Origin of the sequence: Leucobacter sp. VD1 (assembly GCF_037150695.1) — a bacterium.
In the GTDB taxonomy this organism is placed as follows: domain Bacteria; phylum Actinomycetota; class Actinomycetes; order Actinomycetales; family Microbacteriaceae; genus Leucobacter.
This window is the reverse complement of sequence record NZ_JBBCPO010000001.1, coordinates 1,094,066-1,151,736: the sequence shown is the minus strand read 5'-3', so window position 1 is coordinate 1,151,736 and position 57,671 is coordinate 1,094,066. Positions and strand designations below refer to the sequence as shown.

Below are 57,671 nucleotides of genomic sequence, written 5' to 3'. Positions count from 1 at the left end.
GGAACGGCCCGAGCTGCTGCAAATGAACAAGCCGAAGGATCGCGCCACCCGTCTGCTGCAGCACGTTGCCAACGTTACTGTCAACCAACCGAACGGCCCCCGTCCCGGAGCGTTCGACCCGGCGGCGAAGGTGCCAACCGCCGATCTGAGCCGCCCGGCGCCTGCCGGGTACCGCCAGCGGCTCCTCGAGCTCGGCCCTGAGGGCTACGCGAAGAGCCTGCGAGAGCAGACCGCGCTCGCGGTCACCGAGACCACCTTCCGTGACGCCCACCAGTCGCTGCTGGCGACGCGGGTGCGCACGCGCGATCTCGTGCGCATCGCCCCCTACGTTGCACGGCTCACTCCCGAACTGTGGTCGGTCGAAGCCTGGGGCGGTGCCACCTACGACGTGGCGCTGCGATTCTTGGGAGAAGACCCCTGGGAGCGACTCGCGGCGCTGCGCGAAGCGCTGCCGAACGTGCCCATCCAGATGCTGCTGCGCGGCCAGAACACGGTGGGCTACACGCCCTACCCGAAGCAGGTGGCCCAAGCGTTCGTGCGCGAAGCGGCTGCTACCGGCGTCGACGTATTCCGCATCTTCGACGCGCTCAACGACGTCAATCAAATGCGAATCGCCATCGACGCCGTGCGCGATTCCGGCACCGCCGTCGCCGAGGTGGCTATGGCCTACACGGGCAATCTGCTCGATCCCGCCGAGAACAAATACACCCTCGACTACTACCTCCGACTCGCCGAAGAGATCGTCGAGGCCGGCGCGCACGTGCTCGCTATCAAGGACATGGCCGGTCTGCTGCGGCCCGCCGCCGCTGCGAAGCTGGTGCGGGCACTACGAGAGCGCTTCGCGCTGCCCGTGCACCTGCATACGCACGACACCCCCGGTGGGCAGCTCGCCACGCTGCTGGCAGCCTCCGATGCCGGTGTCGACGCTGTCGATGCGGCATCGGCGCCGATGTCGGGCACCACGAGTCAACCATCGCTGTCAGCGCTCGTCGCAGCGCTCGCGAACACCGAGCGCGATACCGGGCTCGACGCCGAAGCGGTCTTCGGACTCGAGCCATACTGGGATGCGGTGCGTAGCCTCTACAAGCCCTTCGAATCAGGCCTGCCCTCACCTACAGGGCGGGTGTACACCCACGAGATCCCAGGCGGGCAACTCTCGAACCTGCGGCAGCAGGCCATCGCCCTCGGCCTTGCCGAGAACTTCGAGAAGATCGAAGACATGTATGCGGCGGCAGATCGTATCCTCGGTCGTATTCCCAAGGTGACGCCCTCCTCGAAGGTCGTCGGCGACCTCGCCCTGCACCTTGCAGCTGTCGACGCCGATCCCGCCGACTTCGAACAAAATCCCGCGAGCTACGATGTTCCCGACTCGGTCGTGGGCTTCCTCGCGGGCGAACTGGGGGAGATTCCCGGAGGTTGGCCCGAGCCATTCCGTTCAAAGGTGCTTGCGGGGCGCCGCATCGACATCGGGCAGGCCCCGATCAGTGCTGAGGATCAAGCACTGCTCACGGGCACCAGCGCCGAGCGCCGCGCCACCCTCAACAGGCTGCTCTTCCCTGCGCCGACTCGCCAGTACGAGGCCGCGCGTGAGCAGTTCGGCGACCTCTCGGTGCTCGATACCCCCGAATATCTGTATGGGCTCGAAGCCGGAGAAGAGCGCGCAATCGACCTTGCCAAGGGCGTGCGTCTCTACGTGGGGCTCGAAGCCATCGGAGAGGCTGACGACCGGGGCGTGCGCACCGTCATGGTGCGGGTGAATGGCCAGCTGCGGCAGGTCTTCGTTAAGGACGAGAGCGTTGCCGTCGATGCGCCTCTGGCCGAGAAAGCCGACCGTACGGTGCCGGGCCATGTCGCTGCACCCTTCTCGGGCACCGTGACCGTCAAAGTCACCCCCGGTGAGAGCGTGGAGGCCGGTCAGCCCGTCGCCACGATCGAGGCGATGAAGATGGAGGCCGCGATCACCGCTTCCGTTGCAGGCACGGTTGAGCGGGTCGTCTTCACTGGCACCCGCGCGCTCGAGGCCGGCGATCTCATCGTCGTTATCGGCTGAGTCGACGGGCGCTCACCATCTGGCTGCTCGCGCGCGTGGAGGCCCGGGAATGCGGGGTGCGGGTGCGCGGGCGGCTGGCACGGTCGAGGCTGCGCGGTGCGCACCGGGCAGCCTCGGCTAAGCTGGATCACTATGGCGATTCGAGAAATCAGACTGTTCGGCGACCCTGTGCTGCGCACCGTGTGCGAGCCGATCACTGAGATCGACGACGGTGTAAGGCAGCTGGTCGTGGACCTTTGCGAGACCGTCGAGATGGACGGCAGGGCCGGTCTCGCGGCCACCCAGATCGGCCACACGCAGCGGGCGTTCAGCCTGCACATCGACGGGAAGGTCAGCTACGTGCTCAACCCGGAGATCGTGGCGCTCGAGGGTGAGCCCGTACCCACGGGGGAGGGCTGTCTCTCGGTTCCCGACCTCTGGTTCGAGGTGGTGCGCTACCCGCGTGCCACGGTGCGGGGGATCGACCTCGACGGTGCGGAGATCGTGATCTCGGGCGAAGGGCTTCTTGCACAGGCGCTGCAGCACGAGTGCGACCACCTCGACGGCAAGCTCTACATCAACAGGCTCGACCGCGAGGCGCGCGGCGAAGCGATGCGTCAGATCCGCACCTCTGCCTGGTTCTGATCCGTCGCTCCTCTGCCCCGCTGCAGCACTGCTGCACACCGCTGCCGGATACGACTTCGCCCCGCCCCGCCCATGAACTTCGGGTGCGGGGCGGGGCGAAACCTTGCCAGGCGACTCAGCGTGGGGTGCTCAGCGCCTCGGTCTGCGGGTTGTCGCCGTAGAGCTTCGCGATCTCGCCCGCGAAGTCGCGCAGAATGTTGTCGCGCTTGATGCTCATCTTCGGGGTGAGGTGGCCGTTCGCCTCGATGAATTCGGTGGGCAGGATCACGAACTTGCGGATCGACTCGGCCCGCGAGACGTGCTGGTTGCCGCGATCGATGGCGCTCTGCACCTCTGCGAGCACCTTCGGATGCCGGGCTGCCTCCTCGAGGGTCATGCTCGGATCTTCGCCGTTGTTGTTCAGCCAGGCGGGCAGCATTTCAGGATCGAGCGTGACGAGTGCCGAGATGAAGGGCTTCTGATCGCCGACCACCACCACCTGCCCGATGATCGTGTTCGACCGGATCGGATCTTCAAGCACGGCGGGGGCGACATTCTTGCCGCCGGCGGTGACGATGATCTCCTTCTTGCGGCCGGTGATCGACAGATAGCCGTCGCTGTCGAGCGAGCCCAGATCGCCGGTGCGGAAGAATCCGTCCGCGGTGAAGACCTCGCGAGTTGCCTCGGGGTTGTTCCAGTACTCCTTGAACACGTCGATGCCCTTGACCTCGATCTCGCCGTCTTCGGCGATGCGCACGGTGTGGCCGGGGAGTGCCGGGCCCACGGTGCCGATCTTGAACTTGTCAGGCAGGTTCACGGTGACGGGTGCTGTGGTCTCGGTGAGTCCATACCCCTCGAGGATCTTCACGCCGAGGCTGCGGTAGAAATGCCCGAGGTAGTGGCTGAGCGGGGCCGAACCTGAGATCGCGTACTTAACGCGACCGCCGAGGCGCTCCCGCAGCTTCGCGTAGACGAGTTTGTCGAACAGCTTGAACTTGAGCCCCAGCATGAAGGGCACCGATCCTGCGTCGAGCGCTTCCGAGTGCTCGACCGCAACCTTCGCGGCTGCGCGGAAGATCTTGCCCTTGCCCTCGGCCTCGGTCTTCTGCTCGGCCGAGTTGTACACCTTCTCGAAGACGCGGGGCACTGCGAGGAGGAAGGTGGGCTGAAACGATCCGAGCGCGGGCAGCAGCTGAGTGGTGTCGGCCTGGTGGCCTACGCGCACACCGGCGTGCACCGCGAGCACCGAGATGAAGCGAGCGAAGACGTGCGCAAGGGTGACGAAGAGCAGCGTCGACGCACCCGGCTGCTGCACCACCTCTGAGAGCGCCGCAGCGGAGTTGCGCGAGAGGTCGACGAAGTTCGCGTGCGTGAGCACGCAACCCTTCGGGCGGCCGGTCGAACCCGAGGTGTAGATGAGGGTGGCCATATCGGCACCCACCGCGAGGGTGCGGCGGCGCTCGATTTCTGCGTCTTCGACAGCGGTGCCGCTGCGCGGCAGTGTCTCAAGGGCACCCTCGTCGAAGCGCCAGTGCAGCTCGACGCCGGGTGCCTCGGAGCTGATCTCCTCGAAGCGCTCCGCTAGCTCGGTCGTGGCGGAGATCATGGCGCGCGCGCCTGAATCCTCGAGAATCCAGTGGATCTGCAGCGGCGACGAGGTCTCGTAGATTGGCACCATCACCGCGCCTGCGTAGTGGATCGCGAAGTCGACGAGCGACCACTCGTAGCTCGTCTTGCACATAAACGCGATACGGTCGCCCGGCTCGATGCCTGCTGCGACGAGGCCCTTCGCGAGTGCGATTACCTCAGCGCGGAATTCGGCCGCGGAGATATCGCGCCAGCCCTCGCCCTGAGGAACGGCGAAGATCGGCCGATCGGGTGTGGCCTCTACCCGCTGCTCGAGCAGGTCGGTGATGTTGTCATCCGGAACGGGCGGGATGAGAATGGGGGTCTCGGACAGATTCACGGCAGCTCCCTTGACACTCATGCATCGGTCTCTGCGATGCGGGCGTTCCGCATCTGCTCGTGTTTCACCCTATATGCATACCCCCGCGCCGCTCCGGCTCGGCTATTGTGTTCAACGTCGAGAGAAAGCTGCGGGTTGTGCTGTATTGGATCTTTAAAAACCTGATCATCGGGCCGTTCCTGAAAACGGTGTACCGCCCGTGGGTAGAGGGTGCCGAGAATATTCCGGCGTCGGGGCCTGTAATTATTGTGGGAAACCACCTGTCGGTCATCGATTCCTTCTTCATGCCGCTCATGATCGATCGGCGGGTCTACTTCCTCGCTAAGAGCGACTACTTCACCGGAAAAGGTCTGAAGGGCTGGCTCGTTAAGAACTTCATGCTCGGTGTGGGACAGCTCCCCATCGATCGCTCCGGCGGGAAAGCCTCCGAAGCCTCGCTCAACACCGGTCTAGCCGTGCTCGATCGAGGCGACGTGCTCGGCATCTACCCCGAGGGCACGCGCAGCCCTGACGCGCGCCTTTACCGGGGTCGCACCGGGGTGGCCCGCCTCGTGCTGGAATCGGGTGCGCTTGTCGTGCCCGCAGTGATGATCGACACCGAGAAGGCGATGCCGATCGGCGCGAAGTTCCCGAAGATCCGCCGCATCGGTACGGTGATCGGCAAACCCCTCGACTTCAGCCGCTTCTCGGGCATGAGCGCCGACCGCTTCGTGCTGCGCAGCGTCACCGACGAGATCATGCTCGAAATTCAGCGCCTCAGCGGTCAGCAGTACGTCGACGTCTACGCCTCCAGCGTACGCAAGCCCTGAACGGCCAGATCCGCCCCTCCGCGCTAGTAGGCTGAGAGTGCTGCAGCCACCAGCTGCCGCGCAAGCATACCCGTTTGTCGACCGAGGGATCGAAGATGACGAGCCACACCACCGATACTGCCGCCCGCGCCTTCGCGGAGCTCGACGCGTATCGCGCGCTCGAGGCGAAGCAGCAGCCCACCTGGCCGGATCCCGCCGCCGTGCAGGCAGCCTCAGAAGAACTCGCCGCTCAGCCCCCGCTCGTCTTCGCAGGCGAAGCCGATCAGCTGCGCGCCCGTCTCGCAGCCGCAGCGCGCGGCGAAGCCTTCCTGCTGCAGGGAGGCGACTGCGCCGAAACGTTCGTCGCGGCCACCGCAGACAAGATCCGCGACAGGGTCAAGACCCTGCTGCAAATGGCAGTCGTGCTCACCTACGGCGCTTCGATGCCCGTCATCAAGGTGGGACGCATGGCAGGCCAGTTCGCGAAGCCCCGATCGAGCGACTCCGAAACCCGCGGTGACGTCACGCTGCCCGCCTTCCGCGGCGACCTCGTCAACGGCTACGAGTTCACCCCCGAATCGCGCACCGCAGACCCGTCGCGGCTCGTGCAGGGCTACCACGTCTCCGCGTCGACACTCAACCTGATCCGCGCCTTCACACAGGGGGGCTTCGCCGACCTGCGCCAGGTGCACGCCTGGAACCAGGGCTTCGTCTCGAACCCTGCCAACCAGCGCTACGAATCGCTCGCCGCCGAAATCGACCGCGCCGTACGATTCATGGATGCCTGCGGCGTCGACCACAGCGAACTCAAGCAGACCGAGTTCTACGTCAGCCATGAGGCGCTGCTGCTCGACTACGAGCGCCCCCTCACCCGCGTCGACTCGCGCACCGGAGAGCTCTACGACACCTCCGGCCACATGCTCTGGATCGGGGAGCGCACCCGCGATCTCGACGGTGCCCACGTCGAATTCCTGTCGCACGTGCGCAACCCGATCGGAGTGAAGCTCGGCCCGACGGCCACCGTCGACGACGCGCTGCGCCTCATCGACAAGCTCGACCCCGAGCGCGAGCCCGGCCGACTCACCTTCATCACCCGCATGGGCGCCGGCAAGATCCGCGACGTGCTGCCCGGCCTGCTCGCCGGGGTGCGCGACGCAGGCGCGACCCCACTGTGGATTACCGACCCGATGCATGGCAACGGCATCACCTCCTCGACGGGGTACAAGACCCGCCGCTTCGACGACGTCATGGACGAGCTGCGCGGGTTCTTCGAAGCCCACCGCGAGGTCGGCACCTTCCCCGGCGGCATCCACGTCGAGCTCACCGGCGACGACGTGACCGAGTGCCTCGGCGGCTCCGAGAACATCGACGAGGAGGCACTGGCCACCCGCTACGAGTCGGTTTGTGATCCGCGCCTCAACCACCGCCAGTCGCTCGAACTCGCCTTCCAAGTGGCTGAAGAATTGAAGCAGCTCTGATCTGACCGCACCGCAACTTCGGCTGCGTATCGAGAACCCGGGGGCCGCATGGCCCCCGGGTTCTTCGTGTTCGGGGCGCTGCGCACCCGCAACGCATCGAGACATGCGGATCCGCCATCTTCCGCATCCCTGCCTTTGAGGCCGCGGCCCTGGCCCGGCTCAGAGCGAGATTGTGCTTTTGACGCGGATCTCCGTGCCGGCAGGCACCCGATCACCCGCCGCCGGATCAGTGCCGGTGGCCTTTGCGAAGCCGCGCAGGGCGTCTGGAACAAGCGTTGTAGGTGAGAAACCCGCCGCGGCAAGAGTATCCATCGCCTCCTGCAGGCCCATGCCCGAAACATCTGGGATATCGAACAGCTCCGGGCCGAGCGACACCGTCAGGCCGACCGAGTCGCCCGGGCGCACCGGATCAGTGGTGGGGAGCATCGCTATGACACGTCCCTTTTCGATGTCTGGGTGGTGCTCCTCGGCGTTCAGTGAGGTGTCGACCGTGAGCCCGCTCGCACGCAGCGCGCGCGAGGCCTGCTCGATCGAGAGGCCGGCGACATCGGGGATAGCGCCAGCCGAAACGACAAGGTCGACCCGGCCGCGCTCGGGGTACGTCTCTGCGAGCGGCTCACCATCTTCGCCGAGCGCTGCGAGCACCGTGTCAGCGGCAGCCGCATCGAAACGCTTTTCACGCACCTCACCAAAGGTGAAACCCGCGCCCTTGATCGCCTGCTGCGCCTGTTCAAGAGGCAATCCCGCGATCGTCGGCACTGGCAACTGCTTCGGCCCGCTCGACTGACACAGACGCACCGTGCTGCCCCTGTCGAGACGCGAGCCCGACTCCGGGTCGGTGCTCGCCGCCAAACCGGCAGGCACGTCAAGGCTGGAGCATTCGATGATCTCCACCAGCAGCGAGCGATCCTCCAGTGCCCCCTGGGCCTCGGCGATCTCCTGCCCGGCAACATCGGGAACCGTGACCCGCGACCCGGGGCCCTGACCGAACCACCAGCCCGTGCCGCCCGCCAGTGCGATGAGCGGCACCAGCAGCGCTGCGGCGATTCGTCCCTTCCGCGTGCGCTTGGCGGCGGCAGACGCCGCACGTTCGATCGGCGAAGCCGGCGTCGACGGTGAGCCAGTGCTGCCGGTTTCGGCGTCGTCGAGGCCAGCCGCGAGCGCCTGCCGTTGCGCCCCGTCGAGCACTGTAGTGGAGGGCGTCGGCGTGCCCCCGGAGAGATCTGCGGGCAGCACCCTGGTCGCACCCGACGGAGCATGCCCCGACGTGAGCCCAGACATGAACGCGAGCGCTTCCGAAGCGTCGCGCGGGCGATCCTCCGGGTCGCGCTGCGTGGTCCACCGCACCAGCTCGTCAAGCTCTGGCGATGCCTCGCTCGATTTCAGTGAGGGGGCCGGCACCTCGGAGTGCGCGTGCTGATACGCGATCTGCATCGGCTGCTCGCCGGTGAACGGCTGCGACCCGGTGAGCATCTCGTACAGCATGATGCCGAAGGCGTACAGATCGCTGCGGGCATCGGCAATGCCGCGGGTGACCAGCTCGGGGGAGAGATACGCGATCGTGCCGAGCAGCGCCTGGCCGGTCGTGGTGTTCGCACTGACCGCGCGCGCAAGGCCGAAATCACCCAGCTTGATACGACCGTCATCGGCGAGCAGCACATTCTCGGGCTTGAGGTCACGGTGCACGATTCCGGCCTGGTGCGCTGCCGCGAGACCCGAGAGCACAGCCCCGCCGATCTCAAGCGACTGCTCCGCCGTGAGTCGCTTCTGCTGCTTCAGTAGCTCGCGCAGCGTAATGCTCGGCAAATACTCCATCACGAGATACGTGCGACCGAGATCGTGCCCCTGATCGAAGACGTTCACCAGATTCGGATGGGAAAGACCCGCGGCGCTGCGCGCCTCCTGCTCGAAGCGTCGCGTGAAGTTCTCGTCTTCGGCGAGATGCTCGTGCATGACCTTCACCGCGACCCGGCGCTCAAGCCGCAGATCGTTCGCGAGGTACACCATTGCCATTCCACCGCGGGCGATGCGCGAGCGGATCACGTATCGTCCGTCGAGCGTTTGCCCGATCAGCGGGTCGACAGGCACAGAGGTCACGTCGAGATTCTACGGAAGAAGGATGCGCGCTCGTGGGATGCGCGCCGCGCGGCCGCGGATTGCGATCCGCTGAGGACGCTGGCAGAGTTGCAGTGTGGCCCAGAACATTGCACCAGAAACGCCGTTCCTGACGATGCCGGATCTCGTCGAGATCTTCAACCTCGCACCAGGCAAGATCCACCGACTCATCGAAGATCACTACCTCGCCGCCGTGCGCGTCGACGGTGTGCTGAGCGTGCCAGCGGAGTTCGTGCAAGACGGGGCCCCGCTGCCTCCGCTGCGCGGCACGATCCTGGTGCTGCTCGACGCGGGCTTCTCGAACGAGGAAATGGTGGCGTGGCTGCTCTCGCCCAATGAGGAGTTGGGGGAGCGGCCGATCGACTCGCTGCGCGCCGGACGCAAGAGTGCGGTGCGTCGCGCAACACAGTCGCTCGCCTTCTAGCCCTGCAACCGGCCTGTCGGCCGAGCTGAGCCCCGCAGCCGGGGGAAGCGAGTCGCGCGTTAGAACGCTCGGCGGGCGGCGCGTTCCGACAGGCTGAGCAGCAACTGCGCCGCATCCGGCCTGATCTGCGCGCGCTGCAGCGCTGTCGTGGCGCGGTCGAGGTTGAGTGTGATCATCTCCTCGATCTGCTCGATAGCCCCGCTCTCGCGAATCGTGCGCTGCAGCATGGCAACCTGCAGGCTGTCGAGCTCGCTGCCGAGCATGTCGTCGAAGATGCGTCGCTGCGTGGTCGGCAGCTTTTCGCGAGCGAGCGTGACGAGCACGGTGCGCTTGCCCTCGCTGAGGTCATCGCCGATGGGTTTGCCTGTCAGCTCTTCATCGCCGAACACGCCGAGCAGATCATCCCGCAGCTGGAAGGCCACGCCCACCGGCAGACCGAAGTCAGACAGTGCCTGCTCATGCTGCTCGCTCGCCCCGGCGAGCGCCGCCCCGATGAGCAGCGGAGCCTCGACGCTGTACTTCGCCGACTTGTAAACGAGCACCCGTGTGGAACGCTCGAGCTGTTCCTCGTGCGCGGCGAACTCGGCATGCTGCTCCTCGAGGACGTCGAGATACTGACCCGTGGCGACCTCGCTGCGCATACGGTTGAAGTGCCTGCGCGCCCGTTGTGCGGCATCGCGGTCGGGCAGCGCGTCGCCCGCGGCCTGCATGAGTTCGTCGGCCCAAGACTGCAGCAGATCGCCGAGCAGGATCGCGCCCGCGAGGCCGAAGTGCTCGGCCGAGCCGCGCCATCCGCGCTGCTGATGCATCGCCGCGAACAGGCGGTGCGTTGCGGGGCGGCCGCGGCGCGTGTCCGAGCGATCGATGACATCGTCGTGGATCAGGGCCGCCGCATGGAAGAGCTCGAGGGCGCACGCCGCGTCGAGCACGGCCCCAAACTCGGTGTCGACTTCTGAAGATAGTTCGAGGGGGCGGATCGCGCGGTAGCCGAGCACCGCGAACTGGGCGCGGAAGCGCTTCCCGCCAGAGAGAAAACCGAAGGCTTCGTCGAGCAGGGGTTCAGCGTCAGCCCCGAGGGGTTCGAGAGCGGTGCGATGGCGGGCCAGCGTGTCGTTGATCCGCTCCTGAATAAGCCCTGCGAGTCGTGTCGTTTCTTGCACGCGACTAGCCTAGCCGCGCACCGAAGACAGTAGACTGTGCACAACGGATCATTCAAGTGCGGGAGGGATCGTCATGGCGCTGTCAGAACATGAACAGCGGCTGCTCGACGAGATGGAGCGCAGCTTCTATCAGAGCGAAGCCGACGTGCTGCAGACCGTTCCCGGAGCGCGCCGCCGCTTGAACTACCGGTCCCTCGTGCTCGGCATCGTCGTGGTGCTCGTCGGCTTGGGCGTGTTGGTCGGGGGAGTCGCTGCGCAGCAGCTTTGGCTCGGCCTCATCGGCTTTGCTGCAATGCTCGGCGGTGTGATGCTCATGTTCGCTCGCGGTTCCTCCGCTGATGCGAACGACGGGGCCTCGCTCGGCAAGCCAGGTGATGCCTCGGGTGCCCGGGCGTCATCGCGCGAGTCGTTCAGTGAGCGCATGGAGCGACGCTGGGATGAACGCATGGAAGGCGAACGCTAAAGCGCATCTCGCATCGTCACAGGCCGCGGTTTCGACCGCGGCCTTTTGCATGCCCGCACTCGGCGTGCTGCGGTAGCGCTGTAGTGCTGCGCTGCCTGCTGACTGCTGCCTCGCTCACTCGCCTCCACTTTGCTCCACTTCTGCCTGAGCGGGCAGGGATTTGGCGCTGCTGAGCGCTGTCTTCGGCGGTTTGGGTGGGTGCAGGGGTAGCGTCTCCGCGCTTAGGGGTGTCGGCATAACCGCCGGAATATCAACGGAGTTGAGCGTCCGGGGGAGAGCGTGGGGGTCAAGTGGAGAGAAAGAGCAGTGAAGTGGAGGAAAGTGGAGTAGTGTGGGATTCCACAGTCGAGATGGTGAAAGGGGGCGTCCGTGTTCCTCGGTACCTTCACGCCCCGCCTCGACGAGAAGGGCCGCCTGATTCTGCCCGCCAAGTTCCGCGATGAGCTCGCCGACGGCCTGGTCATCACCCGCGGTCAGGAGCGCTGCCTCTATGTCTTCAGCGAGGGCGAGTTCACCGAGATGCACGAACGCATCCGCCAGGCCCCCGTTACCTCGAAGCAGGCGCGGGACTACCTGCGCGTATTTCTCTCGGGTGCCCACCCCGAGACCCCTGACAAGCAGAGCCGTGTCACGATTCCGCAGGCCCTGCGCGAATATGCAGGCCTCGACCGCGAGCTTGCGGTGATCGGAGCCGGCAGTCGTGCCGAGATCTGGGATGCCGAGGCCTGGCAGCGCTACCTGACCGAGCAGGAGTCGGCGTTCTCCGACATCGAGGAGGAGGTGATCCCGGGCATGTTCTAGCCCGGACGCATCATGATCCAACATCACACTCCCGAGCGCGACGCCAGCGACGAGCGCGATGCCAGCGAACTGCACGTACCTGTGCTGCTCGAGCGCTGCCTCGAGCTGCTCGCGCCCGCTCTCGACAAGCCTGGCGCAGTAGCCGTCGACGCGACCCTCGGCATGGGCGGCCACACCGAAGCCATGCTGGAGGCTCACCCGGGCCTCACCGTCATCGGACTCGACCGCGACACCGAAGCCCTCGGGCTCGCCGGTCGCAGGCTCGAACGATTTGGCGATCGCATCGTGCGCGTGCACGCCGTCTACGACGAGATCGGGCAGGCCGTGCGCGACGCAGGATACGACCGCATCGACGGCGTGCTCTTCGATCTCGGCGTCTCCTCGCTGCAACTCGATGAGGCTGACCGCGGCTTCGCCTATGCGCAGGACGCCCCGCTTGACATGCGTATGGACCAGAGTCGCGGCGAGACCGCCGCCGAGGTGATCGCCACCGCCCCCGAAGGGCGTCTGCGGGCAATCTTCGAACGCTACGGCGAAGAGCCACTTGCCGCCCGCTACGCCCGTGCGATAATCGCCGCACGGGCCGAGGCGCCTATCGAGCGCAGCGGCCAGCTCGTCGACGTGCTGCAACAGGCCACGCCTGCTGCGGTGCGGGATCAGCGGCACCCGGCCAAGCGCGTCTTCCAAGCGTTGCGCATCGAGGTGAACGGCGAACTTGCGGTGCTCGAACGCGCGATCCCCGCAGCCCTCGACCTCATCGCTCTGGGTGGGCGTGCAGTGGTCATGTCCTACCAGTCGCTCGAAGACCGCCTCGTGAAGCGCGAACTCACGAAGCGCAGCAAGTCGACGGCCCCACCAGGGTTGCCCGTCGAACTGCCCGAGCACCGGCCCGAGTTCCGCCTCCTCACCCGCGGTGCGGAACTCGCCGACGACGCAGAACGCGCCCGCAACCCGCGGGCCATTCCGGTACGGCTGCGAGCCGCCGAGCGCACGAGGGAGGTGCGATGAACAGCACGGTTCCGATCCGATTCGACACCGCTCCCGCAGGCGGTGACCTGGCAGGCGGTGCCCTGCGGACCAGTGCTCCGGCGACCGCCCCGGCTCGGCCGGGCACTGGCGAACGCCATCTGCGCATCGCCGAAGCCCCGCAGTCGGCCAGGCGGCGTGCCGCGAGCCCGCTCATCGGCGGCCTGGTCGCGGTCGGCGTGATCCTCGTGATCCTCGCAACACAGTTGGGTCTGAGCATCGCGATCTCCCAGGGTGCCTACGAGGCGCGGGCGCTCGAAATCGAGCAGCGGGATCTCTCCCGGGTGGAGCGGGTGCTCTCCCAGAACGTCGACAAGCTCTCCTCGCCGCAGAACCTTGCCGAGAACGCTGCTGCGCTCGGCATGGTGCAGAACGCGAGGCCCGCCACCCTGCGACTCAGCGACGGTGCCGTGCTCGGTGCGCTCGACTCACCCACGTCTGAGGTGCGGGGCAATCTCGTGCCCAACTCCACACTCGAATCCATGCCCGTCGTCGACGCCGAGGGCTTGCTCGTGCCGCGCGACGCCGTCGGTGGCGCACAGGAGCAATCCATGGAGCCGCCGGTACGTTGGAAGGGCAAGCTGCCCGCTCCGGAGACCCGCTGAGCGGGCTCCCGGAGCACTGCGCACGAGAGGTGACGGAACATGCGACCACTCCGCACAGCCGCGCTGCGGCGCACCATCGCACTCGCGATCGTCGTGATCGCGGCCCTCATCTTCCTCGTGCGTCTCGTCGACGTGCAGATGGTGTCGGCCGCTGCCTTGAACGAGGACGCCCGGGACAAACGAGCGGTGCCCGTGAAGATCTCGAGCGTGCGTGGCGACATCGTCGATCGCAACGGCGAGGTGCTCGCCACGACCGATGAGCGCTATGACGTGCAGCTTTCTCCGAAGAACACCACGCTCAACGGCGGCAAGTTTCCGAGGCCCGATTTCGAGCGCGGTATCGGCACCGTTACGGTGACGGCGAAAGAGGCCTTCGCCGAGATCGGGGCGCTCACCGGGCAGTCGGCGGAGGAGATCCAGAAGATCGTCGACGATGCGCTCGCGGAGAACCCCAAATCCGACTTCGCCTACGTGAAGCGCGGCGTCGACCTGCCGACGCTGAACAAGCTCAAGAAGCTGCAGATACCCTGGCTCACCTTTGACCAGCACCACACTCGCGATTACCCGAACGGTGCCGTCGCCGGCAACCTGATCGGATTCAACGGCTTCGAGGGTGTGCCGCTCTCGGGCGTCGAGCTCTCGCAGAACGAGTGCCTCACCGGAGTCGACGGCCAGGAGACCTATGAGCGCGGAGCCGACGGTGTCGCGCTGCCAGGTAGCGTCGTCGTCACCGAGAAGGCAGTCGACGGCGGCACAGTCGACCTCTCCATCGACCTCGACCTGCAGTGGGAGGCGCAGCAGGCCATCAACGCTCAGGTGCAGCGCACCGCGTCTGCGTGGGGAATGCTCGTGGTCATGGACGTCAAAACCGGTGAGCTGGTGGCCGTCGCCGAGGACGGTTCCGTCGACCCGAACGACGTGGACGCCTCTGACCCCGCCAAACGCGAGGCCCGATCCTTCACCTCGCCCTTCGAACCCGGTTCGACCTTCAAGACCATCACGGCTTCGGCGCTCATCGACCAGGGCGTCGCGACGCCGGCGACCCGCAACCTCACCCCCGATTATCTGGAGCCCGAGCCTGGTGTGCGATTCGGCGACTCCTTCCGGCACGAGCCGAAGCAGTGGACGCTCACTGGCATTCTGACCCAGTCGTCGAACGTGGGCACTGCGACCCTCGGTAATCTGCTGCCCGCCGAGACTCGCTACGACTACCTGCAGCGCTTTGGCGTTGGGGTCGGCACCCATGCTGGGATGCCCGTTGAGGATTCCGGTCTTCTGTACCCACCAGATGAGTGGGATCGCCAAACTTCCTATAACACCTCGTTCGGGCAGGCGCTGTCGGCCACGATCGTGCAGACCGCGGGCGTGTATCAGACGATCGCGAACGGTGGGGTGCGCATTCCGCCGGGCTTGGTGCGCGGCTGCACCGATGCCGCAGGCAAGCGCACTGAACTCGACCATGGCGAGCCACAGCGGGCCGTCTCTGAGGAGACGTCGGATCAGGTCATGCAGATGCTCGAGACCGTCGTGACGCAGGGCTGGTACAAGAACATCATCGACATCCCCGGCTACCGGATCGCGGGCAAGACCGGCACTGCGGAGCAGGTGGACCCGGAGACCGGCCGCTACCGCAGCGGCAGCTACGTGAACTCCTTCGCCGGCATCTTCCCCGCCGACGATCCTCGCTACGTCGCGGTAGCATCGATAGCATTCCCGACGGCGGGTGACGGCGGCACCGCTGCCGTCACTGCGTTCCGGGAGGTGGCAGAGGCGACGATCCGCACCTTCCGTATCCCGCCCTCCACAGGAACGTTCGAACCGCTCCCCACGGAGTACTGACCAGACCCCCGCAGGAGGCCAACGCAGTGAGTACCGGAGATGCCATGAGCATCCGACCGCAGCATCCCGCACCCGTCCGGCTCGGCGAGCTGGCGGTGCGCTTCGCTCTCGAAATCGCAGGCGACACCGCCGGCCTCGCCGTTACCGGTGTCACCCTCGACTCGAGGGACGTGCGGCCTGGCGACCTCTACGCGGCTCTGCCCGGGGCCCGCAGGCACGGTGCCGAGTTCGCGACGCAGGCCGAAGCCGCGGGTGCGGTGGCTCTGCTCACCGATGCGGAGGGGGCGCGGATTGCCGGCGAGGCCGGCTCGACACTGCCGATCCTCATCGCAGAGCAGAATCCGCGTGAGATCCTCGGGGAGGTTGCTGCGAGCGTGTACGGCACCGCCGATTTCGCTGCGAAGGTCTTCGGGATCACTGGCACCAACGGCAAGACGAGCGTGGTCTACCTGCTCGCCGAGCTATTGCGCGCGGCAGGTTTCACCCCGGGCCTCAGCTCGACTGCGGAGCGTCGCATCGGCGACGAGGTGATTGTTTCAGATCTCACCAGCCCAGAGGCGCCCGAGCTGCACGCCCTGCTGGCCCGGATGGGCGAGCGCGGCGTTGACGGCGTTGCACTTGAGGTGTCGGCGCACGCTGTGGAGCGGCACCGCATCGACGGTGTGCGTTTCGACGTTGTGGCGTTCAACAACTTCTCGCAGGATCATCTCGATGATTTCGGCGATATGGAGAGCTATTTCGCTGCGAAGCTCGCACTGTTCGCACCCGAGCATGCTGAGCGCGGTGTGGTGGTGGTCGACTCGCCGCATGGGCAGCGGATCGCGCGCGAGTCGCGCATCCCGGTCACCAGGCTCGCCACCGAGTATGGTCAGGACGCCGACTGGCATCTCGCGATCACCAGGCAGACCATCGACGGGGTCTCTTTCGTGCTTCAGGGCCCGGAGGGCGCGCATTTCCGGGGCAGTGTGCCCTTGTTCGGCAGGTTCATGGCCGAGAACGCGGCGCTGGCGCTGATCATGCTGCACGAGGCCGGTGTGCCGCTCGCGCAGGTCGAGGCCGGCCTGAACGCCGGTCGGATTCCCGTCTATATTCCTGGCAGGCTCGAGCTGATGTCGGCCGAAGGGGCCGATGGCCCTCGCTTCTACGTCGACTATGGGCACACTCCTGGGGCGTTCGAAGCGATGCTCGACGCGCTCGGGGAGGTTGCGCCTGGCAAGATCATCTTCCTGTTCGGTGCTGATGGCGATCGAGATACCACCAAGCGCGAGGAGATGGGTCGGATCGCGGCGGCAGGATCAGACACCGTGATCGTCTGCGATTACCACCCCCGTTCCGAGCCGCCGGAGGCGATCCGCGCGCAACTCATCGCGGGGGCCCGCTCTGCGAACCACGCCGAGATCATCGAGGAGGGCGACCCCCGCGCCGCGATCCGGCTCGCCATTTCGCTCGCCGGAGCCGGTGACGTTATCCTGTATGCCGGTCCCGGACACGAGGACTACCAGGAAGTCGCCGGTCAGCATCTGCCGTACTCGGCGCGTGATGAGGTACGCGGTGCGCTCCGCGAGGCAGGATTGCTTCCGTGATTGAACTGACGCTTGACGAGGTTGCGCGAGCGACGGCTGGGCGGCTCGTTGCAAACGGGGCCGACCCGCTGACTGTGGTGACGGGAGAATCGCAGACTGACTCGCGAGAGGTGCGCCCCGGGCAGATCTTCTTCGCTCGTCGCGGCGAGGAGACCGACGGACACCTCTTCGCGGGAAAGGCCGTTGCCGCCGGTGCCGCGCTGCTGGTGGTGGAGCGGCAGCTCGACGAGCCGGTGCCGCAGATCGTGGTCGCCGACGCGACTGACGCGCTCGGTGCGCTCGCGACCGAGGTGGTGCGTCGGATGCGCGAGCGCGGTGATCTCACCATCGTGGGGATCACCGGATCCAACGGCAAGACCACGACCAAGAACCTCGTCGCCGAGATGGCGAAGCGGCTTGGGCCGACTGTGGCTTCGGAGAAATCGTTCAACAACGAGGTCGGCGGGCCGCTCACGATGCTGCGCGTCGACGACACCACCCGCACGCTGGTCGCCGAGATGGGCGCAAGCGCCGAGGGCGAGATCGCCAGGCTGACGGCGATGGCCCCGCCGCACATCGGTGTGGTGCTCTCGGTGGGTCTCGCGCACGCAGGCGAGTTCGGCGGCATCGAAACCACCTTCCGCACGAAGAGCGAGATGGTGCGCGATCTGCCCGACACCGCGGTTGCGGTGCTCAACCGAGACGATCCCCGGGTCGCGAAGATGGCAGACCTCACCCGTGCCCGGGTGCGGTGGTTCGGTCTGCACCCGGAGGCCGATGTGCGCGCGAGCGACGTCGACTCCTCAGCCGAGGGCACCCGCTTCACGCTGCACGCGACGCTCCCGAGTGGTGAGTCAGCGCAGTCGCCGGTGCACTTCCGAGTGCTCGGCGAGCACCACGTCATGAACGCTCTTGCTGCGGCGGCTGTGGGCCTTGAGCTGGGTCTGCCGCTTGTCGACATTGTCGAGACGCTGGAGGCCGCGACCCTGGCCGCGCCCGGCCGGATGCAGGTGCTCGGCGGTCGCGACGGCATCACGATCGTCAACGATGCCTACAACGCCAGCCCGGATTCCATGAGCGCCGCGCTGCGCACTCTCGCCCAGATCCGCAAGCCGGACGGGCGTTCGGTCGCCGTGCTCGGGGCGATGAGCGAACTCGGCGAGTATTCGATCGAGGAGCACATCCGCATCGGCCTGCAGGCTGTGCGGCTGCGTATCTCCGAGCTTGTGGTGGTGGGCGCGGAGGCGCGTCACCTCCACATCAGTGCGATCAATGAGGGTTCGTGGGATGGCGAGAGCGTGTTCTTCGAGACCCAGGATGAGGCCTACGACTACCTGGAGCGCACGCTTCAGCCGGGTGACACCGTGCTCGTGAAGTCGTCGAACTCGGCGGGGCTGCAAAGCCTCGGCGACCGCCTGGGGGAGGCCCACGCATGATTGCGCTGCTGATCGCGGGCGGTTTCTCGCTGCTGTACTCGCTGCTGCTCACACCGCTGTTCGTGCGCGGCTTCAACCGTTTGCGCTGGGGTCAGCCGATCCGGGTCGACGGGCCGAAGGAACACGAGGTGAAGCGGGGCACGCCCACGATGGGTGGCCTCATCTTCCTGTCCGGCTCCGTGATCGCCTACTTCGTGGGCAAGTTCGTGATGGGGGAGACGCCGTCGCCCTCTGCCTTGCTGGTGATTCTGATGGCTGTCGGAGCCGGCCTCGTGGGCTTCATCGACGACTTCATGAAGGCCCGTTTGCAGCACTCGGCCGGATTGAACGGTTGGGCGAAGATCGCAGGTCAGGTCGCCATCGCGATCGCGTTCGCCCTGTTGGGGTTGCAGTTCGCGAACGACGCCGGTGTGACACCGATTTCGACCCACATTTCGCTGTTCCGCGATACCTCATTCGATTTCCTGATGTTCGGTGCGGTTGCGGGCACGGTGCTGTTCATCATCTGGATCATGGTGATCGTCACCGCCACCACCAATGCGGTCAATGTCACCGACGGGCTCGACGGGCTCGCCGCTGGAGCGGCGATCTTCGCCTTCGGCGCCTACCTCGTGATCGGGTTCTGGCAGGGCGCGCAGGGCTGCGCGGCGACAGGCGGAGAGCTTGGCTGCTACGGCACCAGGGATCCGATGGACCTTGCGGTGATCGCGGCGGCGTTCCTGGGCGGTCTCGCGGGCTTCCTGTGGTGGAACACGAACCCCGCGAAGGTGTTCATGGGCGACACGGGTTCGATGGCCATCGGCGGCGCGATCGCGGCTCTCGCGATCCTCACCCGCACTGAGCTGCTGCTCGTGCTCGTGGGCGGCCTGTTCATCATTGAAACAGGCTCGGTGATTCTGCAGCGCCTCTACTTCAAGGTGACGAAGGGTCGGCGCATCTTCCTGATGAGTCCGATCCACCATCACTTCGAGTTGAAGGGCTGGGCCGAGGTGACCGTTGTGGTGCGCTTCTGGATCGTTGCTGGCCTGTTCGCGGTGTCGGCCGTCGGCGCGTTCTACGGCGAATGGTTGCTGCAGCAGTGACCGGGAACGGCATGACGGAGACGGCGGGGGATCAGGTGAACCAGACCGAGTGGACCACTGAGCGGGTGCTCGCGCTCGCGAGCTGGCACGACGACTGGGCTGGCCTGCGGGTTGCCGTGCTGGGGCTCGGGGTGACCGGATTCTCGGTCGCAGACACGCTTGTGGAGCTGGGGTCGCGGGTGCGGGTGATCTATGGGGCTCCGGATCCGGATCGCGAGCGCCTGCTCGATGTGATCGGATCGGAGCGTTTCCGCGCCGACACCAACCCTGAGCAGCTGGGCGATCTTGCCGCGTTCGGGCCTGATCTCGTGGTGGTGTCGCCGGGGTATCGGCCTGACCATCCGCTCACGTCGTGGGCGACGCAGCAGGGCATCCCGGTGTGGGGCGATATCGAGCTCGGCTGGCGGCTGCGCGACAAGACCGCGCGAGTTGCCGACTGGATCTGCATCACGGGCACCAACGGCAAGACCACTACTACGCAACTCACCGCGCACATGCTGGTGGCTGGTGGCTTACGGGCCACCCCTGCCGGCAATATCGGCACACCGATTCTCGACGCGTTGCGCGATCCGCAGGGTTACGACGTGATCGTGGTCGAACTTTCTAGCTTCCAGCTCGCCCGGTTGGGCGAGATCTCGCCTTATGCGAGCGCGTGCCTCAACTTCGCCGACGACCACCTCGATTGGCACGGCAGCGTCGAGGGCTACTGGGCTGCGAAGGCGAAGGTGTATGAGCACACGCAGGTCGCCTGCGTCTACAACCGCGCCGATGCCGAGACCGAGCGCATGGTCGAAGAAGCCGATGTCATCGAGGGGGCGCGCGCGGTGAGCTTCGGTCTCGACTCGCCTCCGCCGAGCGGCTTCGGGGTGGTCGAGGGGATTCTCATCGATCGCGGTTTCCACGCGGAGCGGCGCAGCGAGGCCTATGAGTTGGTGACGGTCGCCGAGCTTACCGAGCGCGGCATCGCCGCACCCCACATGGTGCAGAACGTGCTCGCCGCGAGCGCGCTCGCGCGGGCACGGGGCGTGGAGCCCGCTGATATCGCGCGCGCGATTCTCGGCTTCGTGCCTGACGCTCACCGTGCGCAGCAGCTCGGGGAGGTGGCGGGTGTCGCCTGGGTCGACGATTCGAAGGCCACCAACGCGCACGCGGCCGATGCGTCGCTGCGGGCCCTGCAGCGGGTGGTATGGATCGTGGGCGGCCTGCTGAAGGGCGTCGATATCGCTGAACTGGTTGCGGCCCACGCGCACCGTCTGCGGGGTGTCGTGGTCATCGGGGCCGAACGGGCCGAGGTGCTCGCCGCACTCGAAGCGCACGCGCCCGAGGTGCCGCGCATCGAGATCGTGCCGGAGATCGCGCAGCGAGAGATGGTGGCTGAGGGCTCTGCCGGCGAGGTGATGACGCGCGCCGTGGAGGCCGCGGCTTCGCTCGCGAGCGAGGGCGACACCGTGCTGTTGGCCCCTGCGGCCGCGTCGATGGATCAGTTCACGGACTACCCGGATCGGGGCCGCCAGTTCCAGGCGGCCGTGCGCGAACTGGAGTGAGTGGCGTGGCGTCCGAATCGGAGGGGATCGGGGGGAGCGCGCCCGGCCAGGCCCGCATCAGCCTGGGGGCGATGCTGCGCACCGGATCCGACTCGACGGTCGCCGCCCTCTACACCATCACGCTGCTGCTCGTGGGCTTCGGCCTCATCATGGTGCTCTCGGCTTCGTCGATCACTTCATACCTCGACGATCAGGGGTTCTTCGGCGGGTTCTGGCGTCAGGCCTCGTTCGCGCTGATCGGTATCCCGCTGATGCTCATCGCTGCGGCGATGCCGGTGTCGTTCTGGAAGCGGTGGGCATGGGTTCTGCTCGCGGTGGGTATTGCGCTGCAGCTGCTGGTGTTCACTCCGCTCGGTATCGAGGTGTACGGCAATCGCAACTGGATTCAGATCGGCGGTCTTGGCGCGCAGCCCTCGGAGGCGTTGAAGTTGGCGCTCGTGGTCTGGGTGGGAGCGGTGCTGCAGCGCAAAGAGCCGTTGCTGGGTCAGATGCGGCACGAGATCATTCCGATCATCCTGCCCGGAGCGGTGATCGCTCTGGGCGTGGTGCTGCTGGGGCGCGACCTCGGCACGGTGCTGATCATGGCGGCCATGGTGTTCGGCGCGATGTACTTCGGTGGGATCAGTTGGAAGACGCTCGGGGTCACGGCTGGCGGAGGCCTGCTCGCGGTGGTGTTCTTCGTGTTGACCAGCCAGAATCGTATGGCGCGTCTGCTCAGCCACGCCGGTGGCACCGATGACTACAGCGGGCTCGACTGGCAGTCGACGCACGGCAAGTGGGCGCTCGCCAGCGGCGGCCTGTTCGGTGTGGGGCTCGGCAATTCTAAGGCGAAATGGTCGTGGCTGCCCGCGGCCGACAACGACTACATCTTCGCCATCATCGGCGAGGAGCTCGGGCTGATCGGCGCGCTGCTCGTCATCGTGTTGTTCATCGTGCTGATGGTGGTGATGCTGCGGGTGATCACCCGCGCCCGCGACAGGTTCGGTCGCGCGGTTGTGGGCGGCATCATGGTCTGGATCGTCGGTCAGGCGTTTGTGAACATCGGCGTTGTGATCGGCGTGTTCCCGGTGCTGGGGGTGCCGTTGCCGCTCATCAGCGCCGGCGGCACCGCACTCATCGCGTGCCTCGCCGCCATCGGTGTGGTCATTTCGATCGCGCGCGACGGCGCACAGTACCGGGCGGAGCTCGAAGCTACCGCCTCCACAGGAAGAAGGAGCCGAGGCATCCGATGACAAGCTACCTGCTCGCCGGCGGCGGCACTGCCGGCCACGTCAACCCGTTGCTCGCACTCGCCGACCTCATCCGGGCCGAGGAACCCGACGCTGAGATCGTGGTGCTCGGCACCCGGGAGGGGCTGGAGTCGAGGCTCGTGCCTGAGCGGGGCTATGAACTCGTGTACATCGAACGGCTGCCGTTCCCCAGGCGGCCGAACCTCGCGGCACTGCGTTTTCCCGCCCGGTTCGCACGAGCGGTGCGCGAGACGCGCGCACTCATTCGAGAGCGTTCCATCGACGTCGTGGTCGGGTTCGGCGGCTATGCCTCGGCACCCGCCTATCGTGCGGGCGCGCAGGAAGGCGTGCCCGTGGTGATCCACGAAGCCAATGCCAAGCCCGGTATGGCGAACAAGCTGGGGGCTCGCCGCACCTCTTATGTGGGCGTGACCTTTGCGGGAACGCCCATTCCGGGCGCCCGCGTCACCGGGATGCCGCTGCGTCCTGAGATCACTCATCTCGATCGCGTGGGGCTGCGTGCATCGGCGCGCGAGCACTTCGGGCTCGACCCTGCCAAGCGCACCCTGCTGGTGACCGGGGGGTCCCTCGGCGCTCGGGCGATCAACAGGGGCATCTCGGGGTCGGCGGCTGCGCTCACAGCCGCGGGCATCCAGGTGCTGCACATCTGGGGTGGGCTCACCGATGTCGAGGATCCGGCGGTGCCCGGCTACACCGTGATCCCGTACTGCGACCGCATGGATCTTGCGCTCGCTGCTTGTGATCTCGCCGTGTCGCGTGCGGGTTCGACAACGGTGAGCGAGCTCTCCGGGCTCGGAATCCCGGCGGTGTTCGTGCCGTACAGTCACGGCAACGGCGAGCAGCGCTTCAACGCTGCCGGTGTCGTCGCTGCCGGTGGCGCGATGCTCGTCGAAGACGATGATCTGACCCCGGAGTGGGTGCGCGGGGTGCTCATTCCGCTGGTGCGCGACGATGCGCGCCTCGCAGACATGGCGGATCGCGCCAGGGGCGGCGGCACGCTCGACGGCACCGAGCATTTGCTCGCGCTCGTGCGAGAAGCGCTCGCGGCCCGCTGAGCTGCGGCCGGATCCCGTATGCACCTGCCCGTCACCCGGCAGCCGATCCCGCTTCGGCTGTGGGTCATGCTCGCCGCAATGGTCGTGGCGCAGGCTGCCACCACCGTCGTCTCTGCGGCTCCGGCGTTCCTGATTCCGCACATGCTTGAGCGGGAGGGGATGAGCCTCGCCGCCGCCGGCCTGCTCGCCGGAGCCCCGAACCTCGGTCTGGTGCTGTCGCTCGTGGCCTGGGGTGCGGCAACCGACCGCTTCGGGGAGCGGCGTGTACTCCTCGTCGGCCTGGCGCTGACCGTTGCCGTTGTCGCCGCCTCGACGGCGGTGCATGGTTTCGCCGCGCTCGGTATCGCCTTCGTGGTGAGCGGCGCGGTTTCGGCGTGCACGAACAGTGCCAGCGGTCGGCTCATCACCGGCTGGTTCCCGCCTGATCGGCGAGGGCTCGCGATGGGGATCCGGCAGACCTGCCAGCCGCTCGGCATTGCGGCGGCTGCGCTGGGAGTGCCCCCGCTCGCCGCTGCCGGGGGGGTCGGCCCGGCCCTCGCACTCGGTGGCGCGCTGAGCGCGCTCAGTCTCATCTTGTGCGCCTTCGCCGTGCGCGACCCGCAACGTGCAGCGAAACCGGGTGCCGTCGCCCTCGGTAGCCCCTACCGGGCCTCGTCGACTCTCGTGCGCATCCATGCGGTGTCGATGCTGCTCGTGGTGCCGCAGTTCGCCCTGTCGACCTTCGGGCTCGTGTGGTTCACGGTCGGTTTCGGCTGGAGCGCCTTCGCTGCGGGTGCGCTCGTCGCAGCCTCCCAGTTCGCCGGCGCGGCATGCCGGATTGTGGTGGGAGCCTGGAGTGACCGGGCGATGTCGCGGCTCGGGCCGCTGCGACTCGTCGCGATCGCCGGGATCGCCGCGCTGCTTGCTACCGCAGGGTTCGGCTGGGCCGGGTGGGCGGGTGCAGCTGCGGTCGCCTACCTGGTAGCGAGCTGCGTGAGCGTGGCCGACAACGGGCTCGCATTCACGGCCGTCGCTGAGATCGCGGGGCCCGCCTGGGCGGGGCGCGCGCTCGGGATCCAGAACACCGGGCAGTTCCTCGTCGCCGCCGCTGTCGGGCCGGTGGTGGGAGCCCTCATCGGCGTGCTCGGCGTGCCCGCGGCGCTCGCGCTCACCGCCGTGACACCGCTGCTCGCCGTGCCGCTCGTGCCGAAGCCCGCGGCAGAACACGCACTCCGGGAGTGATGCGGATCCGCGCCCGCGTCTCCATCGGACACGTGCATCGCCAGCGCGCCAGCCAGCCGCGATCTCAGTGAGTCGGCCTGCGAAGGCGGTACGCTGGAGTGTCAATCCTTGGGAGGCCAGATGATCTACCCCGATCTCGAGATGGAGATCCCCGACACGCTCGGACGCGTGCACTTCGTCGGCATCGGCGGCTCGGGCATGAGCGGCATCGCCCGCATGATGCACCAGGCCGGTGTGCGGGTGACGGGATCCGATCGCAGCGCCAACTACTCGACGGAGGCGCTCGAACAGCTCGGCATTCCGGTGAGCATCGGCCACGATGCCGCGAACGTTGGCGACGCCGACACGCTCGTGGTGACCGGAGCCCTCTGGCAAGACAATCCTGAGTATCAGCTTGCGCTGTCGCGGGGCCTCCCCGTGCTGCACCGTTCACAGGCGCTGGCCTGGCTCGCCCGCAGCAAGCGGGTGGTGTCGGTCGCCGGCGCCCACGGCAAGACCACCTCCACGGGCATGGTCGTCACCGGTCTGCTCGGCCTCGGCACAGACCCCTCTTTCGTGAACGGCGGCATCATCGAGTCACTGGGTGTGAGCTCGGCGCCGGGCCGCGATGAGCTGTTCGTGATCGAAGCCGACGAGAGCGACAAGTCCTTCCTGCTGTACGACACCGCCGTCGCGCTCATCACGAACGTCGACCCCGAGCACCTCGACTTCTACGGCTCGCGCGAGGCCTTCATGCAGGCCTTCGTCGACTTCGCGCTGGGGGCCCGCGAGCAGGTGGTGATCTCTGCCGATGACCCGGGCGCCATTGAGGTGCTCGAAGCTGTGCGCGCCGCGGGCTCTGCGGCCCCGATTCGAACCTTCGGCGAGCACGCCGACGCCGATGTACGCATCGTCTCGATCGATGCCTCCGGCCCGGTGCGTTTCGTGGTCGAGCTTGCAGGTGTCGACGACGCCGTTGAACGGCACGAGGCGCAGCTTTCGGTGTATGGCCGCCACAATGCTGTCAACGCGGTGGGCGCTCTCGCGGTGCTCACCGGGCTCGGGTTCGAGGCGGGGCCGGCGCTCGCCGCGATCGCCGAGTTCGGGGGAACCAAGCGTCGCTTCGAGTTCCATGCTGAGGTCGGCGGGGTGCGGGTCTACGACGACTACGCCCACCACCACACCGAGGTCGCCGCGCTGCTCGACTCGGCGCGGGCCGTCGTCGGCGAGGAGGGGCGGCTCATCGCGATCCACCAGCCTCATCTGTACAGCCGCACGCAGCTGTTCCACCGCGAGTTCGCTGAGGTACTCGAAGCCGGTGCCGATCACACCGTCGTGATCGCCGTCGATGGTGCGCGCGAAGATCCTGTGGAGGGCGTCACCGGTGCACTGGTCGCTGACGACTTCGCCGATCAGAGTCGGGTTGCGTATCGCCCTGACTGGCAGGATGCGGCCGACTACCTCGCCGAGATCGCACGGCCGGGAGATGTGATGGTGACGATGAGCTGCGGCTCGGTTTACCGCATGATCCCGCAGGTGGTCGCAGCGCTGCGCGACCGCTTCGAGCCCACCGGCGCGTAGGGGGAGGCGCGGTGACGAGGGGGTCGGGTCGATGAAGCGGCCGAGCGGGTTCGACAGTTCCCCGGAGCCGGGTCTGCCCGATGCCGATGCGCCGCAGGCGTTGACCCCCGCTTCCGGTGACGGGGTGGAGGAGACGCCGCGCCCGTCGTTGCTTCGCCGTCGCATTGCGGCGCTCGCAGATGCTGCTGGGTCGAATCAGCGCGCGGACGAACCGCGTGGTGGTGTCGCCGACCCCTCACTCGCGCCCACTGTTGATCTCAGTGAGGTGCGCGAGGCGAGGGAGGCTGCGGAGCTCCGCGGAGAGGCCGAGGTGGATCCGGTCGCCGAGCCGGGTGGCGTTGAGCCCGCGGCCCGAGACATCGACGGTGCGGATCGATTCGATCTCGTGTCAGCCGAAGCTGCGCCGCGATTCTCGCTCGCCCGCCTGCGCGCGTCGCAGGAGAGCGATCCGGTGCGCGCGGCTGAGCGCCGTCTGCGGCAGGCCGAGCGGCAGCATCGCGCCCAGTTGCGCTCAGAAAGCCGCCGCTTCTCGGCGGAGAGCCGTCGGCGTCGCCGCAACTGGCAGATCGCCCTCGCCGCTGTCGGAGCGCTTGCGCTGTTCGTCGTGGCGGGGGCGTTCACGCCGATCATGGCGGTGCGCGAGGTGCAGGTTGTGGGCACGGTAAATGTGAATCCCGCGGATGTGCAGCAGGCGCTGGCCCGCTTCGACGGCCGGCCGCTGGCGCTCGTCGATGATGCGGAGGTGCATCGCGCGCTCGAACCGTTTCCGATGATTCAGCATTACGCCGTAGAGCGGGTGCCGCCGCATACGCTGCTGGTGCGGATCGAGGAGCGGGTGCCGGTAATCTCGGTGCAGGGCGATGCCGGGTTCTCGGTGTTCGACTCTGCTGGGGTGCTGTTGGCGTCGGCTGAAACTCCGCCGGCTGGTGCGCCGGTGGGTGTGGGGGCTGTCACCGATTTCTCGTCGGAGGCGTTCCGCTCGGCTGGCCGCGCGCTGCGCGACATGCCCGATGAGTTGCGTGCGCAGGTGGTGTCGGTGACGGCGTCGAGCGGTCAGGATGTCACCTTCACGCTGTCGAACGGGATCGAGGTGCTGTGGGGCGATGCGGATCGCACGCGGTACAAGGCTGAGGTGCTGGCCCGGATGCTTGTCGCTCTTGCGGATCGCGGGGTTGAATACATCGATGTCTCGTCTGCGGATGCGCCGGTGTTCCGTTGATGCGAGCGAATTGCTCTGCTTCGTGCGGCGTGTCTGCGACGCGGAGAGCGCTGCGCCCCATACGGTTGTGCGCAGTAAATGTATACGCCAATACTAACTTTTAACTTCAGCTAGAGGTTGAAGGTTGGAGGGGATCCTCGTGTCAGGCAACCAGAACTACCTCGCCGTGATCAAGGTCGTCGGTGTCGGCGGCGGCGGCGTCAATGCCGTCAACCGTATGATCGAGCTCGGCCTGCGCGGCGTCGAGTTCATCGCTGTCAACACCGACGCTCAGGCGCTGCTGCTCAGCGATGCCGACGTCAAGCTCGACATCGGCCGCGAGCTCACCCGCGGCCTCGGCGCCGGCGCCGACCCCGAGGTGGGTCGACGCGCAGCGGAAGACCACGCAGAGGAGATCGAGGAAGCGCTCGCCGGTGCCGACATGGTCTTCGTCACCGCTGGCGAGGGCGGCGGCACCGGCACCGGGGCAGCCCCGGTCGTAGCGCGGATCGCAAAGTCGATCGGCGCCCTCACTATTGGCGTGGTCACCCGCCCCTTCAGCTTCGAAGGCAAGCGCCGTGCGGCGCAGGCCGACGCCGGCGTGCACACCCTGCGTGAGGCCGTCGACACCCTAATCGTGGTGCCCAACGACCGCCTGCTCGACATCAGCGAGCCCGGCATCAGCATGATCGAAGCTTTCGCGGCAGCCGACCAGGTGCTGCTCGCGGGTGTCTCCGGCATCACCGACCTCATCACCACGCCCGGTCTCATCAACCTCGACTTCGCCGACGTCAAATCGGTGATGCAGGGAGCCGGCGCAGCGCTTATGGGCATCGGATCCGCCCGCGGCGCCGATCGCGCCATCAAGGCCGCCGAACTCGCCGTCGCCTCGCCGCTGCTTGAAGCCTCTGTCGAGGGCGCCCACGGTGTGCTGCTCTCGATCCAGGGCTCCTCGAACCTCGCCCTCAGCGAAATCTACGAGGCCTCCACCCTCGTGCAGGATGTCGTGCACCCCGAAGCCAATATCATCTTCGGCACGGTCATCGACGACACCCTCGGCGACGAAGTGCGCGTCACCGTGATCGCGGCCGGCTTCGACGCCGAGCCCTCGCCCCAGGTGCAGTCCTCAGAGCTGCGCGGTCGTCGAGGCAGCCACATCGAGAGCATCAACGACGTGCCCGCCCCCGTCAGCGGAACCGCTGCCGCCGTCGCCAACGGCGAAGCCACTGGCCTCGGCTTTAAGGGCTTCAATGCCGCAGGGGAGCGCGCTGCCGAGCCGCAGAACCCGCCCACGGGTCAGTTCGGCGAGGTGCTGTCGAACCCGCCCGTCGAAGCCCAGCTGCCCGACCCCGCCTTCGACGGCGATGATGACGACGACCTCGACATCCCCGAGTTCCTGAGGTAACCGGCGTGGTCGACGTCGACTTCGCAGCGTATCCCGGGCTCGACGAGCGGCTGGCCTCGGTGCGGGAGGGGATCGCAGATGCCTGCCGATCCGCCTCCCGCGAAGCTGACGACGTCACGCTCATTGTCGTGACGAAGTTCCACCCCGCCTCTCTCGTCGCAGCACTCGCGCAACTGGGCGTGCGCGATGTCGGTGAGAACCGCCACCAAGAGGCGCAGGCGAAGGCCGAAGAGCTTGCCGAACTCGGGCTCCGCTGGCACTTCATCGGTCAGTTGCAGACGAAGAAGGCCAGGCAGGCCGCCCGCTATGCGAACGCGATCCACTCCATCGACCGCGAACGGCTCGTCGATGCGCTCGCCACGGTCGAGGCACCGCAACCCATCGAAGCCTTCGTGCAGGTCAACCTCACCGACGACCCCGGTCGCGGCGGGGCAGCGCCCGAGGAGCTCGAACGCATCGCCGAGCGCGTGCTCGACACTCCGACACTGCGCCTGCGAGGCATCATGGCCGTCGCGCCGCTGCCGGAAGAAGAAGCCCCAGCCTCCGCCTTCGCGCGGCTGCGCAAATACTCAGAACGACTGCGATTGCTCGCGCCGGAGGCGACAGCCATCTCGGCAGGCATGACGCACGACTACCGCGAGGCGATCGACGCCGGGGCGACACACCTGCGAATCGGCAGCGCAATCACCGGAAAACGCCCGGACCCCAGGTAGCCTCGAAGCACCGCACCGCGTTGGGAGAAATGATGAGCAACCCGCTGAAGAAGACCATGGTGTTCCTGGGCCTCGCCGAGGAGGACCTCGAAGAGCAGCACGCCGCGTCGCAGCAGGCTGCGGCTCCCCGCGCGAGCGCGAAGGAGTCGCCGGCAGCTGCGAAGCCGGAACCGGCTCGGCCCGCACCCCAGCGCGCCTCCGTGACGCCGCTGCGTCGGGTCACCCCCACCAAGCAGGCGGCGCAGCAGCCGATGAACGAGATCCTCACGGTGCACCCCACCGAGTACAAGGACGCGAAGGTCATCGCTGAGAACTTCCGCGAGGGCCTGCCCGTCATCATCAACCTCTCCCGAATGAATGAGGCCGACGCGAAGCGTCTCATCGACTTCACCAGTGGGCTCACCATGGGCCTGCACGGGCGCATTGAGCGCGTCACCAGCAAGGTGTTCCTGCTCTCACCCGAGCACATCGAGGTGGGCAGCGACGACTCGCGTCAGCATGACAGCGGCTCGTTCTTCGTGGCCCCCTCGGCGTAAGCGGTGGAGGTCGTCTTCGCGATCGGGTCGGTGCTCAAAGTAGCGCTCCGCATCTACATCTTCGTGCTCTGGGCGCGTTTCGTGCTCGACTGGATTGTGGTGCTCAACCGCAATTTCCGCCCTCGCGGCGTGTTCGCAGTGCTCGTCGAGCTGGTGTACACGGTCACCGATCCGCCCATCAGGATGTTCCGCAGGCTGCTGCCGCCGATCCGTCTCGGGCAGATCGCCCTCGACCTGGGCTGGATGCTGACACTGCTGTCGTGCTGGATTCTCCTGGCCATCATCCCGGGTTGGTAGCCCCGCTTCGTGCGCGAACCGGACATTATTTGCTAGCGTTGTTCCATAACCACGCAAGTGGTCCCGAACCGAAAGAGACGTAGACGATGGCCCTGACTCCTGAAGATGTCGTGAACCAGAAGTTCACGATCACCAAGTTCCGCGACGGATACGATCTCGATCAGGTCGACGATTTCCTCGACACCATCGTCGAGGAGCTGCGTCAGCACGAGCAGGAGAAGGCCGAGCTGAACGCCCGGATCGAAGAGCTCACCACGAAACTCGCCGAGTGCGAAGCTCACGAGGGCAGCGACTCCGACGACTCGACCGATGCCTCCGAGCAGACGATCGTGGTTGACGCGCCCAAGCCCGCTGCGGCACCGGCACCCGTGGTCGAGACGCCCGCTCCCGCCACAAACGCGCAGCCAGACGCCGTCAAGTCGAGTGCGATGCTGCAGCTCGCGCTCGAACTGCACGACAAGCACGTGCAGGAGGGTGAGAGCACCCGCGACCGCCTCATCAGCGAGGCCGAGCAGAAGCGCGATCAGATGATCGAAGACGCCGAGCGCACCGCAAAGCACCTCGTCGAAGAAGCGCAGAAGCAGCGCGCCGAAGAGCTGCGCGTGCTCGGCGAAGAGCGCGGCGACCTGCAGTTCAAGATCAAGGAGCTGCGCCAGTTCGAGTCGGAGTACCGCTCCACGCTGCGCTCCTACATCCAGTCGCAGCTGCGCGGCCTCGACGGCTCGCCCGAGCCCGCAGGTGCGCCTGACGGTCTGCAGTAGCAGGGAGCGTGAACGACGCCTCCAAGGTGACGGCGAATGCCGTCACACCTTCGTCATCGCGACGCCGACTGGTGCCCGTGCTCCTGCTCGGCGTCGCGATCGTCGTGTTCGCCGTAGACCAGCTCGCTAAGAACTGGGTCGTCGAACATCTCCCCGAGGGGCGCACCGTGCCCGTGCTCGGGGAGTTCCTGCAGTGGCACTTCGTGCGGAACCCCGGTGCTGCCTTCTCGATGGCGAGCGGTTCGACGTGGATCTTCACGATCCTCGCAACCGTGGTCGTCGTCGTGATCCTGTGGCAGCTGCGCCGCCTGCGCTCCCTCTCCTGGGGGATCTTCCTTGGCCTGCTGCTCGGCGGTGTGCTCGGAAACCTCACGGATCGCCTCACCCGCGAGCCAGGGTTTCCCGAGGGGCACGTCATCGACTTCATCCTCACGCCGTGGATGTGGCTCGGTTTCAACCCCGCCATCTACAACATTGCCGACATCGCGATTGTCAGCAGCATGCTGCTGTTCGTGGTGATCAGCCTGCTGGGACTGCCGATCGACGGCTCGCCCCGAGTGCGGCGAGGCACGGATCGCGACACCGATGCACACGGTCAGAGCGACGACGCGACCGCAGCCGATCCCGCAGCTGACGCCGCTGAACCCCGCAGCGACGATACCGGGCAGCGCGAACCACGAGAGGGCCGCGACGATGGAACAGCGTAGCCTGCCCGTGCCCGATGGGCTCGCAGGGGAACGCGTCGATGCCGCCCTCGCGAAGCTGCTCGGGTTCTCACGAAGCTTCGCGGCCGAGGTCGCCCAGAGCGGCGGCGTCGCCCTCGACGGTCGGCAGCTCGGCAAATCCGACCGACTCGCCGCCGGTGGCTGGCTCGAAGTCTCCTGGCAGGAAAAGCGCGGCCCCGAGGTGGTGCCCGTGCACCTGCCCGAGCTCGGCATCGTGCACGACGACGACGATATCGTCGTCATCGACAAGCCAGCAGGGGTTGCCGCCCATCCCTCGCTCGGTTGGGAAGGCCCCACCGTGCTCGGTGCCCTCGCGGGCGCGGGCTACCGCATCGCGACCTCTGGGCCGGCTGAACGCCAGGGCATCGTGCACCGCCTCGACGCAGGCACGAGCGGCCTCATGGTCGTGGCGAAGAGCGAGCGAGCCTATAGCGAGCTTAAACGCGCCTTCAAAGAACGCGAGGTCGACAAGATCTACCACGCCGTTGTGCAGGGCCACCCCGACCCCTTCTCAGGCACCATCGAGGGCCCTATTGGTCGGCACCCGGGACACGAGTGGAAGTTCGCAGTCACCCGAGACGGCAAGCCCTCGGTGACGCACTACGAAACCCTCGAAGCCTTCCCCTACGCAACCCTGCTCGAAATCGAGCTCGAAACCGGCCGCACGCACCAGATCCGCGTGCACATGGCCGCGCAGCGGCACCCCTGCGTTGGCGACGGCATGTACGGAGCCGACCCGACCCTGTCCGAGCGGCTCGGCCTCACCCGGCAGTGGCTGCACGCGATGCGGCTCGGCTTTCGTCACCCCGGTAGCGGCGAAGCGGTGCTGTTCGAAAGCAGCTACCCCGCAGACCTGCAGCACGCGCTCGACGTGCTCGCGGCGTAGCCGCCACGAGCACGACTGCCACGAGCACGATCGGCGCAGCTTCTAGGAGCGGGCGATCCTGCGGATCGTCGCGTTGCCCTGCGTGGTCGCGTACACCTCGACCCCCGGAGCGATCTTGGTGCCCGATTTCCGCACCACCCCTGCCGACACGCGCGCAGAGCCACCGCTCAGACCGTCGACCTCGGCCACGGTCCACAGATCCACGCGGTCCTTGCCGAAGCGCTGCAGCAGATCTTCGGGCAGCACGAAGCGGTAGCGCAGCGCCCCCGCGGCGTCGTAACTCGCGATCCGGCCGGGAACCGACACCCGTCGCCCGGCCTTACGACCGGAAATCAACAGCTGCACCCTCGGCGCGCCCGACACGACAAGATCCGCAACACGCCGACTGGCGCCACGCACCAGACGCGACCCCATCGCCGGGCGCAGCAGCCGGTGCAGACGATCCGCTGCGCGCAGCCGCCAGTCAGCAATCCGAGCATCCGCGAGCCAAGATCCGCCCTCGGGCCGTGGCTCTGCCGGGGTGATCGTCACAGTCAGCTCGGCGGCGCGCGAGAGCGGCACCAGCTTGCTCACGCGGGAGTCGTGCTCCAACGCTGCAGCTGCGCTGATCAGCCGATCCAGACCGGCCACGTCGCCCGCCCGGATGAGACGGGTCTTCAGAAGATCGGTGGGGTGTGAGATGCGCGCCTCAACCTCGGTAGGCACGAACTCCTCGAGAAACTGCCGATGCAGCTCCACCCATTCGCGTTTTCGGGCATCGTCCATGCGCAGCCACCGCTTCGGAGCGTAGAAACGCAGCCCCTTGCGGCCGAAGAACTGGAGCACGAGCTGATCGGCCTGCTTGCGGTCGGGTACGCCGTCGAGCAGGATGCGGGCGATACGGCGGCAGGAGGACACATAGTTCTCCGGGTCGATGCCTTGCGTGGAGATATTGCCGCCGTCGTCGCGCAGCGCGATGAAGTAGAGCGGTTTGCGCCCGCAGAACGCGATCTCACGCGCGAGCACGTACGCCCGGGTGACGAAGATGCCGTCTTCGAGGCGCACGTGTTCTTCAGGGAAGCGCAGACCGTCGCGCTCGATGAGATCGCGTCGAAACAGCTTCTGCGGTGACAGCGTCTCCATCGCGCGCGCGATGCTGATGGGCCCGTGCGGGTGGAGCTGGAAGAGCTGCTGCACGCCCCGCCCCGCTACACCCTGCATGCGCGGGATCACCACCTCTGCGTTTCGCATTTGGGCCATCTCGACCATTGCGCTCAGCGCATGCGGGGCGAGCGTGTCGTCAGAATCCATGAAGAACACGAACTCGCCGGTGGCGCGCTCGATGCCGCGGTTGCGGGGTGCTCCCGGCCAGCCGCTGTTCGGCTGGTGGATCACCGTGAGACGGTCGTCGCGCGCCGCGAAACAATCGAGTTCTTCGCCCGAGCCGTCATTGGATCCGTCATCGACCGCGATCACCTCAAGACCAGCGACGTCCTGTGCCAGCACCGATTCCAGGGTCGCGGTGAGATAGGGCATGGAGTTGTACACAGGCATCACAACGCTCACCAGCGGGATGGAATCGGTCACGGCAGCTCTCCTTGTTCAGCCTCGGGTATGCGCCGTGAGGCGCGCCGCTAGTCACTGTATCGCCCGCACCCAGCGGAGCGCTGGGTGCGGCAGGCTCGGGCAGCGGCACGCTCGCCGTCGTGCTCGTTCTGGCCGCCGATCCGCGCCCGCTAACATGGGGCGGATGAGAGGCGCGAACGACGGATCCGGGCGCATCCGCTACCTCGAAATGCTGCGGGCCATCGCTATCGTGGCGGTCGTAGCCCTGCACGCAGCCATCACCGAATGGCACGAGCTGCCACCGCAGGGCGCCCGCTGGGAGACACTCGCCTGGATCAACAGTGCGCTGCGCTTCTGCGTGCCCGTATTCTTCATGATCTCGGGAGCCCTGCTGCTCGACCCGGCCCGCCCCCTGACCCTGCGCAGCCTGTGGCGGCGGCGCATTCCACGCCTGCTCGTCGCGTTCGCAAGCTGGTCACTGCTGTACGCCATCGTTGAAGTGTACGGGCCTGGCGGCAGCGGCGACCCCGCCGAACTGTTGCGACGATTCTTCACCGGTCACTTCCACCTGTGGTTCCTGCTCGCCTTGACGGGCCTCTACATGGTGCTGCCGCTGCTGCGCGCGATCGTGCGTGAGACCACGACGGCGTGGTACTTCGTGGCACTCGCAGGGGCGTTCACCTTCGTGTTTCCGATGCTCGAACGGCTGCCAGTGGCGGGGGAGGTGCTCAGCGAAGTGCTCGGCACGGTGCGCGTCGAGCTCGTGCTCGGATACTCGGTCTACTTCGTGCTCGGGTACTTGCTGAGCCGTGTCGAGCTACGGCGCGCCCAGCTGGGGTGGATCGCCATGGCCGGCGCGCTCGGGCTGCTCGCCACCGGAGTAGGCACCTCACTCGTGTCGCGGGCCGAAGGCGGATCGGACGAGGCCTTTTTCGGCTTCCTCACTCCCGGTGTCGGGCTTGTCTCGGTGGCCATCTTCTGCCTCGCGCGGGCACATTGGGGTGAAGCCGGGGGAGCAATGCCACGCCTCGCGGCGGTGCTTGACGCGAACTCGCTCGGCATCTACCTCGTGCACCCGCTGTTTCAGCGGCTCTATCGAGAGCTCGGCCTCACCACGGAGTTCGCGCCGCCGCTGCTGTCGGTGCCGGTACTCGCCGTGCTCGTGCTCATTCCCAGCCTTGCTGTGGCGGCGCTGCTGCGGCGGATCCCGCGGGCCGGGCGCTACCTGGCATAGCGGCCGCGGTGCTACGGGCCGGTGCTGCGGGGTACCCTGGAAGAATCGGCGAAAGGGGCTCCATCGGTGTCTGAGAAAGACGGTTTCGTACACCTGCACGTGCACAGCGAGTACTCCATGCTCGATGGCGCGGCTCGCGTCGGGCCGTTGATGGACGCTGCTCTCGCGCAGGGCATGCCCGCGATCGCGGTCACCGATCACGGCAATACCTTCGGCGCCTTCGATTTCTGGAAGCAGGCGAAGGATCGCGGAATCAACCCGATCATTGGCATCGAGGCCTACCTCACGCCGGGCACTCATCGTTCCGATCGCACCCGTGTGCGCTGGGGCGACGGCGCGGGCGATGACGTCTCGGGTGCCGGCGCGTACACCCACATGACGATGCTCTCCGAATCCACGGAGGGCATGCACAACCTCTTCCGATTGTCGTCGCTGGCATCGATGGAGGGCTACTACTTCAAGCCCCGTATGGATAGGGAGCTGCTGCAGACCTATGGCAAGGGGCTCATCACCACGACGGGGTGCCCCTCGGGTGAGGTGCAGACTCGTCTCCGCCTCGGCCAGTACGACGAAGCCGTGAAGGCCGCCGCCGAGTTCCAGGACATCTTCGGCAAAGAGAACTTCTTCTGCGAGCTCATGGATCACGGCCTCGATATCGAGCGCCAGGTGCAGTCTGACCTCATCAAGATCGCCCGCGACCTGAAGATTCCGCTTGTCGCCACGAACGACCTGCACTACGTGCACGAGGCCGACGCCGAAGCGCACTCGGCGCTGCTGTGCGTGCAGTCAGGCTCGCGGCTTGACGATCCCAACCGGTTCCAGTTCAACGGCTCCGGCTACTACCTGAAGAGCGCCGCAGAGATGCGGCACATCTTCCGCGACTACCCGGAAGCCTGCGACAACACGCTGCTCATCGCCGAGCGCTGCAGTGTCGAGTTCAATACCTCGGCCAACTACATGCCCCGGTACCCGGTGCCCGACGGCGAGACCGAGGACAGTTGGTTCGTGAAGGAGGTCGAACGCGGCCTGCACTACCGATACCCGAACGGCATCCCCGATGAAGTGCGCAAGCAAGCCGAATATGAGATCGGCGTCATCACCCAGATGGGCTTCCCCGGCTACTTCCTCGTGGTCGCCGACTTCATCAACTGGTCCAAAGACAATGGCATCCGTGTGGGCCCCGGCCGAGGCTCCGGTGCGGGCTCCATGGTCGCCTACGCGATGAGGATCACCGACCTCGATCCGCTGCAGCACGGCCTCATCTTCGAGCGCTTCCTCAACCCCGACCGCGTCTCCATGCCCGACTTCGACGTCGACTTCGATGATCGCCGTCGCGGTGAGGTCATCAAGTACGTCACCGAGAAGTACGGCGACGAGCGCGTGGCGCAGATCGTCACCTACGGCACCATCAAATCAAAGCAGGCGCTGAAAGACGCCTCGCGCGTACTCGGCTTCCCTTTCGGCATGGGTGAAAAACTCACGAAGGCCATGCCTCCCGCCGTGATGGCGAAAGACATTCCGCTCTCGGGCATCACGGATCCTGACCACCCCCGCTATAAAGAGGCAGCGGAGTTCCGTTCCGTGCTGCAGGAAGATCCCGACGCGAAGAAGGTCTACGAGACCGCGCTCGGGCTCGAAGGGCTGAAGCGTCAGTGGGGTGTGCACGCCGCCGGTGTGATCATGTCGAGCGATCCGCTGATCGATATCATCCCGCTGCAGAAGCGCGAGCAGGATGGCCAGATCGTCACGCAGTTCGACTACCCGACCTGCGAGGGTCTTGGCCTCATCAAGATGGACTTCCTGGGGCTGCGCAACCTCACCATCATTTCTGACGCCCTGGAAAACATCAGGCTCAACCGCGGCGAAGAACTCGACCTCGAACGGCTCGAACTCGACGACCCCGCCTCCTACGAACTGCTCGCCCGCGGCGACACCCTCGGCGTCTTCCAGCTCGACGGCGGCCCGATGCGAGGCCTGCTGCGCCTCATGAAGCCCGACAACTTCGAAGACATCTCCGCAGTCCTCGCGCTCTACCGACCGGGCCCCATGGGCGCCGACTCGCACACCAACTACGCGCTGCGCAAAAACGGGCTGCAGCCGATCACGCCCATCCACCCCGAGCTCGAAGAGCCGCTGAAAGACATCCTCGACACCACATACGGCCTCATCATCTACCAGGAGCAGGTGATGTCGATCGCGCAGCGGGTCGCAGGGTTCTCGCTCGGCCAAGCCGACATTCTGCGGCGTGCGATGGGCAAGAAGAAGAAGTCAGAGCTCGACAAGCAGTATGCGGGGTTCTCCGGCGGTATGAAGGAGCGCGGCTTCTCCGACGCCGCCGTGAAGGCGCTGTGGGACATCCTGCTGCCGTTCTCCGACTACGCTTTCAACAAGGCGCACTCCGCCGCCTACGGTGTGGTGAGCTACTGGACCGCCTACCTGAAAGAGCACTACCCCGGTGAGTACATGGCCGCGCTGCTCACCAGCGTGGGCGACTCGAAAGACAAGCTCGCCATCTACCTCAACGAGTGCCGCCGCATGGGCATCAAGGTGCTGCCGCCCGCCGTGAACGAATCATTCGCCAACTTCTCGGCGGTCGGTGAGGATATCCGCTTCGGCCTCGGTGCGATCCGCAACGTCGGCACGCACGTGGTGGAGGGGATCCGCGAGGCGCGCGAGCAGAAGGGTCGCTTCGAGAGCTTCCACGACTTCTTGAAGAAGGTGCCACTTTCGGTGCTGAACAAGCGCACCGTCGAGTCGCTCATCAAAGCGGGCGCATTCGACGGGCTCGGGGGCACGCGCCGGGCGCTCGTCGAGATTCACGAACCGTCCATCGAGAGCGCCGTGAAAGAAAAGCGCGACGCGGAGAACGGCAACGTAGGCTTCGACTTCGACAGCCTCTTCGCCGAGGCTGCCGAAGCCTCGGGTGACGCAGCCGAAGCCGCATCGCAGGTGCCCGACAGGCCCGAATGGACGAAGAAAGACAAACTCTCATTCGAGCGCGAAATGCTCGGCCTGTACGTCTCAGATCACCCGCTGCGCGGCCTCGACGTCGCCCTCGCCAAGGAGGCGAGTGTGACGGTGCAGCAGATCACCAACCCCGAGAACACCTCTACCTACGACGGCGAGATCGTCACGGTTGCCGGTCTTCTCACGAGCGTGCAGCACCGCACCGCCAAATCGGGCAACCTCTATGGCATGGTCACCATCGAAGACTTCACCGGCGAGGTGCAGGCCCTCTTCATGGGTAAGTCGTATCAGGAGTTCGGCAGTATGCTGCAGCCGGACAGCATCGTGGCGCTGCGCGGCAAACTGAACGCCCGCGACGATGGCATGTCTATGCACGCCTACGGTGTGAAGCCGATCGACGCCGGCGTGCAGGAAGATGCGACGTCGCTCGCACTCACCCTTTCGGAGTCGCGCGCGACCGAACCGCTGATGGAGGAGCTGAAGTCGACCCTGAAGCGGCACCCGGGGGAGAGCGAGGTGCGACTCAGCCTGATCACGCCCCACGCGGTGCGGGTGTTCGAACTGCGCGAGCAGGTGCGGATCACCTCCGACCTCTTCGGTGAGCTGAAGGGATTGCTCGGCCCGCGCTGCCTCTTGCCTGTGGAGGAAGTCGTTTCGTAACACCCGCGGAGTAGGGTGGGGGCATGAGCGAGATGCAGCAGCGGATCATTCGTGAACTCGGGGTTGCGGCCGAGATCGATGCGACGGCAGAGATCGAGCGCCGCGTTGCGTTCCTCGCCGATTACGCCCGTGCGGTGCCCGGCTGCCGGGGTTTCGTGCTGGGGATATCAGGCGGGCAGGACTCATCGCTCGCGGGTCGCCTCGCGCAGCTCGCCGTTGAGCGTCTGCGCTCGGAAGGACGCGAGGCTGAGTTCATCGCGGTGCGCCTGCCCTACGGCGTGCAGCGAGATGAAGACGACGCGCAGCTCGCGCTGCAGTTCATCAGGCCCGACCGCGCCATCGCCGTCGATATTGCCCCGGGCGTCGACGGGCTGACATCCGCGGTGTCTGCGGGCGCAGGCAGTGAGGTCAGCGACTTCACGAAGGGCAATGTGAAGGCGCGGATGCGTATGGTTGCGCAGTACGCGATCGCCGGTGACCGGGGCTTGCTGGTGATCGGCACCGATCACGCCGCAGAGGCCATCACGGGGTTCTTCACGAAGTTCGGCGATGGCGCGGCCGATGTGGTGCCGCTCACGGGGCTCACCAAGGGGCAGGGGGCCGCGATGCTGCATCAGCTCGGAGCCCCGGATCGGCTCTGGCAGAAAGTGCCGACCGCCGACCTGCTCGACGAGGTGCCCGGTCAGTCGGACGAGTCGAGTCTCGGCGTGAGCTATCCCGAGATCGGTGCCTACCTGCGCGGCGAAGAGGTGCCGTCGCGGGTTGCCGAGAACCTGGAACGCCGCTATCGCGGCACCGAGCACAAGCGGCGGCTCCCGGTGGCGCCGCAGCACAGCTGGTGGAACGCCACCGAGAGGAGTGCGGACTGATGAGCACCACGACCTTCGTTCTGGCTGGAGGCTGCTTCTGGTGCCTCGACGCGGCCTATCGCGCGCTGCGTGGTGTCACCGAGGTGGTGTCGTGCTACACCGGCGGCTCGACCGCGCACCCAACGTACGAGCAGGTGTGCACTGGCACCACCGGCCACGCTGAAGCCGTCGCCGTGACCTTCGACGAGAGTGTGATCCCTGCCGAGGTGATTCTCGATGCGTTCTTCACGATGCACGACCCCACCCAGTTGAACCGCCAGGGTGCCGACGTCGGCACGCAGTACCGCTCGGCGATGTTTCCCGCCGACGACGAGCAGCGGGCGCTGTTCGAGGACGCCCGCCGCCGCGCCGCCGCGCTCTGGCCCGGCGAAATCGTTACCACCATCGAGCCGCTCGGCGAAGTTATTCCCGCAGAGGAGTACCACCAGGACTTCTTCGCGAAGAACCCCACCCAGGGATACTGCCTCTCGGTAGCGGTGCCCAAGGTCAACAAGGTGCGGGCAGGCTTCGCGGAGTACCTGCGCTGACACATACCTGATGGGTCGCCCCGGGCCCGGGCTCAAGCCGCGAGCGGTGGCATGAATCCGTCACCGAGGATGGATTCGGTGGGCTCCGCGGAGTCTGACCCCGGCGTGAGCGGCCCAGGGTCGACGGGCGCACCGGGATCCTCGAACGGTTCGCCGTGCGCATCAGCGCCGGCGAGGTGATCGGGCGGGGGAGCGTCGAAGTCGCTCGATGCCGCGGTCGGTGAGGTGGGCGTCTCGCCCGAGCGGCTCTGCTTCTCGAAGCGCGAGGTGCCCCAGCGCAGGTCGTGCCCGAGGCCGTCAGCCTCGATCTCGACTGAGGTGCCTGACTTCTGATCTTTGCTCCACGAGCGGATGCGCAATCGCCCGTTGACGAGCACGCGGTCGCCCTTGCGGAAGGAACGATCTGCGTTTTCGGCGAGCGATCGAAACGCGTTGACGGTGAACCAGTTCGTCTCGCCGTCGACCCACTGGTTCTGCTCGCGGTCGAAACGCCGTTCGTTGCTCGCGATGCGGAAGGTGCAGAAGACGACGCCCGCAGATGTGGTGATGAGCCGAGGCGCAGTGGCAATCGTGCCGACGACGCTGACGTGAGTGGACATGTGAAACTCCGTTCGAGACAGGCAGGCCACCTGGCGCGGTGCCCTGCCGAGGGTCATGGGGGGAGTAGACGAACCGGATCGTGCGGGTCCGATCCGCCTGCTCGTGTTCCAGCCTGCTCCACCGCTGCGACCCGCGGGGGTCCATCACGGGATCTGTGGACAAACCGCCCGAACTCACGAAATCTGCCGCCTTGTGAGCGAAGTGTGAAAACGGGCCTGTGCTTGCGCGGGCCGATCCGCAATAGACTGCACTGGTGCCCCTCCCACTGCATCTTTCTGCCAATTCGGCCTCGGCTCGACCCGCAGCCGTGCTCACCGCGATCGCCCTGACCGCCGGCCTGCTGACGGGCTGCTCGCTGCTCGAAGGGCCGGTGCCCGAAACCCCCGAGCGCGTCGAACCGCCCACCCCCGAAGCCCCACCCGTCTTCTTCCCAGAGGGCAGCGCTGCCGACAATCTGCCCTACTTCACCGAGGTGCTGCGCACCTTCTCGACAGGCCAGCAACCGGTGCAGGGCGTGCCCGTAGTCGACGCGCTCGCCGCAGCAGGCTTCGACAAAGCTGCCATGCAGGTGAGCTTCGACGAGTCGAAGACCGGGCTCGCGGCCGACAACATCTTCGTCTCGGTGCGGATCGGTGCCGAGTGCCTGATCGGGCAGGTGGTCGCTGAGGACCGCAGCTTTGTCGCCGAAGCGAAGCCCGCTATCGGGCCCGCGCAGGATGTCTGCCTCATCGGGAGCACCCGAGCCATCGACTGGTAAACGGCCCCGGTCTCGGGGGTGACGGGTAGAGTAGGGGCGATCCGTTTCATCCTCAGGACGCAAGGAGTTCGGGGCGCCATCGCGCCCGAGAAAGCATATGGCTGAGTACATTTACCAGATGGTGCGTGCGCGCAAGGCGCACGGCGACAAGGTGATCCTCGACGACGTGACCATGGCGTTCCTGCCTGGCGCGAAGATCGGTGTCGTCGGCCCCAACGGCGCCGGCAAGTCGACGATCCTCAAGATCATGGCGGGGCTCGATACCCCCTCGAACGGCGAGGCCATCCTCACCCCCGGCTACTCCGTGGGCATCCTCATGCAGGAGCCCGAGCTCGACGAAGACCTCACCGTGCTCGAAAACGTGCAGCAGGGCGTCGCTGACATCAAGGGCAAGCTCGACCGCTTCAACGAGATCTCCGCCGAGATGGCGAACCCCGACGCCGACTACGACAAGCTGCTGCCCGAAATGGGTGAGCTGCAGGAAGCCATCGACGCCGTCGACGGCTGGGATCTCGACAATCAGCTCGAACAGGCGATGGACGCGCTGCGCTGCCCGCCCTCCGACGCGATCGTCAAGAACCTCTCGGGCGGTGAGAAGCGCCGCGTCGCGCTCTGCAAGCTCCTCCTCGAAAAGCCGGACCTGCTGCTGCTCGACGAGCCCACGAACCACCTCGACGCCGAGAGCGTGCTCTGGCTCGAGCAGCACCTCGCGAAATACCCGGGCGCCGTCATGGCCGTCACCCACGATCGCTACTTCCTCGACCACGTCGCCACGTGGATCTGCGAGGTCGACCGCGGCCGCCTCTACCCCTACGAGGGCAACTACTCGACCTACCTCGAGCAGAAGGCCGCTCGCCTCGAAGTGCAGGGCAAGAAGGATCAGAAGCTCCAGAAGCGCCTCAAAGAAGAACTCGAGTGGGTGCGCTCGAACACCAAGGGTCGCCAGGCGAAGTCGAAGGCTCGTCTCGCCCGATACGAGGAAATGGCAGCTGAAGCCGAGCGCACGCGCAAGCTCGACTTCGAAGAGATTCAGATTCCCGCCGGCCCGCGCCTGGGCAACCTCGTGCTCGAAGCGAAGAACCTGAACAAGGGCTTCGATGGGCGTACGCTCATCGACGGCCTCTCGTTCTCGCTGCCGCGCAACGGCATCGTCGGCATCATCGGCCCGAACGGCGTCGGCAAAACCACGCTGTTCAAGACGATCGTCGGCATCGAGCCGCTCGACGGCGGCGAGCTGAAGATCGGCGAGACCGTGCAGCTCAGCTACGTCGATCAGACCCGCGGCGGCATCGACCCGAAGAAGACCGTGTGGGAGGTTGTCTCCGATGGCCTCGACTACATCCAGGTCGGCAAGACCGAGATCCCGTCGCGCGCCTACGTCTCGACCTTCGGCTTCAAGGGACCGGATCAGCAGAAACCCTCGGGCGTGCTGTCGGGCGGTGAGCGCAACCGTCTGAACCTCGCGCTCACGCTCAAGCAGGGCGGCAACCTGCTGCTCCTCGACGAGCCGACGAACGACCTCGACGTCGAAACGCTCACGAGCCTCGAGAACGCGCTGCTCGAATTCCCCGGCTGCGCGGTGGTGATCACGCACGATCGCTGGTTCCTCGACCGCATCGCGACCCACATCCTCGCCTACGAGGGCACTGAGGAGAACCCTTCGAACTGGTACTGGTTCGAGGGCAACTTCGAGGCATACGAGGCAAACAAGATCGAGCGTCTCGGCGCCGACGCCGCAAAGCCGTCGCGCGTCACCTACCGCAAGCTCACCCGCGACTAGCAGGCGCTTCGAGAGGCGGATTTCGCACCTTCGACCCCGGGGTCGACTGCGAAATCCGCCTCTCGGCGTCTCACAGAGGAGATCACATGGCACGCGCACACGTCGACCTCGAATTGCGCTGGGGCGACCAGGATGCCTACGGGCACATCAACAACGTCGCCTACGCCCGCTACCTGGAGGAGGCGCGCGTGCGTGTGTTCTTCACCGGGGCGGCGCGAGAGCAGACGGGCATGGAAGGGTACTTCCGCGGTGACACCCCCGGCGGGCCGAAGATGCTCGTCGCCAGTCAGCAGATCGAGTTCCTCGCCGTGCTCGAATACACCTCGCACCCCATCATCGTGGAACTGTGGATCGGGAAGCTCGGCGGGTCGAGCCTCGAACTCCACTATGAAGTGTTCGACGGCGCCGCCGCCGAGCACCGCATCGTGGCCCGCGCTATCACCACGGTGGTGATCGTCGACGGCGCCACCATGCGCCCCATCAGGCTCTCAGAGGAGGGACGCGCCGCAGTCGAGCCGTGGACTGACGAGCCGCTGCAGCTGCGCCGCGGCTGAGTGTGTGAGCCCACTAAAGGGTTTCGCGGGATCCGCCGAATCCCGCTGAGCCAGCCGAAGCACCCGGGCTCACTGAATCAGAAAAGCTCTCGGAAGCAGCCGCACCCGCCGCCCGCTGCGTGCGGGGCTTGCCGCCGCTGTCAGCCGGCTTCGGGCAGGCGGATCATGCTTTCTTGCGACACGCTGGCCACGAGCCGCCCGTTGCGGTCGTAGAACCTGCCGTGCGCGAGCCCGCGACCGCCCTGCGAGGTCGGAGAGTCGAGCTCGTACAGCAGCCATTCGTCGACCCGGAACGGCCGGTGGAACCACATGGCGTGGTCGAGGCTCGCGGCGCGCATGCCCGGCGTGGCCCAGGGGATGCCGTGCTGCCGGGCGATCGGTTCGAGCAGTAGATAGTCGCTTGCGAAGGCGAGGGCGGCGCATTGCAGCAGCTGCGGTGCGTCGAATGAGTCGCGGCTGCGCATCCAGACTCGCTGGCGATTGACCCGCTCGGCGACATCGAGCACGACATCGGATTCGAGGTACCTGAAATCGAAGGGGCGTCCCAGGATCCACGACGCGCGGCCGCTGCCGCTCAGGTGCCCGTACTTCTCCCACACGCTCGGCAGTGACTCGGGTTCTGGCAGGCCCTCGAGGTGCACTGGTTCTTGGTGCTCGAGCCCCGGATCCTCCTCCTGGAAGGAGGAGATCATCGACATCAGCACTTCGCCGTCCTGGTAAGCCTGCACGCGCCGCGTTGAGAAGGAGCGGCCATCGTGCAGCCGAGCCACCTCGAAGGTCATGCGCTCCTCGCTTGCCCCGGGGCGCAGGAAATAGCCGTGCATGGAGTGCAGCAGCCGATCCTCGGCGACGGTGGTGCCGGCTGCGGCGATTGCCTGGCCGAGCACCTGCCCGCCGAAGGAGCGGCCGTGCGGGGTGGGGAAGGCCGGGCCGGTGAGGATGTCCTCTCGCGTGCGTGCCCCTGAGTCGAGCACCGACAGCATGGTGAGCAGGTCTGGGAAGGCGGTCATGGTTCCTCCTGTCGGCGGCTCCGTTGCAGAACGGATCCAGCCTATCGGTCTCGGTGTCCCTCGCCGTCGATATGGAATCTGCCGATGATATGGCGTTTGTTGCGCGGGCGACCAGAGCAACGGCAGATCCCATATCGACGGTTGATGGATGATGCACCCGAGCGTCGGTGGGCGGCTAGGCTGGAAGAGATGGGTGACACTCTTTTGCTTGCGGATCACGCGAGCCGCGACGACCTTCGGATCTACCTCGAGAGACTGCTGCGTGCGGGGCAGGCAGAGGTGCGGATCACGAGCCGAGGAAAAGCACTCGCGGTGTACGGCTGCACGCAGGCACCCCGCGGCATCACCGATCCGGTGCCCGTGGTGCTCGTGATGCGTGCCTTCGCGCTTGCCGAGGCCCCGGCCGATCCCGTCGACGCAACGGTGCAGGCGCGTGCGCTGCTCGATCGCATCGCGAGGCTCGGAATCGTGGGCCTTGCGCTCGATGTGCCCGATGTGACCGCGATGGCGGCTTGGGCCGGAGTTCTGCCGCCCGCGACCGGCTGGGAGGCCGTGGGAGTGCTCGACGCGGCTTCGCTGCGCTCGGTGGCCGAAGAAGGAATTGCTCGAGTGGGGGCCGCGCTGCCGCAAGACCCAGGTGAGGCCGTGGTGCAGCGAGTGCGCTCCTCTGTGTGGGGCGCAGAGATCGCGCCTGGCATCCCGGCGGCGGCGGCGTTCGCGGCCGAGGTGATGGGGTTTTTGCGCGGTGAGGATCGGCTGCGGATCTCGCGCTCGCTCACGTGGACGCGGCTCACAGCGGATCGCGGTCACGTGCTGGTGCGCTCGCTGCTCGGCTGAGGCTACTGCACGCGGGCCTGCCGCCCAGCAGAAACAGCGATCCTCGGCTAAGATAGACAGGTCTACTAGAGGAGTGTGTACATGGCCAACCCCAACGGCATCATCGATCCGCCTATCGACGATCTGCTCGACAAGGTGGATTCGAAGTATGCTCTGGTGATCTTCGCCTCGCAGCGCGCCCGCCAGATCAACGACTACTACACGGATCTGCACGACGGCAACCTGTTCGACAACGTGGGTCCGCTCGTCGACTCGTCGGTCGACGACAAGCCGCTGTCGATCGCTCTGCACGAGATCGTCGAGGGCAAGATCGTCATGAACCGGCAGGCTGAGAGCGCCACTGAGGTGCTCGAAGAGGCTTCGGCCTCAGCTGCCGCTTCGGCCGAGCAGGCCATCGAGACGATCGACCCGGCAGACTCCGCGACCGAGTAAGCCAGATCGTAACCGGGCGACATGCCCGGGTCGATGTCAGTGGCGTCGGATAGCCTCAGCGCAGCCGCCTGAGCATCCGACGCCACTGGCATGTTCGGCGATTACACCACTCAGTCAGTCACGAGAAGGAGGCCCACCTTGAGCCTGCGCCAGTTCACCTCCGAGTCCGTTACCGAGGGGCACCCAGACAAGATCTGCGACCGCATCTCCGACTCGATCCTCGATGCGATGCTCGAACAAGATCCGGCCGCTCGCGTGGCCGTGGAGACCCTCGTCACCACAGGCCTCGTGCACGTCGCTGGTGAGGTCTCCACCAGCGGGTACGTCGAGATTCCGCAGATCGTGCGCGATACCGTGCGTGAGATCGGCTACACCAGTTCCGAGATGGGCTTCGACGCGGCTTCGTGCGGTGTTTCGGTGTCGATCGGTCAGCAGTCGCCCGACATCGCGGGCGGTGTCGACGCCTCGCTCGAGGTGCGCAGCGGCGAGGTCGCCGGCGATGGCGACGAACTGAGCCGACAGGGCGCCGGCGACCAGGGCATCATGTTCGGCTTTGCCACCGATGAGACCCCCGAGCTCCATCCGCTGCCCAGCTGGATCGCGCACCGCATGGCCGAGCGACTCACCGAGGTGCGCAAGAACGGCGAATTGCCCGAGCTGCGCCCTGACGGCAAGACCCAGGTCACCATCGGCTACGACGGGGATCGCGCCGCCAGCGTCGAGGCCGTCGTGGTCTCCACGCAGCATCACGCCGATATTTCGCAGGAGGCCCTGCGCGATGCCGTCGAGCGCCTCGTGATCCGCCCGGTGCTCGAACGCGTCGACCTTGCGAGCGGAGACGCGCAGCTGTTCATCAACCCCGCCGGCCCCTTCGTGACCGGCGGCCCGATGGGCGATGCCGGCCTCACCGGCCGCAAGATCATCATCGACACCTATGGTGGTGCGAGCCGACACGGCGGCGGTGCCTTCAGCGGTAAGGATCCCTCGAAGGTCGACCGTTCCGCCGCGTATGCGATGCGCTGGGTGGCGAAGCACGTGGTGCGGGCCGGTCTCGCCAAGCGGGCGGAGCTGCAGGTCGCCTACGCCATCGGACGGGCCCACCCTGTCGGCCTCTACGTCGAGACGTTCGGCACTGAGAGTGTGCCGCGTGAGCGGATCGAGGCCGCGGTGCGTGAGGTGTTCGACCTGCGCCCGCTCGCGATCATCCGCGATCTCGCGCTGCTGCGGCCGATCTACGCGCGCACCAGCGCCTACGGCCACTTCGGGCGCGAGCTGCCCGAGTTCACCTGGGAGACGACCCCTCGCATCGCCGAGCTGCGGGCCGCCGCCGGTCTGTAGGGCACTGTGGGCGCGGTCGACGGTGACGAGGGGGCTGTCGCGCCTGAGCGGCGGGGCGCGGCCTTCGCGCGCGCCGAGGGCTCGAACGGCCGCCCCGTGGCCCGAGTGTTGCTCGACTCTTCACTGCCGCAGCTTGATCACCTCTTTGACTACGCCGTGCCGGCCGAACTCGCAGACGATCTGCGCGTTGGGCAGCGCGTGCGGGTGCCGTTCAGGTCAAGGGATCGCCGCAGTTTTGGCTACCTGATCGAGTTTGCTGAGCGCAGCGATTTCGGCGGGGAGCTCTCGCCGATCGCCGACATCGTCTCCCTGGTGCCGCAGTTGACACCTGAGGTGTGGCGGCTTGCGCGAGCGGTCGCCGATCGTGCGGGCGGTTCTGCAGGTGACATTCTGCGTCTCGCGATCCCGAACCGCCAACTGCGCGTCGAGAAGAAGCACCTGGCGGCCCCCGCATCTGAAGACTCCGCGCAGGCGACGGCGAACGCGATCCCCGATGCCTCGCCTGAGTATCAGATCGCCGATGAGCTGGTTGCGGGCGCCCGCCTCGCGCTCACCTCCTCGCACGGGCCGGAGCGCCTGCACACCGGCGAGTGGGTGGGAAGCTGGGCGGCGCAGCTGGCGCGGCTCGCGATCGCCGTTCACGCTTTCGGCCGCAGCGCGATCCTCGTCGCTCCCGATTATCGCGACCTCGACCAGCTGCGCGACGCCCTTGCCGCTCTCGGCCACCCCGAGATCGTACGCGTCGACTCGCGGCAGTCGAACGCCGAACGCTACGCCAGCTTCCTGCGGGCCCTCGACCCTGAGCCGTGCATCGTGCTGGGCAACCGCTCCGCCGTCTACGCCCCAGCCCATGAGCTCGGCGCGATCATCATGTGGGATGACGGCGACCCTGTGCTCGCCGAACCGCTCACCCCCTACGTGCACGCCCGCGACGCCGCTCTGGTGCGGGCGGGGCAGTCCGGCGCGGGGCTCTTCTTCGCGTCCCACGCCCGCAGTTCCGAGGTGCAGCGGCTTGTCGAGCTGGGCTATGTGCGGGCGCAGCGGAATCCGCCGCGCCGCGCACGCATTGTGCACGCCGACGCTTCGATGGCCCCTGACGCCTTCGCCGGCCGCGTGCCGGAGTTCGCGGCGCGCACGATCCGCGAGGGCCTGCGCAGCGGCCCCGTGCTCGTGCAGGTCGCCACCCCCGGCTATGCGCCGGTGGCCGTGTGCGGCGATTGCGGCGACCTCGCCAGATGCGGCGCCTGCGGCGGGCCCGTCGGGTTTCGCGTCGTGGGGCGGGCCTCGTGTCGCTGGTGCGGCGAGCACGCCGAGGCTTGGCGTTGCCCCTCCTGCGATGGTCGCCGCCTCGAACAGCGGGGCATGGGATCGGCGCGTACGGTCGAGCAGTTCGAACGGCAGTTCGAGGGGGCTCGAGTGATCTTGAGCGACGGTGAGCATCCGCGCGAAAGCGTCGACGCTCGGCCCGCGCTCGTGGTGGCGACGCGCGGCGCGGAGCCGCTTGCGGCGGGCGGGTATCGGGCTGTGGTGCTGCTCGATGCCGAGCGGCTGCTGAGCATCGAAACATTGCGCGCCGGGGAAGACTGCCTCCGCTGGTGGGAGAACGCTGCCGCGCTCACCGCCCCGGATGGGATCTGCCTGATGGCGTCTGGCGGCGGCCCTGTGGTGCGCGCGTTCGTGACGGGCCGCACGGAGGAGTGGCTGCACGGTGAGCTGCGGGATCGCCATGCGCTGCGCTACCCGCCAGCGGTGCGCGTGGCGAGTGTAAGCGGTGGCCCTGAGGAGGTGGATCGGGCCCTGCAGCAGCTTGCGGGCCTGCCCGGGGTTGATCATCTCGGGCCGACGCCAATTCCGCCTGGCGGCCCGGCGAAGACCCCGGCGGGTCTGGTGCGTGCGATTGTGCGCTTCGACTACGGCCAGGGGGCTGAGGTCGCGACTCGGCTGCGAGGTGCGCTGGTCGCCGACGCTGCGGGATCATCGTCGCGCACGCGGGGGCGTGCGCCTGGCCGTGCGAGGCCGGAGGCACTGCGGCTGCGTTTCGATGACAGGGGCGTCTTCGACGGTTAGTGTGTTGTGGCCGCCGGGCTGCACTGCTGCTCCGCGGCGGGCGCACCCGCGCTGGGCGGGGGCGCTCCGCGGCGGCTCCGGCGGGTGAGAGAATAGCGGGATGCGGATCGTCTTTGCAGGAACCCCCGAGTTCGCCGTGCCCAGTCTGCGCGCCATCGCCAGCGCGGGGCACGAGCTTGTCGGCGTCATCACCCGAGAGGACGCACCGCTCGGACGCAAGCGGGTGCTCACCCCCTCGCCGGTCGCGGATGCGGCCGAGGAGCTCGGCGTTCCCGCGCTCAAGGCCAACCGGCTCAATGACGCCGCGACCGAGTGGGTGCGCGGGCTCGACGCTGAACTGGGCGTGATCGTCGCCTACGGCGGACTCGTGCGGGAGCCGCTGCTCAGCCTGCCCGAGCACGGCTGGATCAACCTGCACTTCTCGGAGTTGCCTCGTTGGCGGGGAGCCGCGCCGGTGCAGCGCGCGCTTCAGTCGGGAGAGCAGCGACTCGGGGTCACCGTGTTCCGCCTGGTGGCGGCGCTCGACGCCGGCGACGTGCTCAGCCGTGATTCCCGCGAGTTCGCGGCGGGCACCCCGGCGGGCGACGCGCTTACCGAGCTCGCCGACTTCGGCACCGGTGCGCTGCTCGACGCCGTCGCGATTCTCGGCAATGACCCGTCCGCGGGGGAGCCGCAGGAGGGGGAGGCGAGCTACGCTCACAAGCTTTCGCGCGACGACGGCCGCCTCGATCTGTCGGCCCCGACCGCGCGCGTGCTCGCGCACTGGGCGGGCGTCACCCCTGAACCGGGCGCGTTCGCGCTGCACGAGAATCAGCCACTGAAGCTGCACGCGGTGCAGCGGGTCGAGGGCCTTGCCGCTCCGGGAGCCGCGGGCGGTGTCGAGCTTGTCGACGGCCGCGCAATCCTGCGGCTCGCCGACGGCGCGCTCGCGCTCGACCGAGTGCAGCCCGCCGGCAAGCCGGCTATGGATGGCGCCGCCTGGTTGCGCGGCCGCGGCGGCAAGGCGGAGCTGGCATGAGCCGCGGCGCATCTCAGGGGCGCGGATCCCGCTCCGGTCGGCAGCGACGCGACGATCGGCCGCGCGAGCAGCGGCACCGCGAGGTCGAGCGCACGCAGCGTGCGCGCATCAGCCCGGCCCGACTCGTCGCCTACGACGTGTTGCGCGACGTCGAGGATCGGGACGCCTACGCGAATCTCGCGCTGCCGGCCCGGATCCGCGAGGCGCGCCTCGACGGCCGTGATGCTGCGCTCGCCACCGAGATGGTCTCTGGGGCGCTGCGCTGGCGGGGCCGCTATGACCGCATCATTGAGTTGGCCGCCGACCGTGAGGCCGCCCGGATCGACGCGCGCACCCTCAACGTGTTGCGCCTCGGCGCGCATCAGCTGCTTGCGATGCGCACGGCGGATCATGCCGCTGTGAATGAGAGCGTGGAGTTGCAGCGCCGGGTCGCGAATCCGGCGGCTGCCGGGTTCGTGAACGGTGTGCTGCGGGCGGTGGGGCGTGCCTCGAACGAGGAGTGGGATGCGCGGATCGCCGACTCCGCCGGAAGCCCCGACGACGCGCTCGCGGCCCAGGCCTCCCACCCGGCGTGGGTGCTGCGGGCGCTGCGCGACGCGCTGCGCTTGGAGGGCCGCGAGGCGGAGCTCGGCGAACTACTCGCCGCCGATAACGCGTCGCCGCGGGTGAGCCTGGCATTGCTGCCGGGCGCTGATGTTGATGTCGAGACTGCGGAGGCGCTGAGCATCGACCCGGATCGCGAGGAGGCCGCGCTTACCGCGAATGGTCCGTCGCCGATCGGTCTGGAACTCGCCGGCGGCGATCCTGCGCGGGCGATCGCGGCTCTCGATCTTCCTGCTGGGGTGGTGCGGGTGCAGGATCAGGGTTCGCAGCTCGCGGCCCTTGCGCTGAGTCGCGCGCGCGAGCCTCGGGCGGGGGAGCGCTGGCTCGATCTGTGCGCCGGCCCCGGCGGCAAGACAGCTGTGCTTGCGGCTGAGGCCGCACTTGCCGGATCGGAGCTGCGCGCGAATGAGGTGTCGGAGCATCGGGCAGATCTGGTGCGGCGCTCGGTCGAGGCCCACGCCGACGAGGTCGACGTGGTGAGCCACGACGGACGCGACGACGCGGCCTACGGCGGCGATGAGGCGCGCTTCGACCGCATTCTCGTCGATGCGCCGTGTTCGGGGCTCGGTGCGCTGCGCCGGCGGCCGGAGGCGCGTTGGCGGAAGCAGCCTGCAGATTTGCCCGGACTGACGACGCTGCAGGGAGAACTGCTCGATGCTGCTGTGGCGCATCTTGCGCCGGGCGGGCTGCTCGCCTACGTGACGTGCTCGCCGCACCTCGCCGAGACGCGGGTCGCGGTCGACCGGCTGCTACGTCGCAGCCCGGAGCTGCGCGAACTCGACGCGCGCGAGGTGCTGAGCCGAGTCGCCCGCACGCCGCTCGACCTTGCCGGTGAGCGCCTCAGCGCCCAGCTCTGGCCCCATCGGCACGGCACCGATGCGATGTTCATCGCGCTCTTCGAACGCGTTGCCTGAGCGGCGGGTACGGCCGTGGTGCCGGACCCCTTCGCAGATGTCGGTGGTTGCCCGTACCCTGATTCCATGACCCACGCGCAGCCCCCGTCCGCGCCGGCCGGTGCCCCCGCGCAGGCCTCCGGCATGCGCGTGTTCCTGCATTTGCTGGTGAACACGGCCATCGCGAACCTCACCACCAACTTCCTGTGGTTCGCGCTGGTGTTCTGGGTGTTCATCGAGACGCGCAGCATCCTCGCCACCGGCGTGCTGGGCGGTGCGTACATGCTTATCATCGCGCTGAGCTCGATGTACTTCGGCAGCCTCGTCGACAGGTTTCGCAAGCTGCGCGTGATGCGGCTATCGGCGTGGATCTCGATGATCGCGTTCCTCATCGCCTGCGGCATGTTCTTCGCGATCGGCGAGCGGCCGCTGCTCGACCTCGGCGCGCCCTGGTTCTGGGTGTTCGCCGTGGTAGTGCTGGTCGGCTGCGTGGTGGAGCTGCTGCGCAACCTTGCGCTCGCGACCACGGTGACCCTGCTGGTGCCCACCGAGCGCCATGCGAACGCAAACGGGCTCGTGGGCACGGTGCAGGGGCTCGCCTTCATCGCGACGAGCGTGTTCAGCGGTCTGTCGGTGGGGTTGCTCGGCATGGGGCCTACGATGCTCATCTCGGCGGTGTGCACGGCCGTGCCGCTCGTGCACCTGCACCTGATCCGCGTCGCTGAGCCTGAGATCGTGCACGACCCGGAGCGCCGGGCCATCGACTTCCGGGGCGGCTTCCTGTCGGTGCTCGCCGTGCCGGGGCTGCTCGCCCTCATCATCTTCACCACCTTCAACAACCTCACCGGGGGCGTCTTCATGGCGCTGCTCGACCCCTACGGCCTGACGCTCTTCCCCGTCGAGATGTGGGGCATCTGGTTCGGCGTTGCCTCCACCGGTTTCGTGGTCGGCGGGGCGATCGTCGCGAAGCGGGGGCTCGGCAAGAACCCCATTCGCACGATGCTCATTCTTGTGGCGTGCACCGGTGTGCTCGGGGCTCTCTTCACCGTGCGCGAGTGGGGGTGGCTTTTTGTCGCGGGCATCTGGCTCTTCATGGCGGTGATGCCCGCGATCGAGGCGGCGGAGCAGACGGTGATCCAGCGCGTCGTGCCCTTCGAGAAGCAGGGCCGCGTCTTCGGTTTCGCCATGACCTTCGAGGCCGCCACCGCGCCCATCACGTCCTTCCTCATCGCGCCCATCGCCGAGTTCTGGGTGGTGCCCTACATGGAGACCGCCGACGGGCGGGAGACGTGGGGCTGGCTGCTCGGTGATGGCGAGGCGCGAGGGATCGCACTGATCTTCATCTTCGCAGGGTTGGTGTCGATCCTGCTCGCCGCGGGTGCCGCGCTCACGCGCTCCTACCGGCTGCTCTCGCGCAGCTACGCCGAGGCGCCCGAGTCGGGTCCGATCGTCGGTGAGGCATCCGGGTCGGGGCCGGTCGTCGGGGAAGTATCCGAATCGGGTCCGGTCATCGGCGAGGCGCGCAGCGAGCGCTAGGATCGAGGAGTGACCGCGCAGCGCATCAATCCGAGCATCCTGTCCGCCGACTTCGTCAACTTGCAGGCCGAACTCGAGGCCATCGCCACCGCCGATCTCGTGCACGTCGATGTGATGGACAACCACTTCGTGCCCAACCTCACCATGGGCCCGCCCATCGTCGAGCGCATCCAGGCGGTCTCGCCGATTCCGCTCGACATGCACCTCATGATCTCCGATGCCGACCGCTGGGCTCCCGGCTACGCCGAACTCGGCGCCTACTCCGTCACCTTCCACGCCGAGGCCACCGAAGACCCGGTGCGCCTCGCCCGCCGCATCCGCGAGATCGGCGCGCGTGCAGGCATCGCGCTCAAGCCCGGCACCGACCCCGAGCCCTACCTCGAACTGCTGCCTGAGTTCGACCAGGTGCTCGTGATGACTGTCGAGCCGGGGTTCGGCGGCCAGTCCTTCATGGCCGACATGATGCCGAAGCTGCGCCGCTTCGCTGAGGCGAAGCGGCAGTCAGGCCTCGACGTGTGGCTGCAGGTCGATGGCGGCATCTCGAAGGACACCATCGGGATCGCGGCCGAGGCCGGCGCCGACACCTTCGTGGCAGGCTCAGCGGTGTACGGCGGGGTGCCTGAGGAGCGTATCGCAGAGCTTCGCTCGGCTGCGGCGGCGCACCGCCACTGATCGCAGCGCGTCAGCACATCGCGCGCAGGGTAGTGTAGTTACGTGAAATCGTTCGATGACCTCTTCGCCGAGTTGACCGAGAAGGCCGAGAACCGGCCGGAGGGAAGCGGCACCGTTCAGCAGCTCGACGCCGGAGTGCACGCAATCGGCAAGAAGATTGTCGAGGAGGCGGCCGAGGTGTGGATGTCGGCCGAGTACGAGAGCGACGAGGCTTGCGCTGAGGAGATCAGCCAGCTGCTCTACCATCTGCAGGTGCTGATGCTCGCGAAGGGCCTCACCCTCGAAGACATCTACAAGCACCTCTGATCCGCTCTCCGGGCTCCGCGCCTGTGGAACGCACCGCACCTCCCGATCCGCCACGTTCGCACGACACACGAAGGAACCCCATGCTGCGCATCGCCGTTCCCAATAAGGGATCGCTCTCCGAGATCGCCGCCGACATGCTCGCCGAAGCGGGCTACTCGGGCCGCCGCGACAGCCGCAAGCTCGTGCATACCGACAGCCGCAACGGCGTCGAGTTCTTCTACCTGCGGCCGCGCGACATCGCAACCTACGTCGGGTCTGGCGCGCTGCACGTGGGCATCACCGGCCGCGATCTGCTGCTCGACTCAGGATCCGCCGCCTCGGAGATCGACGCCCTCGATTTCGGCGACTCCACCTTCCGCTTCGCAGCACCCGCCGACGGTGAGATCACCGAACTCGAACACCTCGCCGGACGACGGGTCGCGACCAGCTACCCGAAGCTCGTCGATGACTTCCTGCGCGAACGCGGCATCGTATCCGAACTCGTCAAGCTCGACGGTGCCGTGGAATCCGCGGTGCAATTGGGCGTCGCCGACGCTGTTGCCGATGTAGTCTCGACAGGGGCGACGCTGCGCGCCGCCGGCCTCGAGATCTTCGGCCCTGTGATCCTGGAATCGACAGCGGTGCTCATCGGCGGCCCCACCGAGCACGCCGGAATCGAACGCTTGCTGCGCCGTCTGCGCGGGGTGCTCGTCGCGCGCCGCTACGTGATCATGGACTACGACCTGCCCGTCGACCAGCTGGAAGCCGCAACCGAGGTCGCCGCCGGTATTGAGTCGCCCACGGTCTCCCCGCTGAAGGATGAACGCTGGGTGGCGGTGCGCGTCATGGTGCGCGCAGACGAAGCCAACCACGTCATGGACAGGCTCTACGAACTCGGCGCGCGCGCAATCCTGGTGACCGCGATCCACGCCGCTCGCCTCTAGGAACCCAGCCATGAGTGTTGCTACGCGCGTCATTCCGTGCCTCGATGTGGCTGCAGGCCGGGTCGTCAAAGGCGTCAACTTCATGAATCTGCGAGATGCCGGCGACCCCGTCGAACTCGCAGCGAAGTACGCCGAACAGGGCGCTGACGAACTCACCTTCCTCGACGTGACCGCGACCGTCGACGACCGCTCCACCACCTACGACGTGGTGCAGCGCACCGCCGAACAGGTCTTCATCCCCCTCACCGTCGGGGGCGGCGTGCGCGAGGTCGACGACGTGGCCCGCCTGCTGGGCGTCGGCGCCGACAAGGTCGGCATCAACAGCGGCGCGATTGCGAGGCCCGAAGTGATCGGCGAGATCGCCGACCGCTTCGGCTCGCAGGTGCTCGTGCTCTCGCTCGATGTGAAGCGCTCACCGCGCACCTCCAGCGGTTTCGTGGTCACCACACACGGCGGCAAACGCGAAACCGAGCTCGACGCCCTCGCCTGGTGCCGTGAAGCCCTCGACAGGGGAGCCGGCGAACTACTCGTCAATTCGATGGACGCCGATGGCACCCTCGCAGGCTTCGACCTCGAACTCACCAGCAAGGTGCGCGAACTCTCGAGCGTGCCGGTGATCGCCTCGGGCGGAGCCGGGCGGCTCGAACACTTCGCGCCCGCCGTCGAGGCCGGAGCCGACGCCGTGCTCGCGGCATCGGTGTTCCATGACGGTACCTTCACGATCGGTGAAGTGAAGCGAGTGCTTGCCGAAGCCGGAGTGACCGTCCGATAACCCACGATCAGGAGCGCCGCCGCGAGCGTCCCTGACCGTGCCGAACCCCAGCGAAAGCCGCCCACACCATGACTCACCCCGATCCCGTCCCGAGCGACCTCGTCTTCAACGGCGACGGCCTGCTGCCCGCCGTCATCCAGGACGACGAGAGCGGTGACGTGCTCATGCTCGCCTGGATGGATCGCGAGGCCGTCCGACGCACCCTCACCAGCGGTCGAGTCACCTTCTGGTCGCGGTCGCGGCAGGAGTACTGGCGCAAAGGCGACACCTCGGGCCACCGCCAATACGTGCGATCCGTTGCGATGGACTGCGACGGCGACACCCTGCTCGTGCGGGTGATCCAGATCGGTGCAGCCTGCCACACGGGCACCCGCAGCTGCTTCACCGGCCGCGACATCCCCGCGCTCGTCGGCGACGCCGACCACACCGAGATCTGACGACTGAAGCCGGGCAAGCCCTCCACGCGATCGCCTGCCTGCGACGCGGGCGCAGGCGGGCGCGGTAGTCTGGGACAGTGACACTGACGACCACGCGCGCCGCATTCGACGCCGCACGCGCCTCCCACGCTGTGATCCCCGTCTGCCGTGAGATCTTCGCGGATGCCGACACGCCCGTCAGCATCTACCGCAAGGTCGCGGCTTCTCGCCCCGGCACCTTCTTGCTGGAGTCTGCGGAGCAAGGCGGCGTGTGGACCAGGTTCAGCTTCGTCGGCGCCGGCAGCTTCGGCGTGCTCGGCGAGCGCGGCGGCCGCGCCCACTGGGCCCCCGCTGCAGACGCATCGGGCGCCGAGCTCGACGAGCAGCGTCTCCTGCCAGGCGGGGTGGCCGCACTTGCCCCAGTGGAAGCGCTGCGCGCCGTCTACGAGCGCTGGCGAGCACCCCAGGTGCCCGGCCTGCCACCTCTCGCGAGCGGCTTCGTCGGCTACCTCGGCTGGGAGACCGTGCGCCAGTTCGAACGCCTCGAACACGGCCCGAGCGAAGGCCCCGGTATCCCGACCCAGGGCCTCAGCTTCGTCTCGGAGCTCGTGGTGATCGACCACCGCGAAGGTAGTGTCGTGCTGCTGGCCAACGTGCTCAACGACGCCGCGCTCGGCGATCCTTCACCTGAAACAGCCGATGCGCAGTGGGCCGACGCCCAATCGCGACTCGACGGCCTGCAGCGCGCCCTTGCAGCCCCCGCGCCCTCACCGCTCGGCACACTCGACCACGATGCCATGCCCGAC

Annotated in this window: 52 protein-coding genes (2 of these 52 running past the window's edge); 46 read left to right on the top strand and 6 right to left on the bottom strand. The window is 67.2% G+C overall.

From position 1 onward, the window contains the following. A protein-coding gene (locus WFL22_RS05365) for a pyruvate carboxylase (protein WP_336991771.1) crosses the window boundary here: on the top strand, positions 1–2,050 show its 3' portion. Its footprint begins 1,349 nt before the window's first position; only the last 2,050 of its 3,399 coding nucleotides appear in the window; its start codon lies off the left edge, out of view; it ends in the stop codon at positions 2,048–2,050. A gap of 132 nt (positions 2,051–2,182) precedes the next feature. After that, entirely contained in the window at positions 2,183–2,674 is a 492-nt protein-coding gene (gene def / locus WFL22_RS05360; RefSeq protein WP_336650778.1) for a peptide deformylase, read from the top strand. Positions 2,675–2,789: 115 nt separating this feature from the next. Here def and WFL22_RS05355 read toward each other — a convergent pair whose 3' ends face one another. After that, complete coding sequence (locus WFL22_RS05355; protein ID WP_336991769.1) at positions 2,790–4,640, bottom strand: AMP-dependent synthetase/ligase; 1,851 nt, start codon at positions 4,638–4,640, stop codon at positions 2,790–2,792. 116 nt (positions 4,641–4,756) lie between these two features. On the opposite strand from WFL22_RS05355, the gene WFL22_RS05350 reads away from it, so the two are divergent. Both WFL22_RS05350 and WFL22_RS05345 read left to right on the top strand, forming a co-directional pair. Next, on the top strand, positions 4,757–5,428 hold the full coding sequence (locus WFL22_RS05350; protein ID WP_336650780.1) for a lysophospholipid acyltransferase family protein: 672 nt from the start codon (positions 4,757–4,759) through the stop codon (positions 5,426–5,428). A 95-nt stretch (positions 5,429–5,523) separates the two neighbouring features. Continuing rightward, a complete protein-coding gene (locus WFL22_RS05345) occupies positions 5,524–6,885 on the top strand; it encodes a class II 3-deoxy-7-phosphoheptulonate synthase (RefSeq protein WP_336650781.1) in 1,362 nt (453 codons plus the stop codon). A gap of 159 nt (positions 6,886–7,044) precedes the next feature. Here the strand turns inward: WFL22_RS05345 and pknB are convergent, their stop codons facing one another. Further along, the gene (gene pknB, locus WFL22_RS05340) at positions 7,045–8,982 is read right to left on the bottom strand and encodes a Stk1 family PASTA domain-containing Ser/Thr kinase (protein ID WP_336991768.1); all 1,938 of its coding nucleotides are present in this window, start codon (positions 8,980–8,982) and stop codon (positions 7,045–7,047) included. 94 nt (positions 8,983–9,076) lie between these two features. On the opposite strand from pknB, the gene WFL22_RS05335 reads away from it, so the two are divergent. After that, a complete protein-coding gene (locus tag WFL22_RS05335) occupies positions 9,077–9,424 on the top strand; it encodes an Rv2175c family DNA-binding protein (RefSeq protein WP_336650783.1) in 348 nt (115 codons plus the stop codon). A 59-nt stretch (positions 9,425–9,483) separates the two neighbouring features. Here WFL22_RS05335 and WFL22_RS05330 read toward each other — a convergent pair whose 3' ends face one another. After that, the gene (locus WFL22_RS05330; RefSeq protein ID WP_336991767.1) at positions 9,484–10,584 is read right to left on the bottom strand and encodes a polyprenyl synthetase family protein; all 1,101 of its coding nucleotides are present in this window, start codon (positions 10,582–10,584) and stop codon (positions 9,484–9,486) included. Between the two features lie 73 nt (positions 10,585–10,657). Here WFL22_RS05330 and WFL22_RS05325 point away from each other — a divergent pair, with 73 nt between their 5' ends. The 21 genes from WFL22_RS05325 to WFL22_RS05225 all read left to right on the top strand — a co-directional run bounded on the left by WFL22_RS05325 (position 10,658) and on the right by WFL22_RS05225 (position 32,549). After that, positions 10,658–11,047, top strand: a complete 390-nt coding sequence (locus WFL22_RS05325; protein ID WP_336650785.1) for a DUF3040 domain-containing protein — start codon at positions 10,658–10,660, stop codon at positions 11,045–11,047. A 369-nt stretch (positions 11,048–11,416) separates the two neighbouring features. Next, positions 11,417–11,848 carry a division/cell wall cluster transcriptional repressor MraZ gene (mraZ, locus tag WFL22_RS05320; protein ID WP_336991765.1) on the top strand — a complete coding sequence of 144 codons (432 nt, stop codon included), beginning with the start codon at positions 11,417–11,419 and terminating at the stop codon, positions 11,846–11,848. A gap of 12 nt (positions 11,849–11,860) precedes the next feature. Further along, positions 11,861–12,856 (top strand): 16S rRNA (cytosine(1402)-N(4))-methyltransferase RsmH, encoded by a 996-nt coding sequence (gene rsmH / locus WFL22_RS05315; RefSeq protein ID WP_336991764.1) that lies wholly within the window; start codon positions 11,861–11,863, stop codon positions 12,854–12,856. Continuing rightward, positions 12,853–13,479 carry a hypothetical protein gene (locus tag WFL22_RS05310; RefSeq protein ID WP_336991762.1) on the top strand — a complete coding sequence of 209 codons (627 nt, stop codon included), beginning with the start codon at positions 12,853–12,855 and terminating at the stop codon, positions 13,477–13,479. Before rsmH ends, WFL22_RS05310 begins: the two co-directional genes overlap by 4 nt. A 39-nt stretch (positions 13,480–13,518) precedes the next feature. Then, the gene (locus WFL22_RS05305) at positions 13,519–15,318 is read left to right on the top strand and encodes a peptidoglycan D,D-transpeptidase FtsI family protein (protein ID WP_336991761.1); all 1,800 of its coding nucleotides are present in this window, start codon (positions 13,519–13,521) and stop codon (positions 15,316–15,318) included. Between the two features lie 44 nt (positions 15,319–15,362). Beyond that, complete coding sequence (locus WFL22_RS05300) at positions 15,363–16,901, top strand: Mur ligase family protein (protein ID WP_336991759.1); 1,539 nt, start codon at positions 15,363–15,365, stop codon at positions 16,899–16,901. After that, positions 16,898–18,316, top strand: a complete 1,419-nt coding sequence (locus WFL22_RS05295) for a UDP-N-acetylmuramoyl-tripeptide--D-alanyl-D-alanine ligase (RefSeq protein ID WP_336991758.1) — start codon at positions 16,898–16,900, stop codon at positions 18,314–18,316. Before WFL22_RS05300 ends, WFL22_RS05295 begins: the two co-directional genes overlap by 4 nt. Next, on the top strand, positions 18,313–19,398 hold the full coding sequence (gene mraY, locus WFL22_RS05290; protein ID WP_336650792.1) for a phospho-N-acetylmuramoyl-pentapeptide-transferase: 1,086 nt from the start codon (positions 18,313–18,315) through the stop codon (positions 19,396–19,398). The genes WFL22_RS05295 and mraY overlap by 4 nt, the downstream gene beginning before the upstream one ends. An 11-nt stretch (positions 19,399–19,409) precedes the next feature. Next, on the top strand, positions 19,410–20,942 hold the full coding sequence (gene murD / locus WFL22_RS05285) for a UDP-N-acetylmuramoyl-L-alanine--D-glutamate ligase (protein WP_336651622.1): 1,533 nt from the start codon (positions 19,410–19,412) through the stop codon (positions 20,940–20,942). After that, positions 20,939–22,174 (top strand): putative lipid II flippase FtsW, encoded by a 1,236-nt coding sequence (gene ftsW, locus WFL22_RS05280; protein WP_442918442.1) that lies wholly within the window; start codon positions 20,939–20,941, stop codon positions 22,172–22,174. Before murD ends, ftsW begins: the two co-directional genes overlap by 4 nt. Further along, positions 22,171–23,247 carry a UDP-N-acetylglucosamine--N-acetylmuramyl-(pentapeptide) pyrophosphoryl-undecaprenol N-acetylglucosamine transferase gene (locus WFL22_RS05275; protein WP_336991756.1) on the top strand — a complete coding sequence of 359 codons (1,077 nt, stop codon included), beginning with the start codon at positions 22,171–22,173 and terminating at the stop codon, positions 23,245–23,247. Before ftsW ends, WFL22_RS05275 begins: the two co-directional genes overlap by 4 nt. 18 nt (positions 23,248–23,265) lie before the next feature. Continuing rightward, a complete protein-coding gene (locus WFL22_RS05270) occupies positions 23,266–24,468 on the top strand; it encodes an MFS transporter (RefSeq protein WP_336650795.1) in 1,203 nt (400 codons plus the stop codon). 120 nt (positions 24,469–24,588) lie between these two features. Further along, complete coding sequence (gene murC / locus WFL22_RS05265; RefSeq protein ID WP_336991755.1) at positions 24,589–26,028, top strand: UDP-N-acetylmuramate--L-alanine ligase; 1,440 nt, start codon at positions 24,589–24,591, stop codon at positions 26,026–26,028. A 31-nt stretch (positions 26,029–26,059) separates the two neighbouring features. Next, entirely contained in the window at positions 26,060–27,247 is a 1,188-nt protein-coding gene (locus tag WFL22_RS05260) for an FtsQ-type POTRA domain-containing protein (protein WP_336991754.1), read from the top strand. A gap of 139 nt (positions 27,248–27,386) precedes the next feature. Then, entirely contained in the window at positions 27,387–28,631 is a 1,245-nt protein-coding gene (ftsZ, locus tag WFL22_RS05255; RefSeq protein ID WP_336650798.1) for a cell division protein FtsZ, read from the top strand. 5 nt (positions 28,632–28,636) lie between these two features. Then, entirely contained in the window at positions 28,637–29,344 is a 708-nt protein-coding gene (locus WFL22_RS05250) for a YggS family pyridoxal phosphate-dependent enzyme (RefSeq protein WP_336991753.1), read from the top strand. Positions 29,345–29,376: 32 nt separating this feature from the next. Beyond that, a complete protein-coding gene (locus WFL22_RS05245; protein ID WP_336991751.1) occupies positions 29,377–29,880 on the top strand; it encodes a cell division protein SepF in 504 nt (167 codons plus the stop codon). 3 nt (positions 29,881–29,883) lie between these two features. Next, on the top strand, positions 29,884–30,177 hold the full coding sequence (locus tag WFL22_RS05240; protein ID WP_336650801.1) for a YggT family protein: 294 nt from the start codon (positions 29,884–29,886) through the stop codon (positions 30,175–30,177). An 86-nt stretch (positions 30,178–30,263) separates the two neighbouring features. Further along, the gene (locus tag WFL22_RS05235) at positions 30,264–30,938 is read left to right on the top strand and encodes a DivIVA domain-containing protein (protein WP_336650802.1); all 675 of its coding nucleotides are present in this window, start codon (positions 30,264–30,266) and stop codon (positions 30,936–30,938) included. 8 nt (positions 30,939–30,946) lie between these two features. Further along, positions 30,947–31,645, top strand: coding sequence for a signal peptidase II (gene lspA, locus WFL22_RS05230; protein WP_336650803.1), 699 nt, complete (start codon positions 30,947–30,949; stop codon positions 31,643–31,645). Beyond that, positions 31,632–32,549: an RluA family pseudouridine synthase gene (locus tag WFL22_RS05225; protein WP_336991750.1), complete on the top strand. Its 918-nt coding sequence runs from the start codon at positions 31,632–31,634 to the stop codon at positions 32,547–32,549. Before lspA ends, WFL22_RS05225 begins: the two co-directional genes overlap by 14 nt. Before the next feature lie 42 nt (positions 32,550–32,591). Here WFL22_RS05225 and WFL22_RS05220 read toward each other — a convergent pair whose 3' ends face one another. After that, positions 32,592–34,115, bottom strand: coding sequence for a glycosyltransferase family 2 protein (locus tag WFL22_RS05220; RefSeq protein WP_336991749.1), 1,524 nt, complete (start codon positions 34,113–34,115; stop codon positions 32,592–32,594). Between the two features lie 163 nt (positions 34,116–34,278). Between WFL22_RS05220 and WFL22_RS05215 the strand changes: the two genes are divergently transcribed. The 4 genes from WFL22_RS05215 (at position 34,279) to msrA (ending at position 40,351) form a co-directional block, all read left to right on the top strand. Continuing rightward, positions 34,279–35,328, top strand: a complete 1,050-nt coding sequence (locus WFL22_RS05215; RefSeq protein WP_336991748.1) for an acyltransferase — start codon at positions 34,279–34,281, stop codon at positions 35,326–35,328. A 117-nt stretch (positions 35,329–35,445) separates the two neighbouring features. Then, positions 35,446–38,955, top strand: coding sequence for a DNA polymerase III subunit alpha (dnaE, locus tag WFL22_RS05210; protein WP_442918465.1), 3,510 nt, complete (start codon positions 35,446–35,448; stop codon positions 38,953–38,955). 23 nt (positions 38,956–38,978) lie between these two features. Then, on the top strand, positions 38,979–39,824 hold the full coding sequence (gene nadE / locus WFL22_RS05205; protein ID WP_336991747.1) for an ammonia-dependent NAD(+) synthetase: 846 nt from the start codon (positions 38,979–38,981) through the stop codon (positions 39,822–39,824). Beyond that, entirely contained in the window at positions 39,824–40,351 is a 528-nt protein-coding gene (msrA, locus tag WFL22_RS05200; protein ID WP_336991746.1) for a peptide-methionine (S)-S-oxide reductase MsrA, read from the top strand. The genes nadE and msrA overlap by 1 nt, the downstream gene beginning before the upstream one ends. 32 nt (positions 40,352–40,383) lie before the next feature. On the opposite strand, the gene ssb is transcribed toward msrA, so the two are convergent. Then, on the bottom strand, positions 40,384–40,950 hold the full coding sequence (gene ssb / locus WFL22_RS05195) for a single-stranded DNA-binding protein (protein WP_336650810.1): 567 nt from the start codon (positions 40,948–40,950) through the stop codon (positions 40,384–40,386). A gap of 254 nt (positions 40,951–41,204) precedes the next feature. Between ssb and WFL22_RS05190 the strand changes: the two genes are divergently transcribed. The 3 genes from WFL22_RS05190 to WFL22_RS05180 all read left to right on the top strand — a co-directional run bounded on the left by WFL22_RS05190 (position 41,205) and on the right by WFL22_RS05180 (position 44,042). Continuing rightward, on the top strand, positions 41,205–41,708 hold the full coding sequence (locus WFL22_RS05190) for a DUF6993 domain-containing protein (protein WP_336991745.1): 504 nt from the start codon (positions 41,205–41,207) through the stop codon (positions 41,706–41,708). Positions 41,709–41,805: 97 nt separating this feature from the next. Then, positions 41,806–43,488, top strand: coding sequence for an energy-dependent translational throttle protein EttA (ettA, locus tag WFL22_RS05185; RefSeq protein ID WP_336650812.1), 1,683 nt, complete (start codon positions 41,806–41,808; stop codon positions 43,486–43,488). Between the two features lie 86 nt (positions 43,489–43,574). After that, positions 43,575–44,042, top strand: a complete 468-nt coding sequence (locus tag WFL22_RS05180; protein WP_336650813.1) for an acyl-CoA thioesterase — start codon at positions 43,575–43,577, stop codon at positions 44,040–44,042. 140 nt (positions 44,043–44,182) lie between these two features. On the opposite strand, the gene WFL22_RS05175 is transcribed toward WFL22_RS05180, so the two are convergent. Beyond that, positions 44,183–45,052, bottom strand: coding sequence for an acyl-CoA thioesterase (locus WFL22_RS05175; RefSeq protein WP_336650814.1), 870 nt, complete (start codon positions 45,050–45,052; stop codon positions 44,183–44,185). 189 nt (positions 45,053–45,241) lie between these two features. Here WFL22_RS05175 and WFL22_RS05170 point away from each other — a divergent pair, with 189 nt between their 5' ends. The 13 genes from WFL22_RS05170 to WFL22_RS05110 form a co-directional block, all read left to right on the top strand. Next, positions 45,242–45,889: a hypothetical protein gene (locus tag WFL22_RS05170; RefSeq protein WP_336650815.1), complete on the top strand. Its 648-nt coding sequence runs from the start codon at positions 45,242–45,244 to the stop codon at positions 45,887–45,889. 81 nt (positions 45,890–45,970) lie between these two features. Continuing rightward, positions 45,971–46,321, top strand: a complete 351-nt coding sequence (gene rpoZ / locus WFL22_RS05165) for a DNA-directed RNA polymerase subunit omega (protein WP_336650816.1) — start codon at positions 45,971–45,973, stop codon at positions 46,319–46,321. Between the two features lie 90 nt (positions 46,322–46,411). Continuing rightward, complete coding sequence (gene metK, locus WFL22_RS05160; protein ID WP_336650817.1) at positions 46,412–47,659, top strand: methionine adenosyltransferase; 1,248 nt, start codon at positions 46,412–46,414, stop codon at positions 47,657–47,659. Between the two features lie 6 nt (positions 47,660–47,665). Next, positions 47,666–49,726: a hypothetical protein gene (locus WFL22_RS05155; RefSeq protein ID WP_336991743.1), complete on the top strand. Its 2,061-nt coding sequence runs from the start codon at positions 47,666–47,668 to the stop codon at positions 49,724–49,726. 100 nt (positions 49,727–49,826) lie between these two features. Further along, positions 49,827–50,744, top strand: coding sequence for a methionyl-tRNA formyltransferase (locus tag WFL22_RS05150; RefSeq protein WP_336991741.1), 918 nt, complete (start codon positions 49,827–49,829; stop codon positions 50,742–50,744). Further along, positions 50,741–52,261 (top strand): transcription antitermination factor NusB, encoded by a 1,521-nt coding sequence (locus WFL22_RS05145; protein WP_336991740.1) that lies wholly within the window; start codon positions 50,741–50,743, stop codon positions 52,259–52,261. The genes WFL22_RS05150 and WFL22_RS05145 overlap by 4 nt, the downstream gene beginning before the upstream one ends. Before the next feature lie 66 nt (positions 52,262–52,327). Then, positions 52,328–53,776, top strand: coding sequence for an MFS transporter (locus WFL22_RS05140; protein WP_336650821.1), 1,449 nt, complete (start codon positions 52,328–52,330; stop codon positions 53,774–53,776). Positions 53,777–53,785: 9 nt separating this feature from the next. Then, positions 53,786–54,448: a ribulose-phosphate 3-epimerase gene (rpe, locus tag WFL22_RS05135; RefSeq protein ID WP_336991738.1), complete on the top strand. Its 663-nt coding sequence runs from the start codon at positions 53,786–53,788 to the stop codon at positions 54,446–54,448. A 42-nt stretch (positions 54,449–54,490) separates the two neighbouring features. Further along, complete coding sequence (locus tag WFL22_RS05130) at positions 54,491–54,754, top strand: phosphoribosyl-ATP diphosphatase (protein WP_336650823.1); 264 nt, start codon at positions 54,491–54,493, stop codon at positions 54,752–54,754. An 80-nt stretch (positions 54,755–54,834) separates the two neighbouring features. Continuing rightward, entirely contained in the window at positions 54,835–55,677 is an 843-nt protein-coding gene (gene hisG, locus WFL22_RS05125; RefSeq protein ID WP_336991737.1) for an ATP phosphoribosyltransferase, read from the top strand. 10 nt (positions 55,678–55,687) lie between these two features. After that, entirely contained in the window at positions 55,688–56,449 is a 762-nt protein-coding gene (gene hisF / locus WFL22_RS05120) for an imidazole glycerol phosphate synthase subunit HisF (protein WP_336991736.1), read from the top strand. 68 nt (positions 56,450–56,517) lie between these two features. Next, positions 56,518–56,886, top strand: a complete 369-nt coding sequence (hisI, locus tag WFL22_RS05115; RefSeq protein WP_336650826.1) for a phosphoribosyl-AMP cyclohydrolase — start codon at positions 56,518–56,520, stop codon at positions 56,884–56,886. A 77-nt stretch (positions 56,887–56,963) separates the two neighbouring features. Beyond that, a protein-coding gene (locus WFL22_RS05110) for an anthranilate synthase component I (protein WP_336991735.1) crosses the window boundary here: on the top strand, positions 56,964–57,671 show its beginning. 885 nt of this gene lie beyond the right edge of the window; the window shows 708 of its 1,593 coding nt (coding positions 1–708); the start codon lies at positions 56,964–56,966; the stop codon falls past the right edge of the window.

Excerpts from the sequence above, each read along its gene's own strand:
- WFL22_RS05325 (WP_336650785.1), top strand. The coding sequence starts at position 10,658 with ATGGCGCTGTCAGAACATGAACAGCGGCTGCTCGACGAGATGGAGCGC.
- hisF (WP_336991736.1), top strand. The coding sequence starts at position 55,688 with ATGAGTGTTGCTACGCGCGTCATTCCGTGCCTCGATGTGGCTGCAGGC.
- rpoZ (WP_336650816.1), top strand. The coding sequence starts at position 45,971 with ATGGCCAACCCCAACGGCATCATCGATCCGCCTATCGACGATCTGCTC.
- WFL22_RS05345 (WP_336650781.1), top strand. The coding sequence starts at position 5,524 with ATGACGAGCCACACCACCGATACTGCCGCCCGCGCCTTCGCGGAGCTC.
- WFL22_RS05270 (WP_336650795.1), top strand. The coding sequence starts at position 23,266 with ATGCACCTGCCCGTCACCCGGCAGCCGATCCCGCTTCGGCTGTGGGTC.
- mraY (WP_336650792.1), top strand. The coding sequence starts at position 18,313 with ATGATTGCGCTGCTGATCGCGGGCGGTTTCTCGCTGCTGTACTCGCTG.
- nadE (WP_336991747.1), top strand. The coding sequence starts at position 38,979 with ATGAGCGAGATGCAGCAGCGGATCATTCGTGAACTCGGGGTTGCGGCC.
- WFL22_RS05225 (WP_336991750.1), top strand. The coding sequence starts at position 31,632 with ATGGAACAGCGTAGCCTGCCCGTGCCCGATGGGCTCGCAGGGGAACGC.
- WFL22_RS05175 (WP_336650814.1), bottom strand. The coding sequence starts at position 45,052 with ATGACCGCCTTCCCAGACCTGCTCACCATGCTGTCGGTGCTCGACTCA.
- rsmH (WP_336991764.1), top strand. The coding sequence starts at position 11,861 with ATGATCCAACATCACACTCCCGAGCGCGACGCCAGCGACGAGCGCGAT.
- WFL22_RS05260 (WP_336991754.1), top strand. The coding sequence starts at position 26,060 with ATGAAGCGGCCGAGCGGGTTCGACAGTTCCCCGGAGCCGGGTCTGCCC.
- WFL22_RS05170 (WP_336650815.1), top strand. The coding sequence starts at position 45,242 with ATGGGTGACACTCTTTTGCTTGCGGATCACGCGAGCCGCGACGACCTT.
- WFL22_RS05235 (WP_336650802.1), top strand. The coding sequence starts at position 30,264 with ATGGCCCTGACTCCTGAAGATGTCGTGAACCAGAAGTTCACGATCACC.
- murC (WP_336991755.1), top strand. The coding sequence starts at position 24,589 with ATGATCTACCCCGATCTCGAGATGGAGATCCCCGACACGCTCGGACGC.
- WFL22_RS05145 (WP_336991740.1), top strand. The coding sequence starts at position 50,741 with ATGAGCCGCGGCGCATCTCAGGGGCGCGGATCCCGCTCCGGTCGGCAG.
- WFL22_RS05310 (WP_336991762.1), top strand. The coding sequence starts at position 12,853 with ATGAACAGCACGGTTCCGATCCGATTCGACACCGCTCCCGCAGGCGGT.
- WFL22_RS05140 (WP_336650821.1), top strand. The coding sequence starts at position 52,328 with ATGACCCACGCGCAGCCCCCGTCCGCGCCGGCCGGTGCCCCCGCGCAG.
- ssb (WP_336650810.1), bottom strand. The coding sequence starts at position 40,950 with ATGTCCACTCACGTCAGCGTCGTCGGCACGATTGCCACTGCGCCTCGG.
- WFL22_RS05275 (WP_336991756.1), top strand. The coding sequence starts at position 22,171 with ATGACAAGCTACCTGCTCGCCGGCGGCGGCACTGCCGGCCACGTCAAC.
- WFL22_RS05305 (WP_336991761.1), top strand. The coding sequence starts at position 13,519 with ATGCGACCACTCCGCACAGCCGCGCTGCGGCGCACCATCGCACTCGCG.
- msrA (WP_336991746.1), top strand. The coding sequence starts at position 39,824 with ATGAGCACCACGACCTTCGTTCTGGCTGGAGGCTGCTTCTGGTGCCTC.
- def (WP_336650778.1), top strand. The coding sequence starts at position 2,183 with ATGGCGATTCGAGAAATCAGACTGTTCGGCGACCCTGTGCTGCGCACC.
- WFL22_RS05215 (WP_336991748.1), top strand. The coding sequence starts at position 34,279 with ATGAGAGGCGCGAACGACGGATCCGGGCGCATCCGCTACCTCGAAATG.
- hisG (WP_336991737.1), top strand. The coding sequence starts at position 54,835 with ATGCTGCGCATCGCCGTTCCCAATAAGGGATCGCTCTCCGAGATCGCC.
- dnaE (WP_442918465.1), top strand. The coding sequence starts at position 35,446 with ATGCTCGATGGCGCGGCTCGCGTCGGGCCGTTGATGGACGCTGCTCTC.
- WFL22_RS05245 (WP_336991751.1), top strand. The coding sequence starts at position 29,377 with ATGAGCAACCCGCTGAAGAAGACCATGGTGTTCCTGGGCCTCGCCGAG.
- WFL22_RS05355 (WP_336991769.1), bottom strand. The coding sequence starts at position 4,640 with ATGAGTGTCAAGGGAGCTGCCGTGAATCTGTCCGAGACCCCCATTCTC.
- WFL22_RS05180 (WP_336650813.1), top strand. The coding sequence starts at position 43,575 with ATGGCACGCGCACACGTCGACCTCGAATTGCGCTGGGGCGACCAGGAT.
- murD (WP_336651622.1), top strand. The coding sequence starts at position 19,410 with ATGACGGAGACGGCGGGGGATCAGGTGAACCAGACCGAGTGGACCACT.
- WFL22_RS05300 (WP_336991759.1), top strand. The coding sequence starts at position 15,363 with ATGAGCATCCGACCGCAGCATCCCGCACCCGTCCGGCTCGGCGAGCTG.
- ettA (WP_336650812.1), top strand. The coding sequence starts at position 41,806 with ATGGCTGAGTACATTTACCAGATGGTGCGTGCGCGCAAGGCGCACGGC.
- hisI (WP_336650826.1), top strand. The coding sequence starts at position 56,518 with ATGACTCACCCCGATCCCGTCCCGAGCGACCTCGTCTTCAACGGCGAC.
- metK (WP_336650817.1), top strand. The coding sequence starts at position 46,412 with ATGTTCGGCGATTACACCACTCAGTCAGTCACGAGAAGGAGGCCCACC.
- WFL22_RS05150 (WP_336991741.1), top strand. The coding sequence starts at position 49,827 with ATGCGGATCGTCTTTGCAGGAACCCCCGAGTTCGCCGTGCCCAGTCTG.